The 53,248-nt window shown below is 69.1% G+C and carries 57 protein-coding genes (2 of these 57 only partly in view); 26 read left to right on the top strand and 31 right to left on the bottom strand.

The window, feature by feature from the left end; translation table 11 throughout:
• The 4 genes from AC3A5Z_RS00545 to AC3A5Z_RS00530 form a co-directional block, all read left to right on the top strand.
• On the top strand, window positions 1–220 hold the 3' portion of the coding sequence (locus AC3A5Z_RS00545; protein ID WP_487517476.1) for a K+/H+ antiporter subunit F. The gene continues 50 nt to the left of window position 1, outside the view; only the last 220 of its 270 coding nucleotides appear in the window; its start codon lies off the left edge, out of view; its stop codon occupies window positions 218–220.
• Window positions 221–227: 7 nt separating this feature from the next.
• Window positions 228–611, top strand: a complete 384-nt coding sequence (locus AC3A5Z_RS00540) for a Na+/H+ antiporter subunit G (RefSeq protein ID WP_487517475.1) — start codon at window positions 228–230, stop codon at window positions 609–611.
• An 83-nt stretch (window positions 612–694) separates the two neighbouring features.
• Window positions 695–1,699 (top strand): deoxyribose-phosphate aldolase, encoded by a 1,005-nt coding sequence (deoC, locus tag AC3A5Z_RS00535; RefSeq protein WP_487517474.1) that lies wholly within the window; start codon window positions 695–697, stop codon window positions 1,697–1,699.
• A gap of 4 nt (window positions 1,700–1,703) precedes the next feature.
• Complete coding sequence (locus AC3A5Z_RS00530) at window positions 1,704–4,046, top strand: aldehyde dehydrogenase family protein (protein ID WP_487517473.1); 2,343 nt, start codon at window positions 1,704–1,706, stop codon at window positions 4,044–4,046.
• A 28-nt stretch (window positions 4,047–4,074) separates the two neighbouring features.
• Here AC3A5Z_RS00530 and AC3A5Z_RS00525 read toward each other — a convergent pair whose 3' ends face one another.
• Window positions 4,075–4,629 carry a YqgE/AlgH family protein gene (locus AC3A5Z_RS00525; RefSeq protein ID WP_487517472.1) on the bottom strand — a complete coding sequence of 185 codons (555 nt, stop codon included), beginning with the start codon at window positions 4,627–4,629 and terminating at the stop codon, window positions 4,075–4,077.
• A gap of 138 nt (window positions 4,630–4,767) precedes the next feature.
• On the opposite strand from AC3A5Z_RS00525, the gene AC3A5Z_RS00520 reads away from it, so the two are divergent.
• Window positions 4,768–5,577: a protein-disulfide reductase DsbD domain-containing protein gene (locus AC3A5Z_RS00520; RefSeq protein WP_487517471.1), complete on the top strand. Its 810-nt coding sequence runs from the start codon at window positions 4,768–4,770 to the stop codon at window positions 5,575–5,577.
• A gap of 85 nt (window positions 5,578–5,662) precedes the next feature.
• Here the strand turns inward: AC3A5Z_RS00520 and moaB are convergent, their stop codons facing one another.
• The 3 genes from moaB to AC3A5Z_RS00505 are packed head-to-tail and all read right to left on the bottom strand — an operon-like array spanning window position 5,663 to window position 7,596.
• On the bottom strand, window positions 5,663–6,205 hold the full coding sequence (gene moaB, locus AC3A5Z_RS00515) for a molybdenum cofactor biosynthesis protein B (protein ID WP_487517470.1): 543 nt from the start codon (window positions 6,203–6,205) through the stop codon (window positions 5,663–5,665).
• A gap of 3 nt (window positions 6,206–6,208) precedes the next feature.
• Complete coding sequence (locus AC3A5Z_RS00510; protein ID WP_487518603.1) at window positions 6,209–6,823, bottom strand: LysE family translocator; 615 nt, start codon at window positions 6,821–6,823, stop codon at window positions 6,209–6,211.
• Window positions 6,823–7,596 carry a uracil-DNA glycosylase gene (locus AC3A5Z_RS00505; RefSeq protein WP_487518602.1) on the bottom strand — a complete coding sequence of 258 codons (774 nt, stop codon included), beginning with the start codon at window positions 7,594–7,596 and terminating at the stop codon, window positions 6,823–6,825. The genes AC3A5Z_RS00510 and AC3A5Z_RS00505 overlap by 1 nt, the downstream gene beginning before the upstream one ends.
• 138 nt (window positions 7,597–7,734) lie before the next feature.
• On the opposite strand from AC3A5Z_RS00505, the gene AC3A5Z_RS00500 reads away from it, so the two are divergent.
• The 3 genes from AC3A5Z_RS00500 to plsY are packed head-to-tail and all read left to right on the top strand — an operon-like array spanning window position 7,735 to window position 10,591.
• Window positions 7,735–8,697 carry an aspartate carbamoyltransferase catalytic subunit gene (locus AC3A5Z_RS00500; RefSeq protein WP_107663871.1) on the top strand — a complete coding sequence of 321 codons (963 nt, stop codon included), beginning with the start codon at window positions 7,735–7,737 and terminating at the stop codon, window positions 8,695–8,697.
• Window positions 8,694–9,971 (top strand): dihydroorotase, encoded by a 1,278-nt coding sequence (gene pyrC, locus AC3A5Z_RS00495; RefSeq protein WP_487517469.1) that lies wholly within the window; start codon window positions 8,694–8,696, stop codon window positions 9,969–9,971. The genes AC3A5Z_RS00500 and pyrC overlap by 4 nt, the downstream gene beginning before the upstream one ends.
• A 2-nt stretch (window positions 9,972–9,973) precedes the next feature.
• Window positions 9,974–10,591, top strand: a complete 618-nt coding sequence (plsY, locus tag AC3A5Z_RS00490; RefSeq protein WP_487517468.1) for a glycerol-3-phosphate 1-O-acyltransferase PlsY — start codon at window positions 9,974–9,976, stop codon at window positions 10,589–10,591.
• A gap of 1 nt (window position 10,592) precedes the next feature.
• On the opposite strand, the gene AC3A5Z_RS00485 is transcribed toward plsY, so the two are convergent.
• The 5 genes from AC3A5Z_RS00485 to AC3A5Z_RS00465 form a co-directional block, all read right to left on the bottom strand.
• On the bottom strand, window positions 10,593–10,847 hold the full coding sequence (locus AC3A5Z_RS00485) for a hypothetical protein (protein ID WP_487517467.1): 255 nt from the start codon (window positions 10,845–10,847) through the stop codon (window positions 10,593–10,595).
• A 75-nt stretch (window positions 10,848–10,922) separates the two neighbouring features.
• Window positions 10,923–12,266 carry a glutamate--cysteine ligase gene (locus AC3A5Z_RS00480; protein ID WP_487517466.1) on the bottom strand — a complete coding sequence of 448 codons (1,344 nt, stop codon included), beginning with the start codon at window positions 12,264–12,266 and terminating at the stop codon, window positions 10,923–10,925.
• Between the two features lie 56 nt (window positions 12,267–12,322).
• Window positions 12,323–12,883 (bottom strand): hypothetical protein, encoded by a 561-nt coding sequence (locus AC3A5Z_RS00475; RefSeq protein ID WP_487517465.1) that lies wholly within the window; start codon window positions 12,881–12,883, stop codon window positions 12,323–12,325.
• Entirely contained in the window at window positions 12,880–13,707 is an 828-nt protein-coding gene (locus tag AC3A5Z_RS00470; RefSeq protein ID WP_487517464.1) for a GNAT family N-acetyltransferase, read from the bottom strand. Before AC3A5Z_RS00470 ends, AC3A5Z_RS00475 begins: the two co-directional genes overlap by 4 nt.
• Window positions 13,704–14,477 carry a 16S rRNA (uracil(1498)-N(3))-methyltransferase gene (locus tag AC3A5Z_RS00465; protein ID WP_487517463.1) on the bottom strand — a complete coding sequence of 258 codons (774 nt, stop codon included), beginning with the start codon at window positions 14,475–14,477 and terminating at the stop codon, window positions 13,704–13,706. Before AC3A5Z_RS00465 ends, AC3A5Z_RS00470 begins: the two co-directional genes overlap by 4 nt.
• A gap of 12 nt (window positions 14,478–14,489) precedes the next feature.
• Here AC3A5Z_RS00465 and ubiA point away from each other — a divergent pair, with 12 nt between their 5' ends.
• The 3 genes from ubiA to AC3A5Z_RS00450 all read left to right on the top strand — a co-directional run bounded on the left by ubiA (window position 14,490) and on the right by AC3A5Z_RS00450 (window position 17,931).
• On the top strand, window positions 14,490–15,479 hold the full coding sequence (gene ubiA, locus AC3A5Z_RS00460; RefSeq protein WP_487517462.1) for a 4-hydroxybenzoate octaprenyltransferase: 990 nt from the start codon (window positions 14,490–14,492) through the stop codon (window positions 15,477–15,479).
• Between the two features lie 63 nt (window positions 15,480–15,542).
• Complete coding sequence (locus tag AC3A5Z_RS00455; RefSeq protein WP_487517461.1) at window positions 15,543–17,579, top strand: OmpA family protein; 2,037 nt, start codon at window positions 15,543–15,545, stop codon at window positions 17,577–17,579.
• Window positions 17,580–17,601: 22 nt separating this feature from the next.
• Complete coding sequence (locus tag AC3A5Z_RS00450) at window positions 17,602–17,931, top strand: hypothetical protein (protein ID WP_107663882.1); 330 nt, start codon at window positions 17,602–17,604, stop codon at window positions 17,929–17,931.
• Window positions 17,932–18,119: 188 nt separating this feature from the next.
• On the opposite strand, the gene AC3A5Z_RS00445 is transcribed toward AC3A5Z_RS00450, so the two are convergent.
• Window positions 18,120–18,941 (bottom strand): alpha/beta hydrolase, encoded by an 822-nt coding sequence (locus tag AC3A5Z_RS00445; protein ID WP_487517460.1) that lies wholly within the window; start codon window positions 18,939–18,941, stop codon window positions 18,120–18,122.
• Between the two features lie 90 nt (window positions 18,942–19,031).
• On the opposite strand from AC3A5Z_RS00445, the gene AC3A5Z_RS00440 reads away from it, so the two are divergent.
• Window positions 19,032–20,510: an NAD-dependent succinate-semialdehyde dehydrogenase gene (locus AC3A5Z_RS00440; RefSeq protein ID WP_487517459.1), complete on the top strand. Its 1,479-nt coding sequence runs from the start codon at window positions 19,032–19,034 to the stop codon at window positions 20,508–20,510.
• A gap of 54 nt (window positions 20,511–20,564) precedes the next feature.
• On the opposite strand, the gene AC3A5Z_RS00435 is transcribed toward AC3A5Z_RS00440, so the two are convergent.
• Window positions 20,565–21,173, bottom strand: coding sequence for a TetR/AcrR family transcriptional regulator (locus AC3A5Z_RS00435; protein ID WP_487517458.1), 609 nt, complete (start codon window positions 21,171–21,173; stop codon window positions 20,565–20,567).
• Window positions 21,174–21,297: 124 nt separating this feature from the next.
• Here AC3A5Z_RS00435 and AC3A5Z_RS00430 point away from each other — a divergent pair, with 124 nt between their 5' ends.
• From AC3A5Z_RS00430 to AC3A5Z_RS00420, 3 genes are all read left to right on the top strand, one after another.
• Window positions 21,298–21,486: a hypothetical protein gene (locus tag AC3A5Z_RS00430; protein ID WP_487517457.1), complete on the top strand. Its 189-nt coding sequence runs from the start codon at window positions 21,298–21,300 to the stop codon at window positions 21,484–21,486.
• A gap of 122 nt (window positions 21,487–21,608) precedes the next feature.
• A complete protein-coding gene (locus AC3A5Z_RS00425) occupies window positions 21,609–22,148 on the top strand; it encodes an RNA polymerase sigma factor (protein WP_487517456.1) in 540 nt (179 codons plus the stop codon).
• Window positions 22,145–24,001: a vWA domain-containing protein gene (locus tag AC3A5Z_RS00420; protein ID WP_487517455.1), complete on the top strand. Its 1,857-nt coding sequence runs from the start codon at window positions 22,145–22,147 to the stop codon at window positions 23,999–24,001. The genes AC3A5Z_RS00425 and AC3A5Z_RS00420 overlap by 4 nt, the downstream gene beginning before the upstream one ends.
• A 53-nt stretch (window positions 24,002–24,054) precedes the next feature.
• On the opposite strand, the gene AC3A5Z_RS00415 is transcribed toward AC3A5Z_RS00420, so the two are convergent.
• From AC3A5Z_RS00415 to AC3A5Z_RS00395, 5 genes are all read right to left on the bottom strand, one after another.
• The gene (locus AC3A5Z_RS00415; protein WP_487517454.1) at window positions 24,055–24,531 is read right to left on the bottom strand and encodes an Hsp20 family protein; all 477 of its coding nucleotides are present in this window, start codon (window positions 24,529–24,531) and stop codon (window positions 24,055–24,057) included.
• 126 nt (window positions 24,532–24,657) lie between these two features.
• Window positions 24,658–25,467 (bottom strand): trypsin-like serine peptidase, encoded by an 810-nt coding sequence (locus tag AC3A5Z_RS00410; RefSeq protein ID WP_487517453.1) that lies wholly within the window; start codon window positions 25,465–25,467, stop codon window positions 24,658–24,660.
• A gap of 48 nt (window positions 25,468–25,515) precedes the next feature.
• The gene (gene glcF, locus AC3A5Z_RS00405; RefSeq protein WP_487517452.1) at window positions 25,516–26,817 is read right to left on the bottom strand and encodes a glycolate oxidase subunit GlcF; all 1,302 of its coding nucleotides are present in this window, start codon (window positions 26,815–26,817) and stop codon (window positions 25,516–25,518) included.
• A 14-nt stretch (window positions 26,818–26,831) separates the two neighbouring features.
• Window positions 26,832–27,920 carry an FAD-binding protein gene (locus AC3A5Z_RS00400; RefSeq protein ID WP_487517451.1) on the bottom strand — a complete coding sequence of 363 codons (1,089 nt, stop codon included), beginning with the start codon at window positions 27,918–27,920 and terminating at the stop codon, window positions 26,832–26,834.
• A gap of 66 nt (window positions 27,921–27,986) precedes the next feature.
• Window positions 27,987–29,420, bottom strand: a complete 1,434-nt coding sequence (locus tag AC3A5Z_RS00395) for an FAD-linked oxidase C-terminal domain-containing protein (RefSeq protein ID WP_487517450.1) — start codon at window positions 29,418–29,420, stop codon at window positions 27,987–27,989.
• Between the two features lie 82 nt (window positions 29,421–29,502).
• On the opposite strand from AC3A5Z_RS00395, the gene AC3A5Z_RS00390 reads away from it, so the two are divergent.
• Entirely contained in the window at window positions 29,503–30,207 is a 705-nt protein-coding gene (locus AC3A5Z_RS00390; protein ID WP_487517449.1) for a DUF599 domain-containing protein, read from the top strand.
• 3 nt (window positions 30,208–30,210) lie between these two features.
• Here the strand turns inward: AC3A5Z_RS00390 and AC3A5Z_RS00385 are convergent, their stop codons facing one another.
• From AC3A5Z_RS00385 to AC3A5Z_RS00370, 4 genes are read right to left on the bottom strand one after another with little or no spacing between them, the layout of a single operon-like run.
• Window positions 30,211–32,283 carry a hypothetical protein gene (locus AC3A5Z_RS00385; protein ID WP_487517448.1) on the bottom strand — a complete coding sequence of 691 codons (2,073 nt, stop codon included), beginning with the start codon at window positions 32,281–32,283 and terminating at the stop codon, window positions 30,211–30,213.
• Window positions 32,280–35,036, bottom strand: coding sequence for a DUF4159 domain-containing protein (locus AC3A5Z_RS00380; RefSeq protein WP_487517447.1), 2,757 nt, complete (start codon window positions 35,034–35,036; stop codon window positions 32,280–32,282). The genes AC3A5Z_RS00385 and AC3A5Z_RS00380 overlap by 4 nt, the downstream gene beginning before the upstream one ends.
• Complete coding sequence (locus AC3A5Z_RS00375; protein WP_487517446.1) at window positions 35,036–35,908, bottom strand: DUF58 domain-containing protein; 873 nt, start codon at window positions 35,906–35,908, stop codon at window positions 35,036–35,038. The genes AC3A5Z_RS00380 and AC3A5Z_RS00375 overlap by 1 nt, the downstream gene beginning before the upstream one ends.
• The gene (locus AC3A5Z_RS00370) at window positions 35,905–36,909 is read right to left on the bottom strand and encodes an AAA family ATPase (protein WP_487517445.1); all 1,005 of its coding nucleotides are present in this window, start codon (window positions 36,907–36,909) and stop codon (window positions 35,905–35,907) included. Before AC3A5Z_RS00370 ends, AC3A5Z_RS00375 begins: the two co-directional genes overlap by 4 nt.
• A gap of 82 nt (window positions 36,910–36,991) precedes the next feature.
• Between AC3A5Z_RS00370 and AC3A5Z_RS00365 the strand changes: the two genes are divergently transcribed.
• From AC3A5Z_RS00365 to polA, 5 genes are all read left to right on the top strand, one after another.
• On the top strand, window positions 36,992–37,576 hold the full coding sequence (locus tag AC3A5Z_RS00365) for a DUF1285 domain-containing protein (RefSeq protein ID WP_487517444.1): 585 nt from the start codon (window positions 36,992–36,994) through the stop codon (window positions 37,574–37,576).
• Window positions 37,576–38,337 (top strand): hydroxypyruvate isomerase family protein, encoded by a 762-nt coding sequence (locus tag AC3A5Z_RS00360; protein ID WP_487517443.1) that lies wholly within the window; start codon window positions 37,576–37,578, stop codon window positions 38,335–38,337. Before AC3A5Z_RS00365 ends, AC3A5Z_RS00360 begins: the two co-directional genes overlap by 1 nt.
• 9 nt (window positions 38,338–38,346) lie before the next feature.
• Window positions 38,347–38,571 carry a DUF2798 domain-containing protein gene (locus AC3A5Z_RS00355; RefSeq protein ID WP_487517442.1) on the top strand — a complete coding sequence of 75 codons (225 nt, stop codon included), beginning with the start codon at window positions 38,347–38,349 and terminating at the stop codon, window positions 38,569–38,571.
• A gap of 79 nt (window positions 38,572–38,650) precedes the next feature.
• Window positions 38,651–38,833, top strand: a complete 183-nt coding sequence (locus AC3A5Z_RS00350) for a zinc-finger domain-containing protein (RefSeq protein WP_487517441.1) — start codon at window positions 38,651–38,653, stop codon at window positions 38,831–38,833.
• A gap of 66 nt (window positions 38,834–38,899) precedes the next feature.
• Entirely contained in the window at window positions 38,900–41,713 is a 2,814-nt protein-coding gene (gene polA, locus AC3A5Z_RS00345; RefSeq protein ID WP_487517440.1) for a DNA polymerase I, read from the top strand.
• Here the strand turns inward: polA and AC3A5Z_RS00340 are convergent.
• The 3 genes from AC3A5Z_RS00340 to AC3A5Z_RS00330 form a co-directional block, all read right to left on the bottom strand.
• Entirely contained in the window at window positions 41,710–42,168 is a 459-nt protein-coding gene (locus AC3A5Z_RS00340) for a DUF1203 domain-containing protein (RefSeq protein WP_487517439.1), read from the bottom strand. The genes polA and AC3A5Z_RS00340 overlap by 4 nt on opposite strands.
• A 70-nt stretch (window positions 42,169–42,238) precedes the next feature.
• Window positions 42,239–42,619: an HIT domain-containing protein gene (locus AC3A5Z_RS00335; RefSeq protein ID WP_487517438.1), complete on the bottom strand. Its 381-nt coding sequence runs from the start codon at window positions 42,617–42,619 to the stop codon at window positions 42,239–42,241.
• A 3-nt stretch (window positions 42,620–42,622) separates the two neighbouring features.
• Window positions 42,623–44,200, bottom strand: coding sequence for a DUF5928 domain-containing protein (locus AC3A5Z_RS00330; protein WP_487517437.1), 1,578 nt, complete (start codon window positions 44,198–44,200; stop codon window positions 42,623–42,625).
• Between the two features lie 141 nt (window positions 44,201–44,341).
• On the opposite strand from AC3A5Z_RS00330, the gene AC3A5Z_RS00325 reads away from it, so the two are divergent.
• Window positions 44,342–45,160 (top strand): sulfotransferase family protein, encoded by an 819-nt coding sequence (locus AC3A5Z_RS00325; protein ID WP_487518601.1) that lies wholly within the window; start codon window positions 44,342–44,344, stop codon window positions 45,158–45,160.
• Window positions 45,161–45,521: 361 nt separating this feature from the next.
• On the opposite strand, the gene AC3A5Z_RS00320 is transcribed toward AC3A5Z_RS00325, so the two are convergent.
• The gene (locus AC3A5Z_RS00320) at window positions 45,522–46,514 is read right to left on the bottom strand and encodes an adenosine kinase (protein WP_487517436.1); all 993 of its coding nucleotides are present in this window, start codon (window positions 46,512–46,514) and stop codon (window positions 45,522–45,524) included.
• Window positions 46,511–47,155: an endonuclease III gene (gene nth, locus AC3A5Z_RS00315; protein ID WP_487517435.1), complete on the bottom strand. Its 645-nt coding sequence runs from the start codon at window positions 47,153–47,155 to the stop codon at window positions 46,511–46,513. The genes AC3A5Z_RS00320 and nth overlap by 4 nt, the downstream gene beginning before the upstream one ends.
• A gap of 107 nt (window positions 47,156–47,262) precedes the next feature.
• On the opposite strand from nth, the gene AC3A5Z_RS00310 reads away from it, so the two are divergent.
• The 3 genes from AC3A5Z_RS00310 (at window position 47,263) to AC3A5Z_RS00300 (ending at window position 49,746) form a co-directional block, all read left to right on the top strand.
• Window positions 47,263–48,114 (top strand): methylated-DNA--[protein]-cysteine S-methyltransferase, encoded by an 852-nt coding sequence (locus tag AC3A5Z_RS00310; protein WP_487517434.1) that lies wholly within the window; start codon window positions 47,263–47,265, stop codon window positions 48,112–48,114.
• 107 nt (window positions 48,115–48,221) lie between these two features.
• Window positions 48,222–48,875, top strand: a complete 654-nt coding sequence (locus tag AC3A5Z_RS00305; RefSeq protein ID WP_487517433.1) for a YiaD family glycine zipper/OmpA-like lipoprotein — start codon at window positions 48,222–48,224, stop codon at window positions 48,873–48,875.
• 103 nt (window positions 48,876–48,978) lie between these two features.
• A complete protein-coding gene (locus AC3A5Z_RS00300) occupies window positions 48,979–49,746 on the top strand; it encodes a FadR/GntR family transcriptional regulator (protein ID WP_487517432.1) in 768 nt (255 codons plus the stop codon).
• Between the two features lie 55 nt (window positions 49,747–49,801).
• Here the strand turns inward: AC3A5Z_RS00300 and AC3A5Z_RS00295 are convergent, their stop codons facing one another.
• The 5 genes from AC3A5Z_RS00295 to AC3A5Z_RS00275 all read right to left on the bottom strand — a co-directional run bounded on the left by AC3A5Z_RS00295 (window position 49,802) and on the right by AC3A5Z_RS00275 (window position 52,391).
• Window positions 49,802–50,356 carry a F0F1 ATP synthase subunit B gene (locus AC3A5Z_RS00295; RefSeq protein WP_487517431.1) on the bottom strand — a complete coding sequence of 185 codons (555 nt, stop codon included), beginning with the start codon at window positions 50,354–50,356 and terminating at the stop codon, window positions 49,802–49,804.
• Window positions 50,357–50,360: 4 nt separating this feature from the next.
• Window positions 50,361–50,906, bottom strand: a complete 546-nt coding sequence (locus AC3A5Z_RS00290; RefSeq protein ID WP_487517430.1) for a F0F1 ATP synthase subunit B' — start codon at window positions 50,904–50,906, stop codon at window positions 50,361–50,363.
• 75 nt (window positions 50,907–50,981) lie between these two features.
• The gene (locus AC3A5Z_RS00285; protein WP_107665730.1) at window positions 50,982–51,218 is read right to left on the bottom strand and encodes a F0F1 ATP synthase subunit C; all 237 of its coding nucleotides are present in this window, start codon (window positions 51,216–51,218) and stop codon (window positions 50,982–50,984) included.
• Between the two features lie 47 nt (window positions 51,219–51,265).
• Entirely contained in the window at window positions 51,266–52,054 is a 789-nt protein-coding gene (locus tag AC3A5Z_RS00280; protein WP_487517429.1) for a F0F1 ATP synthase subunit A, read from the bottom strand.
• A 1-nt stretch (window position 52,055) separates the two neighbouring features.
• A complete protein-coding gene (locus tag AC3A5Z_RS00275) occupies window positions 52,056–52,391 on the bottom strand; it encodes an AtpZ/AtpI family protein (RefSeq protein ID WP_487517428.1) in 336 nt (111 codons plus the stop codon).
• Window positions 52,392–52,620: 229 nt separating this feature from the next.
• Between AC3A5Z_RS00275 and AC3A5Z_RS00270 the strand changes: the two genes are divergently transcribed.
• Window positions 52,621–52,971, top strand: a complete 351-nt coding sequence (locus AC3A5Z_RS00270; RefSeq protein ID WP_487517427.1) for an ArsR/SmtB family transcription factor — start codon at window positions 52,621–52,623, stop codon at window positions 52,969–52,971.
• Between the two features lie 196 nt (window positions 52,972–53,167).
• Here the strand turns inward: AC3A5Z_RS00270 and hspQ are convergent, their stop codons facing one another.
• Window positions 53,168–53,248 carry the 3' portion of a heat shock protein HspQ gene (hspQ, locus tag AC3A5Z_RS00265; protein ID WP_487518600.1) on the bottom strand. The gene runs 246 nt beyond the window's last position, so 81 of the gene's 327 nt are visible here — the last part of the coding sequence; its start codon lies beyond the right edge, outside the window; the stop codon is at window positions 53,168–53,170.

Raw genomic sequence — 53,248 nt, 5'->3', positions numbered from 1 at the left:
GCTGTTCAACCTCTGGCGCATCGTGCGCGCCCCGGGCGTGCCCGACCGGGTGCTGGCGCTCGACACCATGGTCATCAACATGATCGCGCTCCTCGTGCTCTACGGCATCCGCCAGGGCACCGGCGTCAACTTCGAGGCGGCGCTGCTCTTTGCCATGACCGGCTTCGTGTCCACCGTCGCCTACTGCAAGTTCATGCTGCGCGGCTACATCATCGAATGAGGCAGGCATGAGCATCCTTTCCGAAATCATCATCTCCGGTCTTCTGGTCGTCGCCGGGATCTTCGGCATCATCGGCAGCTTCGGCCTGCTGAAGCTGCCCGATCCGATGACGCGTCTGCATGCGCCGACCAAGGCCACCACCATCGGCATCGGCGGCGTGCTGATCGCCTCGATGCTCTATTTCGGGCTGGTGGCCGACCCCTTCTCCTGGCACGAGATCCTGATCTCGCTCTTCCTGTTCCTGACGGCGCCGATCACCGCGAATTTCATCGCCAAGGCGCATCTGCACCGCGAGGTGCCCCCCGCCGACCTGCCGCCCACCGGAACCGACCGGGGCTGGGCCACCTACGATCACGGCGTGAAAGAGCCGCTGACCGACCTGCGCTCCTAATCCGCCCGGGCAAGCGCCGCTGCGTTCCGCTTGCCCGCCCCGGCGCGCCATGCCACCCTCGCCGCGTTCCATCGGAGGCCGCCATGCAGATCGAGACAGCTTCAGCCCCCACCGGGGCCGAGGGGCAGCACCTGCCGCAACTGACCCATCGCCGCAATCCCGGCTTACCGCTCGATCTCGACTGGCTGGGCTCGGTGCAGGCCAACACCTCGGCCATCGAGCGTCGCGCCGCCACCATCCCGGGCCGCCGCTCGGTGAAGAAGGAGTTTCAGGCGGCATGGCTCTGCAAGGCCGTCTCGCTGATCGACCTCACCACCCTTTCGGGCGATGACACCGCGGGCCGCGTCCAGCGGCTCTGCGCCAAGGCCCGCCAGCCGGTGCGCCCCGACATTCTCGAGGCGCTGGGAATGCAGGGCCTGACCACAGGGGCCGTCTGCGTCTATCACGACATGGTCGAAACCGCCGTCCGCGCGCTCGAGGGCAGCCACATTCCCGTTGCCGCCGTCTCCACCGGCTTCCCGGCAGGCCTCTCGCCGCTGCATCTGCGGCTGGCCGAGATCGGCGAAAGCGTCAAGGCGGGCGCCGCCGAGATCGACATCGTGATCTCCCGCCGCCACGTCCTCACCGGCAACTGGCAGGCGCTCTACGACGAGATGCGCGCCATGCGCGAGGCCTGCGGCGAGGCGCATGTGAAGGCGATCCTCGCCACGGGCGAGCTCGGAACCCTGCGCAACGTCGCCCGCGCCAGCCTCGTCTGCATGATGGCCGGGGCCGATTTCATCAAGACCTCCACGGGCAAGGAGCCGGTGAACGCCACCCTGCCCGTCACCCTGACCATGGTCCGCGCCATCCGCGACTATGAGGACCGCACCGGCATCAAGGTCGGCTACAAGCCCGCGGGCGGCATCTCCAAGGCCAAGGACGCGCTGGTCTATCTCTCGCTGATGAAGGACGAGCTCGGCGCGCCCTGGCTGCAGCCCGATCTCTTCCGCTTCGGCGCCTCCTCGCTTCTGGGCGATATCGAGCGTCAGCTCGAACACCACGTCACCGGCGCCTATTCCGCCGCCAACCGCCATCCGATGGGGTAACGCCATGACCGTCCGCGACATCTTCAACGACATGAGCTACGGCCCCGCCCCCGAATCGGCCGCCGAGGCCCTGGCCTGGATCGCCAGCCACGAGGGCCGCTTCGGCCACTGGATCGACGGCGGCTTCACCACCCCCGGCACCACCTTCGCCACCGCCAACCCCGCCACCGGCAAGCCCCTGGCCGAGGTCACGCAGGCCAGTGCCGACGATGTGAACACCGCCGTCGCCGCCGCCCGCAAGGCGCAGCCCGGCTGGGCGAAGCTTCCCGCCCACGAGCGCGCGAAGCACCTCTACGCCCTCGCCCGGCTGACCCAGAAACACGCACGCCTTCTCGCCGTGCTCGAGACGCTCGACAACGGCAAGCCGATCCGCGAGAGCCGCGACATCGACCTGCCGCTCGTCACCCGCCATTTCTACTACCACGCCGGTCTCGCCCAGCTTCTCCCCGCCGAGCTGCCCGACATGGCCCCCCTCGGCGTCTGCGGCGCGGTGATCCCGTGGAACTTCCCGCTCCTGATGCTCGCCTGGAAGGTCGCCCCCGCCCTCGCCGCCGGCAACACCGTCGTCCTGAAGCCCGCCGAATACACCCCGCTCACCGCCCTCCTCTTCGCCCAGCTCACCCGCGAGGCCGGGTTGCCCAAGGGCGTGCTCAACATCGTCACCGGCGATGGCGAGGTCGGCGCGGCCCTCGTCACCCATGCCGACGTCAACAAGATCGCCTTCACCGGCTCCACCGCCGTCGGCCGCCGCATCCGCGAGGCCACAGCGGGCTCCGGCAAGGCCCTCACGCTCGAACTCGGCGGCAAATCCCCCTACATCGTCTTCGACGACGCCGACCTCGACTCGGCCGTCGAGGGCCTCGTCGATGCGATCTGGTTCAACCAGGGTCAGGTCTGCTGCGCCGGATCGCGGCTTCTGGTGCAGGAGGGCGTCGCAAGCCGCTTCCACGACAAGCTCAAGCGCCGGATGGACGGTCTGCGCATCGGCGACCCCTTGGACAAATGCATCGACATCGGCGCGATCGTCGATCCCGTCCAGCTTGCCCAGATCACCCGCCTCGTCGAGACCAACACCGAGGGCGAGACCTACCGCCCCGCCACCCCGCTCCCCGAGGGCTGCTTCTACCCGCCCACCCTCATCACCGGCCTCTCCGCCGCCTCCCCCCTGATGCAGGAGGAGATCTTCGGCCCGGTCCTCGTCTCCACCACCTTCCGTACCCCCGGCGAAGCCGTCGATCTGGCCAACAACACCCGCTACGGCCTCGCCGCCAGCGTCTGGACCGAGAACGTCAACCTCGCCCTCGACATCGCACCGAAGCTGAAGGCCGGCGTGGTCTGGATCAACGCCACCAACCTCTTCGACGCTGCCGCAGGCTTCGGCGGGGTCCGCGACTCCGGCTTCGGCCGCGAAGGCGGCTGGGAAGGCCTCATGGCCTACCTCCAGCCTGCCCGGGCCCCCAGGCCGCTGAAACCCGTCGCGGCCTTCCCCGAACCCCGCGCACCCGAGGTCTCCGGCCTCGACCGCACCGCCAAGCTCTACATCGGCGGCAAGCAGGCCCGCCCCGACGGCGGCTATTCGTTGCCGGTGTGGTCGCCCAAGGGCAAGCTCCTAGGCCATGTCGGCACCGGCAACCGCAAGGATATCCGCAACGCCGTCGAGGCCGCGCATGCCGCAAAGGGCTGGGCAAAAACCACCGCCCATGCCCGCGCGCAGATCCTCTACTACATCGCCGAGAACCTCTCGGCCCGCGCCGCCGAATTCGCCGCCCGGCTCAAGGATCTCACCGGCACCCCCGGCGAGGCCGAGGTGGAGGCCGCGATCCAGCGCCTCTTCACCTATGCCGCATGGGCCGACAAATACGACGGCGCGGCGAAATCCGTGCCGATCCGCGGCATGGCTCTGGCGCTGAACGAACCCTGCGGCGTCATCGGCGCGCTCTGCCCCGACGAGGCGCCGCTCCTGGGCCTCGTCTCGGTCATGGCCCCGGCCATCGCCATGGGCAACACCTGCGTGCTGGTGCCCTCGCAGCCCTTCCCGCTGGCCGCGACCGACTTCTATCAGGTGCTCGACACCTCCGACCTACCCGCAGGTGTGGTCAACATCGTCACCGGCAGCCCGGCGGAACTGGCGAAAGCCCTCGCCGGTCACATGGACGTCGATGCGGTCTGGAGCTTCTCCTCCACCGGCCTCTCCGGGCTGATCGAGGCCGAATCGGCGCTGAACCTCAAGCGGACCTGGGTGAACCTGAACCGTGCCCGCGACTGGTTCAGCCCCGAGGGCGAGGGCCGTGCCTTCCTGCGGCAGGCGACCGAGGTCAAGACGGTCTGGGTGCCCTACGGCGAATGACCCGCGCGGGGCGGGCGGGGGATGCCGCTCAGGCCCGTCCCGCCGTCGCGGACAGCGTCAGCGGGTCGATCCCCATGTGCCGCAGCACACCCGTCCACTTGGCATCGTCGTCGGTCGAGAACACCAGATCCTCGGGCGCGTCCGAGGTGAGCCAGTCGTTGCGCGACACCTCGGCCTCCAGCTGCCCCGGCCCCCAGCCGGAATAGCCCAGCGCGAGCAGCGCCGAGGTCGGCCCGTTGCCCTGCGCCAGCGCCTCGAGGATATCCACCGTCGCCGTCATCCCGAACTTGCCCGACACCATCATTGTCGCCCCCGAGGTGACATAATCCGGCGTGTGCAGCACGAATCCGCGCCCGCGCTCCACCGGGCCGCCCAGATGCACCCTTATGTCGCGGCCATTCTCGGCCTGCGTGATGTTCAGCTGGTCCAGCATCGCGGCAAAGCTCAGATCTGCCGAGGGCTTGTTCACCACAAGCCCCATCGCCCCCTCCGGAGAATGGGCGCAGACCAGAATGAGGCTGCGCTCGAACCGCGGGTCCCCCATGTTGGGCATGGCAATGAGAAGCGAGCCGGACAGATCCATCAAATTCCCCTTTCCCCTGACTATGTAACCACCCGCCCGCATCGCTCAAGAGGCAGAGCCGCAACAGGGCTGCGGCTTCGGCGCCCTGTCGCCGGAATGTGATTTTCCATGGCCGCAGGACTGCTTATGGTGCCCTGCATGATGCAAAGCCTCCTCTCCTCCCTGCTTGTCGCGCTTGCGCTGGCCCTTCCCGGGGTCGCTTCGGCGACGACTCAGGAGGAAATCCTGCGCGGCGAGATCCTCCCCGGCTGGCGCAGCGCCGATGGCACCCATATCGCCGCGGTGCAGCTGAAACTGGCCCCCGGCTGGAAGACCTACTGGCGCAGCCCCGGAGATGCCGGCATCCCGCCGATGTTCGACTGGTCCGGGTCGGAGAATGTGCAGTCCGTCCGTTTCCACTGGCCGCGCCCGCTCGTCTTCGACCTGAACGGCATGCAGACCATCGGCTACAAGGGCGAACTGGTGCTGCCACTCGAGGTCACGGCCATCGACGCCTCGCGCCCGATCCGGCTGCGCGCCGCCGTCGATCTCGGCGTCTGCCGCGACATTTGCGTGCCCGCCGCGCTGACGCTCGACGCGGCCCTGCCGCAGACCGGCAGTGCCGATGCGGCCATCAAGGCCGCCCTCGGCCAGCGCCCCGAAACCGGGCGCGAGGCCGGACTTGCCGGCATCGCCTGTCAGGTGGAGCCGATCCGCGACGGGCTGCGCCTGACCACCGCCATCGACATGCCCGCCATCGGTCCCGACGAGGTCGTGGTGCTCGAAGCCGGGCAGAGCGCGATCTGGGTCTCTGATTCGGTCAGCGCCCGGCAGGGCAACCGCCTGACCGCCACCACCGATCTCGTCGCCTCCTCCGGCACGCCCTTCGCGCTCGACCGCTCGCAGCTCACCGTCACCGTGCTCGGCCCCGACCGCGCGGTGGAGATCAGGGGCTGCCCGGCGCCCTGACGACAGAGGTTAAGAAACCCCTGACGCCGCGAGTGAACCCGCGAAAAATCAACGACTTGCCGGGATTTTCACGCGTGAAAACCCGTCACTTCCGCCGCAGATGCTCATCCAGCCGTGGCATGATCTCGACGAAGTTGCAGGGCCGGTGCCGGTAATCCAGCTGCCAGACCAGGATCTCGTCCCAGGCATCCCGGCAGGCCCCCGGACTGCCCGGCAGGGCGAACAGATAGGTCCCCATCGCCACCCCGCCCGTCGCCCGGCTCTGCACCGCCGAGGTGCCGATCTTCTGCATCGAGACGATGGTGAAGACCGTGCCGAAGGCCTCGATCTCCTTCTCATAGACATCCCGATGCGCCTCCACGGTCACATCCCGCCCGGTCAGCCCGGTGCCCCCGGTCGACAGGATCACATCCACCCCCGGATCGGCGCACCAGGCCCGTAGTTTCGCGGCAATCTCGCCCCGATCATCCTGCACGATCTCCCGCGCCGCCAAGAGATGCCCCGCCCCCGTCAGCCGCTCCACCAGCGTGTCGCCAGACCGGTCCTCGGCCAGCGTCCGCGTATCCGAAACGGTCAGCACCGCGATCCTGACCGGCACGAACTCCTTGGTCTCGTCGATCTTCCCCATCCCTCACCCTCTCTGCATCAGCGCCAGCCGCGCCGCCAGCCCGACGAAGATCGCCGCCGAAGCCCGCCCCAGCCAACGCCCGAACCCCGGCGAGCCGACCAGCCGCCGCCCGATCCCGCCAGCGAACACCCCGACGAGCCCGTTCACCACCAGCCCGCCGACCGACAGGATCAGCCCAAAGACCAGGAACTGCGGCAGGACCGGGCGGGCGGGGTCGACGAACTGCGGCACGAAGGCCAGCACGAAGAGGATCACCTTCGGATTGGTCAGGTTCACCACCAGCCCCTCGCGGAACGCCCGCGCCGGTCTCACCTCGGGCAACTCCACCCCCGGCCCCGCCCGCAGCGTCGCCCAAGCCAGCCACAGAAGATACAGGACCCCGACCCAGCGGATCGCCTCGAACAGCCAGGGCGCCGCCGCCACCGCAGCGCCGAGCCCCAGCCCCGCCAGCGTGACATGGACCATCCCGCCCGCCGCGATCCCGGCATCCGCGGCCAGCGCCGCGCGCGGCCCGGCCTTCAGCCCCTGCCCGAGGCAGAACATCATGTCTGCCCCCGGTGTCAGGTTCAGCGCCAGCGCCGCGGGCACGAAGGCCAGAAGCACCACCGGATCGACGATCACGTGAGCCGCGCCTTCAGCGACAGCAGGTCGGCCCAGGCGTCGCGCTTGTTCTCGGGGTTGCGCAAGAGGTAGGCCGGGTGGCACATCGGCAGCACCGGCCGCCCCCAGGCCTCGCCCCAGCGCCCGCGCATCCTCGTGATGCCGCCGCGCCCCAGCACCGCCTGCGCCGCGGCATTGCCCATCACCACCAGCACCTCCGGGTCCACCAGCGTCACATGCCGCTCGAGGAAAGGCCGCATCATGCCGATCTCTTCCGGCAGGGGGTCGCGGTTCTGCGGCGGGCGCCAGGGCATGACATTGGTGATATAGACCGCCTGCGCCGGATCCGGGCTTTCGCGTCCCAGACCGATCGCCGCCAGCATCCGGTCGAGAAGCTGCCCCGCGCGACCGACGAAGGGCCGCCCCTCGGTATCCTCGTCCCGCCCCGGCGCCTCGCCGATCACCATGACCCGCGCCGCCGGATGGCCGTCGGAGAACACCGTGTTCCGCGCCCCCCGCTTCAGCTCGCAATGCTCGTAGGCGGTCATCGCCGCCCGCAGCGCCTCGAGATCCTCCGCCGCCTCGGCCAGCGCCCGCGCCTCGGCCACCGGGTCGGGCGCCGCCATCGGCAGCACCTCTGCCGTCACCCGCGCCGCGGGGGCCGCCGCCGCGCGCACCGGCTCGGCCAGGTCGTAGCGGTTCAGCGGCGCGTCGAGCAGCGCCTCGGTCACGCCGAGATCGACCTGCCACAGCAGCATCGCCGCCGCCGTGTCGTGATCCAGCCTGTCGATATCGAGCCTGTCCATCGGTCCCCGCAGGCGCCCGAGTCGGCGCAGCCCGACCCTAAGGCTCCCCCGCAGGGCGGGCAACCGCCTTGCCCCGCGCGGCGGCGCTTCCTATAAGCCTCCCGAGCCTCGACGGAGATGCCCATGACCTTCCGCGCCCGCCACCTACTCGGCATCGAGCATCTGGCCCCCGACGAGATAAGACGCGTTCTCGACCTCGCCGACAGCTATGTCGACGTGAACCGCCGCACGATGAAACAGTCGGATGCGCTGGCGGGGATGACGCAGATCAACATGTTCTTCGAAGCCTCCACCCGCACCCAGGCCAGTTTCGAACTGGCGGGCAAGCGGCTCGGGGCCGATGTGATGAACATGTCGGTGGCCCAGTCCTCGGTGAAGAAGGGCGAGACCCTGATCGACACCGCGATGACGCTGAACGCCATGCAGCCCGATCTCCTCGTGGTGCGGCACCCCTCCTCGGGTGCGGTCAACCTTCTGGCCGAGAAGGTGAACTGCGCCGTGCTGAACGCGGGCGACGGGCGGCACGAGCATCCGACGCAGGCGCTTCTCGATGCGCTGACCATCCGCCGCGCCAAGGGCCGCATCCAGCGGCTGACCGTGGCGATCTGCGGCGATATCGCCCATTCCCGCGTCGCCCGCTCCAACCTCATCCTGCTCGGCAAGATGGAGAACCGCGTGCGGCTGATCGGCCCGCCGACGCTGATGCCGACCGGCGTCGCCGACTTCGGCTGCGAGGTCTATGACGACATGCGCGAGGGGCTGGAAGGAGCCGATGTGGTGATGATGCTGCGGCTCCAGAAGGAACGGATGGACGGCGCCTTCATCCCCTCCGAGCGCGAATACTACCACCGCTACGGGCTCGACGCGGAGAAGCTGGCCTATGCCAAGCCCGACGCCATCGTCATGCACCCCGGCCCGATGAACCGCGGGGTCGAGATCGACGGCACGCTGGCCGACGACATCAACCGCTCGGTCATCCAGGAACAGGTGGAGATGGGCGTCGCCGTCCGCATGGCCTGCATGGACCTTCTGGCGCGGAACCTGCGCGCCGAACGCGGCCGGGCGGCGGTGGGAGTGATGGCATGACCCTCTACCTGCAGAATGCCCGCATCATCGACCCCGAGGCCGGGACCGAGACCGTCGGCAACGTCATCCTCGACGGCGGGGTGATCGCCGCCATCGGGCAGGCCTCGGCGCCCGCCGGTGCCGAGGTGATCGACTGCGACGGCAAATGCCTCGCCCCCGGGATCGTCGATATCGGCGTGAAGGTCTGCGAGCCGGGCGAGCGCCACAAGGAGTCGTTCCGCTCGGCCGGTCTTGCCGCGGCGGCGGGCGGCGTCACCACCATGGTCACGCGGCCCGACACCACGCCCGCGATCGACACGCCCGAACTGCTGGAATTCGTCACCCGCCGCGCCGCCGAGGTCTCGCCGGTCCGCATCCGCCACATGGCCGCCCTCACGAAGGGCCGCGAGGGGCGCGAGATGGTCGAGGTCGGCTTCATGCTCGACGCGGGCGCCGTCGCCTTCACCGACTGCGACAATGTCGTGACCTCCACGAAGGTCGCCTCGCGCTGCTTCACCTATGCCCGCAGCCTCGGCGCGCTGGTGATCGGCCATCCGCAGGACCCGGGGCTTTCGGCGGGGGCCGCCGTCACCAACGGCAAGTTCGCCTCGCTGCGCGGCCTGCCCGGCGTGCACCCGATGGCCGAGCGCATGGGCTTCGACCGCGACATGGCGCTCGTCGAGATGACCGGCGTGCGCTACCACGCCGACCAGATCACCTCCGCCCGCACCCTGCCTGCACTGGAGCGTGCCAAGCGCAACGGGCTCGACGTGACGGCGGGGGTCAGCATCCACCACCTGACGCTGAACGAGCTGGACGTCGGCGACTACCGCACCTTCTTCAAGGTGACGCCGCCGCTGCGCTCCGAGGATGACCGGCTGGCGATGGTCGAGGCGGTGGCCTCGGGGCTGATCGACATCATCAGCTCGATGCACACGCCGCAGGACGAAGAAAGCAAGCGCCTGCCCTTCGAGGAAGCTGCAAGCGGAGCCGTGGCGCTGGAGACCTTCCTGCCGGCGGCGATGCGGCTCTACCACGCTGGCGCGATGGACCTGCCGACGCTGTTCCGCGCCATGTCGCTGAACCCGGCGAAGCGGCTCGGCCTGCCGCAGGGCCGCATGGCCGAGGGCGCGCCCGCCGATCTGGTGCTCTTCGACCCCGACGCGCCCTTCCTGCTCGACCGTTTCACGCTGCGGTCAAAATCGAAGAATACACCTTTCGACGGGCAGCGGATGGAGGGCCGGGTTCTGGCCACCTTCGTCGGCGGCCAGCAGGTTTTCAGGGCGGGAGAGTAACGATGCCGGTGATCGAAAGCGGCGCGCTGGCGCTGATCCTCGTGGCCGCGCTGAGCTATCTGCTCGGCTCGATCCCCTTCGGCATCGTCATCACCCGCGCGCTGGGTCTGGGCGACCTGCGCAGCATCGGCTCGGGCAACATCGGTGCCACCAACGTGCTGCGCACCGGCAACAAGGGCGCGGCGGCGGCGACGCTGATCCTCGACGCGGCCAAGGGCGGCATCGCCGTCCTGATCGCGCGCTACACCGTGGGCGAGGATGCGGCGCAGCTGGCGGCGCTGGCCTCGTTCCTCGGGCATCTGTTCCCGGTCTGGCTGGGGTTCAACGGCGGCAAGGGGGTGGCGACCTTTCTCGGCACGCTCCTCGCCCTCGCCTGGCCCGTGGGCCTCGCCTGCTGCGCCACCTGGGCGCTGACGGCGGCGGTCAGCCGGATCTCGTCGCTCTCGGCCCTCGTCGCTTCGGCCAGCGCGGCGCTCTGGGTGGTCGTGTTCGGCGAAGGCCGGATGGTGGCGCTCTGCCTCATCCTCGCCGCGCTGATCTTCTACCGCCACGCGGCCAATATCGCGCGTCTGCGCTCCGGCACCGAACCGAAGATCGGCGCCGGCAAGAAGGCGGTCTGACTCAGGCCGCGCCTTTCTCCAGCGCCTCGGCCATGCGCTTGGTGTTCTCGTAGATCCCGATCTGCAGGAAGACCGCGCCGCCGAAGACCACGGTGGCAATGAACCCGCCGATCAGGACGACGAGCGCCGAGAGCCCCGGGAAGGGCCCCCGCGCATCGTTCAGCGCGACCAGCGCGCCGGCCACGGTGCCGATCATCATCAGGAAGACGATCAGCATCACGAGGCTGCTCAGGGAAGAAATCAGGAAATCACGCAACTTGCTACTCCACAGTGAGGGAGCGCCAGCTTGGCAGGAAATCGGGCCGCGGCTCCGCGACCCGATGTCACAAGCTCAATAGCTCATCTCGCCGTAGATCCGGGTCAGATCGCCCTGCCGCGCGCCCGCGTAGCGCGCCAGCAGATCGTCGGCGAGCACCCGGCCGGAGGCCGCACTTTCGGCCAGCACGTCGAGGAAGCCCTCCTCACCGTGACCGCGCGCCTTCAGCCCGGCCTGCGCGATGGCCACCACCTCGCGCGCGAGGTCCAGCATCTTCACCCCGCCCGCCTCGGCCTGCAGCCCGTCGACCGAGGCCGCGACGCGCAGCGCCTCGCGGGTTTCGGCGGTCCAGCCCTTGGCCAGATCCCAGGCCGCGTCCAGCGCCGACTGGTCGTACATCAGCCCGACCCAGAGCGCCGGCAGCGCGTTCAGCCGGTCCTTCGGCCCGGCGTCGGCGCCGCGCATCTCGATGTATTTCTTCACCCGCGCCTCGGGGAAGACCGTGGTCATGTGGTCGGCCCAGTCCGACAGCGTCGGCTTCTCGCCCGGCAGCGCCGGCAGCTCGCCCCTGAGGAAGTCGCGGAACGACTGGCCCAGCGCGTCGATGTAATGCCCGTCGCGGTAGACGAAATACATCGGCACATCGAGAACCCAGTCGACATAGCGCTGGAAGCCCATGCCCTCCTCGAAGGCGAAGGGCAGCATCCCGGTGCGCGAGGCATCCAGATCGCGCCAGATCCGCGAGCGCCACGACTTGTGGCCGTTCGGCTTGCCCTCGAAGAAGGGCGAGGAGGCCAAGAGCGCCGTCGCCACCGGCTGCAGCGCCAGAGCCACACGCAGCTTCTGCACCATGTCGGCTTCCGACGCATAGTCGAGGTTCACCTGCACGGTGCAGGTGCGATACATCATCTGGGTGCCATGCGTGCCGACGCGGCCCATGTAATCGGTCATCAGCCGGTAGCGGCCTTTCGGCATCACCGGCATCTGGTCATGCGTCCAGATCGGCGCGGCGCCGACGCCCATGAAGCGCGCGCCGATCCGCCCGGCGACATCGGCCACCTCGCGCAGATGGGTGTCGAGCTCCGCCGCCGTGTCGTGGATCGTCTCGACCGCCGCGCCCGACAGCTCGAACTGCCCGCCCGGCTCCAGCGAGACATTGGCCCCGTCGCGGGTCAGGCCGATGATCTTTCCCTGCTCCTCGACCGGGGTCCAGCCGTAGCCGTCGCGCAGGCCCTCCAGCATGGCGCGGATGCTGCAGGCGCCCTCGTAGGGCAGAGGCAGCAGGTCGGCGGTGTAACCGAACTTCTCGTGCTCGGTGCCGATGCGCCAATCGGCCTTCGGCTTGGCGCCGGAGGCCATGTATTCGGCGAGTTGATCCGGGGATTCGATCGGGCCGCCGCCTGACTGGGGAATGGACATGAGCGCTCCGGCCTGACTTTCGATTTACGGAGGACAGACCTGTCGCTTCGGCGGGCTCAAGTCAAGACCGCCCGCAGCGGCCGCCGCCAGATCACCGGGCCGATCCGGCTCGGATCAGACGAAAGGCTGAGGCCCTGACCCACCGCAGCCCCGCGCGGCGGGGCCAGAGCCGCCACCAGCGCCTGCGTATCCATCCCCGGCAGCGCCGCGAACGCGTCATAAAGCCGCTCTGCCCCCTGTGCCGCCACCGGGATCAGCAAAAGCTGCCCATCCTCCTGCTTCAGCCGCCACATCCGCTGGCCGTGCAGCACCATCAGCCGCAGTTCCTGCAGCTCGTCGAGCGAGACATAGCCGCCGAAATCCGGTCCCAGATAGCCGACCTGCCGCTCGTCCACCTCGACGATCCCGGGCGCCATGCCTTCCTGCGAGAACTGCATCCGCCGCCAGCCCATCACGGCCCAGACCGCCGCCAGCAGGATCACCAGCCCGCCCAGCGGAATCAGGAACCAGCCGCCCAGCCGGATCAGCCACAGCCCGGCCAGCGCCGCCCCGCCCGCCGCGAAGACCTCGCGCCAACGGTGCAGCGCCGCCCGCGCCTCGGGGCGCAGGAGGCTCATGAGATCACCTCGGGCGCGGCGAATTCCACCACGCCCATCGTGCCGCCGGGCTGGAAGCCGATGGCGCGATAGGCCCGGGCCGCCGCGGCATTGGCGGCAAACAGCACCCCGCGCTTCACCCCGCGCGCCCGCACCTCGGCCAGATGCAGCGCCACCGCGCGCCGCGCCAGCCCCTGCCCGCGCGTGCCGGGCGGGGTATAGACGCCGCCGACCTGCACCACTTCGGGCAGGATGGCGTTGAAGCCGGTCATCGCCACCGGCGCGCCCTGCCGCAGCAGGATGCGGTGCGACGACCGGGCGATGTAGCGCGCCAGATCCTCGCCCGCGCGCACCATCGCCTCCTCGGGCGGCATGCCGAAGATCTCGCCCAGATAGCCGGTGCGCCAGACCAGCGCCGTCTGCCGCCAGCTCTCGTCCAGTGGGACCAGCCTGAAACCCTCGGCCTCCGGCAGAACGAGCTCCGCCAGATCCAGCGTGAAGCCCGGCTCCTCGCCGATATGCCGCGGCTCGGGCAAGCCCAAGGCCTCGCGCAGCCGCAGCGCCTGCCCGTCGGGGCCGACCAGCGAGGCCACGCACCGCCCCATGAGCAGCCCGCGCACCCCGGCCCAGTCGAAACCGGGGGCCTGCGGCAAGAGGATGTCGTTGGCCGTCAGCATCAGCACGCCGCAGACGGCGCCCTCCCGCTCGCGCAGCCAGACCGACAGCCGCGCGCCTGTGCCCTCTGCCGCCAGCTGGGTCAGCGGGAACATCGACCCCGCCTCGTGCCGGGCCAGGAAATCCACCAGCGCCGCCTCGTCCCCGGTCTCCGCCGGGCGCAGGGTCACACCCAGTCTCCCAGCACCGACTGCCACAGCGTCAGCGCGGCGACCACCGCCGTATCCGCCCGCAGGATGCGCGGGCCAAGCGAGACCGGCACCACCTGTTCCATCCGCCGGAGCCGCGCCTGCTCGGCCTCGGCAAAGCCGCCCTCCGGTCCGATCAGCACCGCCCAGGGTCCCGGCGAGGGCGCCTTGGGCGCTTCCTCGAAGCCGCGCGGCTCGGTCTCGCCCGCGCCTGCCAGCAGCCCCGCCCGCGCGCCCAGCATGTTCTCGTCGCACCACATGATCCGCCGGTCGGCCGGCCAGTCGGCCAAAAGCCGGTCCAGCGCCACCAGGTCGCAGACCTCGGGCACGAAGGTGCCGCCGCATTGCTCGGCCGCCTCGACGGCATGGGCCTGCAAGCGGTCCTGCCGGATGCGTTCGGAATTGGTGAAGCGGGTCTGCACCGGCAGGATGCGCCGCACCCCCATCTCGGCCGCCTTCTCGACGATGAAATCGGTGCGCGCCTTCTTGATCGGCGCGAACATGAGCCAGAGATCGGGCGGCACCCGCAGCGGCGCAGTCTGCTCGGCGCAGACCAGAAGACCGCCGCGCTTGCCCGCCTCGGCCACCTCGGCGCGCCATTCGCCGTCGCGCCCGTTGAACACAAGAACGCCAGCCCCCTTGCCAAGCCGCATGACTCCGAACAGGTAATGGGCCTGTTCCTGCGTCAGCGGAACGGGTTGCCCCGCGCCGAGGGGCTGCTCTACAAACAATCTGATCTTTGCATCCGCCATGAGGGGCAACTTATGCACCAGCCGCCGCAAACGCCAGAGGCTGCCCTGCCGCCGCATGCGACAGGAACCGTCTCCGACGCGCCACCCGGCAACTGGGTCGACACGCTTGCCCCCGCCGCGACGCGCCCCTTCCTGCGCCTGTCGCGCGCCGACCGGCCGATCGGCACCTGGCTCCTGCTGCTCCCGTGCTTCTGGGGCGTGGCGCTGGCCGCCAATGCCGACCCGGCGGGCTTCCGGCCCCTGGATCTCTGGATCGTCCTCGGCTGCGCCATCGGCGCCTTCCTGATGCGCGGCGCGGGCTGCACCTGGAACGACATCACCGACCGCGAGTTCGACGCCGCCGTTGCCCGCACCCGCTCGCGCCCGATCCCCTCGGGGCAGGTCACGGCGAAACAGGCCGCGGTCTGGATGGTGGTGCAGGCGCTGATCGCGGCGCTGATCCTGTTCAGCTTCAACGCCATGGCCATCGGCCTCGGCATAGCCTCGCTGGCGCTGGTCTGCCTCTACCCCTTCGCCAAGCGCTTCACCTGGTGGCCGCAGGTCTTCCTCGGCCTCGCCTTCAACTGGGGCGCTCTCTTGGCCTGGGCCGCGCATACCGGCAGCCTCGGCTGGGCGCCGGTCTGGCTCTATGCGGCGGGCATCACCTGGACGCTGTTCTACGACACGATCTACGCCCATCAGGACAAGGACGACGACGCGCTGATCGGGGTGAAATCCACCGCGCGGCTGTTTGGCAGCAACACCCGGCCCTGGCTGCGCGGCTTCATGGTGGCGACGGTGCTCCTGATGACGCTGGCAGTGGTCCTTGCCCTGCCCGCCGACGCGCCGCTCCTGCAACTCCTGCTGGCGCTCGCCGGGGTCTGGGGGCTCGGCTGGCACATGGGTTGGCAGCTGGCCCGGCTCGACACCGAAGATCCGGCGCGCTGCCTGCAGCTCTTCCGCAGCAACCGCGACGCCGGGGCGATCCCTGCGCTGTTTCTTGCCGTCGCCGCCCTGGTCTGATTGCCCCACTGGTCCCGAACGCCTAAGCACAGGCCAAGCCTGTCAATGAAAGCCCTTTCTCTCATGCGACTGCCCCGTCTCGCCCTCGTCCCCGCCGTCTTCGCCGGAGCCGCCTTCGTCGCGGTCTTCGGCGCCGGCTGGGCCGCGACCGTGATCGAGAAACGCACCAGCGCCGTGGTCCACTCCGGCCTGCTCACCGCCGGGCTCACCTTCGCCGAGGTCGAGGCCGACGGCCTGCAGGTCTGGCTCAAGGGCACCGCCCCGAACGAGGCCGCCCGCTTCCGCGCGGTGAATGTCACCGGCAGCCTCGTCGATTCGGCCCGCATCCGCGACGCGCTGGAAGTGACACCGGTGCGCGCCATCGAGGCGCCGCGCTTCTCGGTCGAGATGCTGCGCAACGACGACGGCATCTCGCTGATCGGCCTGCTGCCGCAAAGCCCGCATGACGAGACCGAGCTGGCCGAGGCCGCGGCGGGGCTCGGGCGCGGCATGAACGTGGCCGACATGCTGGAGACCGCCGATTTCCCGCCGCCCGAAGGCTGGGACGCGGCGCTGGAATTCGGGCTTGCCGCGCTGAAGATCCTGCCCCGCTCCAAGATCTCGGTCTCGGCGGAGCGGGTGGCGATCACCGCCATCTCGGACAGCGAGGCGGAAAAGCAGAAGCTCGAAGGCCAGCTGAAACGCCTGACCCCGCAGGGCCTGCAGGTGCGCATGAACATCTCGGCGCCGCGCCCGGTGCTGACCCCCTTCACCCTGCGCTTCGTCATCGACGAGGACGGCCCGCGCTTCGACGCCTGTTCCGCCGATACCACCCGCGCCCGCGACCGGATCATCGCCGCGGGCCGCGCGGCAGGCGCCTCGGGCGAGGATGTCACCTGCACCGTCGGCCTCGGTGTGCCCTCCCCCCGCTGGGCCGAGGCGACCGAAGCCGCGATCAAGGGACTGGCCCAGCTGAAGGCCGGCTCGGTCACCTTCTCCGACGCCGACATCACCCTCCTCGGCTCGCCCGAGACGCCGCAGGCCGATTTCGACCGCGTCGTGGGCGAGCTGGAGGCGGCACTGCCCAAGGTCTTCTCGCTCTCGGCGACGCTGCCGCCGAAACCCACCGCCGCGGCGCAGGGCCCGGCAGAGTTCACCGCATCCCTCTCGCCGCAGGGGCAGGTGCAGCTGCGCGGCCGGCTGACCGACGAGATGCTGCGTTCGGCAGTCGACAGCTTTGCCCGCGCCCAGTTCGGCGCCTCCAAGGTCTATACCGCCACGAGGCTCGACCCCGAACTGCCGGACGGCTGGCCGAAGCGGGTGCTGGCGGGCATCGAATCGCTGGCGCAGCTGTCCTCGGGCAGCCTCGTGGTGCGGGCCGACACGGTGGAGGTCACCGGCGTCACCGGGTCACGTCAGGCCAGCGGGCGGATCTCGCAGGTGCTGGCCGACAAGCTCGGTCAGGGCCAGACCTACAAGGTCTCGGTCCGCTACGACGAGAAGCTCGACCCGACCGCCGCCCTGCCCACGCCGCAGGAATGCGCCAACCGGATCAACACGGTGCTGGCGAAAGAGAAGATCATCTTCACCCCCGGCTCCGCCGAGATCGACGCCTCGGTGCGCGACACGCTCGACGGGCTGGCCGAGGTGTTCCGCGAATGCCCCGACCTGAAGATGGAGATCGCCGGCCACACCGACAGCCAGGGCAGCGAGGGCGGCAACAAGGCGCTGAGCCAGGCCCGCGCCGAAGCCGTGGTGGTGGCGCTGCAGGGCCGCCGGGTCAAGATCGGCGGACTGACCGCCGTGGGCTATGGCGAAGCCAACCCGATCGCCGACAACGGCAGCGAGGAGGGCCGCGAGGCCAACCGCCGGATCGAATTCGTGCTGAAGGACGTGCCCGCCGCCGACCCCATCGCCCCGCCCCCGCCCGGCCAGAGCCTCGTGCCCGAGGCCGGAGCTGCCGAAGAGGGCGAGGCAACGCCCGCCGAGGCGGCAGCCGAGGCCGAGGGCCCCGACGCCGCCGCCGATGCCGCATCGGCGGAAGCCGAAGCGGACGAGGGCCCTTCCTTTGCGCCGCAGGAAATGACACTCCGGCCCAAGCGCCGCCCGGAAGCGGGCTGAGACCAGACAGCGACGGAACGCCATGAACCGCGAAGAATTCATCATCACCACGGCGATCATCCTGTTCGTCGCCTTTGGCCTCGGCTGGTTCGCCTGCTGGCTGGTCCACCGCTTCACCCGCATCGCCGGCGGCGAGATGGGCGAGGTCGACCGGCTGGCGCAATCGCTGCACGAGGCCGAGGAGGCCCGCGATCAGGCGGTGATCTATCTGGAGCAGCGCGAGGGCGAGCTGGCGACCCAGATCGCCCAGACCGAAGCCGAGCTGCGGGCCGCCATGGAAGGCCTGCGCGACGCCCGCCACGAGGCCGAAGAGATGCGCGCCTATATCGAGCGGATGCACTCGACCGGCTGAGGGCCGAAATTTCTGCGAAATTTCGGCGGGGGCTGTCTGCCCCCCAGCGCGGCCACGGGCCGCGCGTTCATCGCCGAAATCCGCCACTGGCGGATTTCACAAGGGCTCTTCACCCCCCGAGGATATTTTCGGACAGAAAATAGGGCCGCGGGTTTGCGGATGGCGGGCTGGTGGCGGTCGACTCGCGGTCAGGGTCCGAGCAGTGCGGTGGTCAGTGGGGAGTGGGGGTCCTCGAGCTCGTCGATCACGTCGAAGTGGTGCCGGCCGGGGGCAACCTGCCACGGGCAGGCCCATTCTTCCGACAGGAGCCGGGCCTGCCAGAGGAAGGCGGGGCGTTCCTGCTGGCCGACATGGACCGTCACCGCGCAGCCCGCGCGGCGGGTGCGGAGCGCCGGGCTTTCCGCCTCGGCCGCGGCGGGGTCGAGCTGCAGCAGATCGTTCATGCCCGTCAGCCGCAGCGGGCGCAGGTCGGCCAGCGGCGAGATCGGCACCGCCCGCCGCAGCCGTGCGGTGACGTCGGGCGGCAGGGCGACATCGGTGCAGGCCAGCCGCGCCGCCAGATGCCCGCCCGCCGAATGGCCGGTGACCGCGATCGGCCCCGGCACCAGCGCCGCCGCCGCCGCCAGCGCCAGCCCGGCCTCCAGAGTCATCGCGGCGACGCTCGCCTCGGGCGCCAGCGTATAGCCGGGCAGCGCCACGGCCCAGCCGCGCGCCAGGGGTCCGGCGGCCAGATGCGACCAGAGGCTGCGCTCGCCGGCGATCCAGTAGCCGCCGTGGAAGAACAGGGCGAGGCCCTGCGGCGCGCCCTCGGGCAGGAACAGGTCGAAGCGCTGCCGCGGCCCCGGCCCATAGGCCAGATCGAGCCTTGCCCGCGGCCCCAGCCCTGCGCGGAACGCCGCCGCTTTCGCCTCCCACCGGGCGAAATAGCCCTCCGCCCCGGGGATGAAGGCACCGTTCTGATAGGCGCGGTCCATCACGACCCGCTGTTCTTCCTCGCTTGAACTGGACATCCGCCCCCCTACCATGCTTTCCATGGTCATCCAGATGGCACGGCAACCCTGCCGGTGCAAACCGAACCCCCGAACCCGCACGAGGTCCAAATGCTCGATTCCGTCACCGATCTGCGTTCCCTGCTGAAGGATCCGTCGCTGCTCGAAACCCGCGCCTATGTCGCCGGCGAGTGGATCGCCGCCGATGACGGCAGCACCTTCGAGGTGCGAAACCCCGCCCGGGGCGACGTGATCTGCACCGTTCCCGATCTGGGCCGGGCCGAGACGGCGCGCGCCATCGCCGCCGCCGAGGTGGCGATGAAGGACTGGTCGGTGCACACCGCCAAGGAGCGCGCCAACATCCTGCGCGGCTGGTTCAACCTGATGATGGCCAATCAGGAGGATCTGGCCGCCATCCTCACCGCCGAGATGGGCAAGCCGCTGGCCGAGGCCAAGGGCGAGATCGCCTATGGCGCCTCCTTCATCGAATGGTTCGCCGAAGAGGCCAAGCGGATCTATGGCGAGACGATTCCGGGCCACATGCCCGACAAGCGCATCACCGTGCTGAAGCAGCCGATCGGCGTCGTCGGCTCGATCACGCCCTGGAACTTCCCCAATGCGATGATCACCCGCAAATGCGGCCCGGCGCTGGCGGCGGGTTGCGGCTTCGTCGCCCGGCCCGCGGCGGAAACCCCGCTCTCGGCGCTGGCCATGGCGGTGCTGGCCGAGCGCGCGGGTCTGCCCAAGGGCATCTTCTCGGTCGTGACCTCGATGAAATCCTCCGACATCGGCAAGGAATTCTGCGAGAACCCGATCGTGCGCAAGCTGACCTTCACCGGCTCGACCGAGGTGGGGCGCATCCTGCTGCGCCAGGCCGCCGATCAGGTGATGAAATGCTCGATGGAGCTGGGTGGCAATGCACCCTTCATCGTCTTCGACGACGCCGATCTCGATGCCGCCGTCGCCGGGGCCATGGCCTCGAAGTTCCGCAACAACGGCCAGACCTGCGTCTGCGCCAACCGGATCTACGTGCAGGCCGGGGTCTATGACGCCTTCGCCGAAAAGCTGGGCGCCGCGGTGGCCAAGCTGAAGGTCGGCGACGGGCTGACCCAGGGCACCGACACCGGGCCGCTGATCACCGAGAAGGCCGTGGCCAAGGTCGAGGATCACATCGCCGACGTGCTGGCCAAGGGTGGCCATGTGGTGACGGGCGGCAAGCGCCACAGCCTCGGCGGCTCGTTCTTCGAGCCCACCATCGTCACCGGCGTCACGCAGGACATGAAGGTTTCCACCGAGGAGACCTTCGGCCCGCTCGCTCCGCTGTTCAAGTTCGACACCGAGGAAGAGGCGATCGGCTATGCCAATGACACGATCTTCGGTCTGGCGAGCTATTTCTACGCCCGCGACATCGGCCGCATCACCCGGGTGCAGGAGCAGCTGGAATACGGCATCGTCGGCGTGAACACCGGCATCATCTCGACCGAGGTCGCGCCTTTCGGCGGGGTGAAGCAGTCGGGCCTCGGCCGCGAAGGCTCGCATCACGGGATCGAGGATTATCTCGAGCTGAAATACATCTGCCTGTCGATCTGACCGGGCAGCGGCCCGCAAGGGGGCGGCGGCGCAGGCTGCCGCCCTTTCCTTTGCTCAGGCCCCGGCCAGCAGTGCCTCGACCTGCGGCCAGAGCCGCTCCACCGCCGCCGCCGGCGGCAGCGCCAGAAACACCGCGTCACGCAGCCCCCAGGTGTAGATCGCGAAGACCGCCTCGATGGTCTGCGCCGGGGTGATCCGCTTCAGTTCGACGCCTTCCAGCATCCCCGCCAGCAAGGCCAGCGCCACGTCGCGCTCCGCCCGGTTCTCGGCCTCGGCCTCGGCGCTCCACACCCAGGAGTTCGCCTGCATCACCGCCAGGAGCCGCGGCTCCGACAGGTCGCGGTCGGCCCAGAGCTGCAGCACCCGGCGCAGCCGCTCTGCGATGCTGCCCTCGCCCTCGACGATCTGCCGCGTCGCCGCGATCTGCGGCCCGTTGCTCTCGCGCACCAGCGCATAGAGCAGCCCGGCCTTGCCCTCGAAATAGGCGTTGATCAGCGTATGCGACACGCCCGCCCGCCGCCCGATCTCGGTCACCGAGACGTTGTCGTAGCCGCGTTCGGAAAACAGCACCCGCGCGGCGTCCAGAAGCGCGTCGCGGGTCTGTTGCTTCTGGGCATCGCGGGTGCTGCGACCGGCGTCGGAGAGGGCGTAACTGCGTGGCATGAGGCAGATCTGACGTTCCCGATGAAAATGTCAATGACAAGATCTTGAATCTCGCCTTCGTATTCTCATTTACATTCTTGTTGAAAGTTTAATCGTAATGGGATCGGGTGAAAGGACAGAGGTCATGCCCAGCAAGGACAAGGATGCCGACGACAGACAGGCCCGCCTGCGCATCGTCGAGGAGATCTACTTTCTGGCGGACATGCTGGTGTCCTGGGATCCAAACGGACCCGAGGGCGAGGCAGTGCGGGAAGAGGCGCGGCAGAAGCTTTCGGCGCTCCTGGAGCGGCTGGCCGATCCGCCGGAGGAGTGAGTGTTGCTGCATCCCCCGTGCATGCGATGTGCATCGGTTGCACGGGCCGCTTTTCCATCTGTCGCCGCACCTTCCGCGCCAAGGATTGCCCCGCGGCGCGCGTCCCACTATCCGTGATGCTGATGCCGACGCCCGACGAGACCCTCGCCACAGCCGCCGCCAGCGGCGACCGCAGCGCCTTCGCGACGCTGCTCGAGCGGCATTATGACCGGGTGTTCCGGCTGGCTTGGCGGCTTACCGGCAGCCGGGCCGAGGCCGAGGATCTGACGCAGGACATCTGCGCCGCCCTGCCGTCCAAGCTGCGCGGCTGGCGCGGCGAGGCGCGCTTCACCACGTGGCTCTACCGGGTCACGGTGAATGCGACGCATGACCAGCGGCGGCGGCAGGCGGTGCGCAGCAAGGCTGCAAACGGTTGGGGCGATTGGGAAATCGCCCGTCAGGAAGAGATGGCCGAGGCCCGCGCGGCGCAGGATTGGCTGCTGGCCGCGATGGCCAGCCTCTCGCCCGAGCTGCGCGATACCGTGGCGCTGACCCTGGGCGAGGAGATGACGCAGGGCGAGGCCGCGGCGGTGCTGGGCATCTCCGAAGGCACGGTGGCCTGGCGCATGTCGGAAGTGAAGAAACGCCTGCGGGCGCTGGCTGTGAAGGAGGCAGGGGAATGACCGACGAGCTCGACGCCCTGAAATCCGCCCTGACTCCGCCCCCCGCCCCCCCCGAAGCCCGCGCCCGCGCGCTGGCTCTGGCGATGGAGAACTTCGACCGGCTCCAGGAATCGACCGACCCGCAGCGTCCCATTCAGGACCGTCCCCAGCGCGCAGGGGTCCTGAACGGCGTGCGCAAGATCCTGATTTCGTTCAACTCCCGCGCCTTTCTCGGCGCCACGACCTCCGCGGTCGCCGTCTGTCTCGGCCTCGTCCTGATCGTCCCGCCGAGCGACATGCCTCCCTCCCCCGGCGCCCAGCCGGAGATCCTGCGCCGCATGGCTCCTCCCGCCGATGAGGCCGCCGAGATCGCCGCCGACGCCCCGGCGCCCGCACCCGTGGAAGGCATTGCTCCTCAATCCAAACTCGCCGCGCCCGAGATGACCAGCGCCGCGCCGATGGCTGATGCCCTTCCCTCCGCCGACGGCGAGAGCTTCGCCACGGCCGAGGCCAACCCGCTGAAAGTCACCGCCGAAGAGCCGGTTTCGACCTTCTCCGCCGATGTGGATACCGCGAGCTATGCCCTCGTCCGCTCCAGCCTGACGTCCGGCAGCCTGCCGCCGAAGGCGGCGGTGCGGGTGGAGGAGATGGTGAACTACTTCCCCTACGCCTACCCCGCTCCGGAGGGCGATGCCCCCTTCGCCAGCACGGTCAGCGTCATGCCAACCCCGTGGAATCCGGGCACGAAGCTCGTCTCCATCGGGGTGCAGGGCCGCCTGCCCGCGCTCGCCGATCGCCCGCCGCTGAACCTCGTCTTCCTGATCGACACCTCCGGCTCGATGCAGGACGCAAACAAGCTGCCGCTGCTGAAGCAGTCGCTCCGCCTGATGCTGCCGAGCCTGCGACCCGAGGATCAGCTGGCCATCGTCGCCTATGCCGGATCGGCGGGCGAGGTGCTGCCGCCCACCCCGGCGGCCGAGCGCGACAGCATCATGGCGGCGCTCGACCGGCTGGAGGCGGGCGGGGCGACCAATGGGGCCGAAGGGCTGGAGCTGGCCTATCGCAGCGCCCGGGCGATGACGGCGGAGGGCGAGATCGTCCGGGTGATCCTCGCCACCGACGGCGATTTCAACATGGGTCTCTCCGACCCGGCGGGGCTGGAACAGTATATTTCACGGCAACGGGAGAGCGGCACCTACCTGTCGGTGCTGGGTTTCGGGCGCGGCACGCTGGACGATGCGACGATGCAGGCGCTGGCGCAATCCGGCAACGGGCAGGCCGCCTATATCGACACGCTCTCCGAGGCGCGGAAGGTGCTGGTGGACCAGCTGTCTGGCACGCTGTTTCCCATCGCCGACGACGTGAAGCTGCAGGTCGAGTGGAACCCGGCGACCGTCGCGGAATACCGGCTGATCGGCTACGAAACCCGGGCGCTGCGGCGGGAGGAGTTCAACAACGACAAGGTGGATGCGGGCGAGATCGGCGCGGGCCATCAGGTGACGGCGCTCTACGAGATCACCCCGGTGGGCAGCGATGCCCGGCTGACCGACCCCCTGCGCTACGGCGCTGAGCCTGCGGCGGACGGCAGCGGCGAGCTCGGCTTCCTGCGGCTGCGCTACAAGGCGCCGGGCGAGGCCGCCTCGCAGCTGATGGAAACACCGATCCTGCCCGGGACGGCCGCGGCCTCCGACGATGCCCGCTTCGCCGCCGCCATCGCGGGCTTCGGGCAATTGCTGACCGGAGCGCCCTATCTGGGCGATTGGAGCTGGCCGCAGGCGGTCGAGCTGGCGACCGGGGCGCGGGGCGAGGACCGCTTCGGCTACCGTGCCGAGGCAATCGGGCTGATGCGGCTGGCCGAGGCGCTGAGCCGCTGACATGCGAAGGGGCGCGCCGGTCCGGCGCGCCCCCTGTCGTTCCGGTACGAAGATCAGGCTTCGACCGGCTCCTGCACGGCGTCGATGGCCTTCGTCTCGGCGGCAGCACCGCGCGCGATCTCGATCCGGCGGGGCTTCAGCGCCTCGGGGGTCTCGCGCACGAGGTCGATGTGCAGCATCCCGTGCTCATGCACCGCGCCGGTCACACGCACATGATCGGCAAGCGCGAAGCGCCGCTCGAAGGCGCGGGTGGCGATGCCGCGATGCAGGTAGGAGCGGTCGGCCTCGTCCGCGGCCTTGCGGGCGCCGACATGCAGAGCACCGTCCTTCACCTCGACGGCAAGCTCATCGGGCGTGAAGCCGGCGACGGCGATCGAGATACGGTAGGAGCTGTCGGCGGTCTTTTCGATATTGTAGGGCGGATAGGTGGGCTGGGCGACGTCATTCGTCAGCACGCGGTCCATCAGATCGGCAATGCGGTCGAACCCGACCGTGGCACGGTAAAGCGGTGCGAAATCATAGGTACGCATGGTCATCCTCCAAGAAGCGATGTTGGTCTGCCCGCCCTCATCGGGCCGGGCATTCTGGCAACCGGACCCATTGTGGCGCCCGATGAGGATGATTTGGGAAGCCGCCCGCGGCCTGTCAAGACCCGCTCAGGGCGTCTCGGGCCGCACGAATTTCGCGCCTCCGGCCATGCCGCCCGACAGGAGCCGCACGTTGGGAACGCTGCGCCGGAGACCGCCGTCTTCGACATCGAGCTCGGCCAGCACATCGGCCAGCGGGTCTTCCAGCGCGGTGCCCAGAGCCACCTTGCGCCCCTCGACATCGGCCTTGGCCGAGACCACCGACACCACCTGCGCCACCCCGCCATGCATGGCGAAGATCGGCGCGCCGCTGGAGCCGTAGTCGACGTTGCACGACAGCACCAGAACCGTCGGCTGGCGGCCCAGCACATGGCAGACCTCCTGCAGCGAGGGCACTTCCGAGCGGTCCTGCGCATAGGAGACCACGCCCACCTCGTCGCCGGTCTGGGGCCGCGTGCCGGTGGCGAAGGGGGTGATCGAGGGCTGGCGGATCGGCTGGTCCAGCTCCAGCACGGCGATATCGAACTCGACCCGGTCGATCTTCTCCAGCCCGCCGAAGACATATTCCGGATGGGCCACCGCGCGGCGCACATGACGATAGGCCTCGGCCCGCCCGTTGCGCCAGCCGGCGAGAAACTGGATCTCCGCTGTCTCGACCCGCGCGCCGCTGTCCTTGTCGAAGAGGCAATGCGCCGCCGTCAGCACCAGCTGCGGCCCGATCAGCGTGCCGGTGCAGAAGCCCTTCTTCCCCAGCAGGATCTTGCCCACCGCGTTCCAGCCTCGGCTGTCGTCACTGGTCTGCAAGCCCCGCAGCGGGCTTTCCTGAGCGATCCCCGGGGCGGCCAGCAACAGCAGAAGGGCGATCAGGGTCAGGCGCATGGGGTCTCCGTTCGACGGACCCCCGGCTAGCGCGGCCATGCGGCGGATTTATGGCCCGTCGTTGCCCACATCCAGCCGGTGCGGCTTCGGCCCGCCCGTCGCCCAGTCCAGAAGCTCCACCGTATGCACGACCGGCACGCCGGTGCCAGAGCCGATCTGCATGATGCAGCCGATATTTCCGGCCGAGATGACATCGGGCCGCTTCGCCTCCAGCGTCTCGACCTTGCGCTGTTTCAGCTCGGCAGAGATCTCGGGATGCAACAGGTTGTAGGTGCCCGCCGAACCGCAGCAGAGATGCGGGTCGGTCGGCTCGACCACGGTGAAGCCCGCGCGCTTCAGCAGATCCTTCGGCGTGGTGCGGATCTTCTGGCCATGCTGCAGCGAGCAGGCCGAGTGATAGGCGACGCGGATGCCTTTCGCCTCCCCCTCCGGCAGGTCGAGCCGCTCCAAGAGTTCGGTCACATCGAGCGCCATGGCCGAGACCTCGGCAGCCTCCGCCGCCAGCGGATCGTTGCGGAAGATATGGCCGTAATCCTTCACCGTGGTGCCGCAGCCGCTGGTGTTGATGACGATGGCGTCGAGCCCGCCCGCCCGCTTCTCGGCGATCCAGCCGCGGATGTTGCGCGCGGCGAGCCCGTGGCTCTGCTCGGCCCGGCCCATGTGATGCGTCAGTGCCCCGCAGCAGCCCATGTCCTCCGGGATCACCACCTCGCAGCCGAAGCGCCGGAGCAGCCGGATCGTCGCATCGTTGATGTCGGTATCCAGCGCCCGCTGCGCGCAGCCGGTCAGCAGCGCCACCCGCAGCTTCTTCGGCCCCGTCGCGGCAAACACCTGCGGCGCATCGTTCGGGCTCGGCTTCGGGATGTGGTGCGGCGCCAGCTGCAGCATCGCCTTCAGCCGAGCGTCGGGCATCAGCCGGGCGAAGGGCCGCCCCAGTTGCGCCGCCTTCAGCGCCCAGCGGAAGCGGCTGGGATAGGGCAGAAGCTGGGCAATGACCCAGCGCAGCACCCGCTCCGGCAGGGGGCGCTTGTAGGTCTTCTCGATATGGTCGCGGGCATGGTCGAGCAGATGCGCGTAATGCACGCCCGAGGGGCAGGTGGTCATGCAGGCGAGGCAGCCGAGACAGCGGTCGATGTGCTTGACCGTCTTGGCATCGGCGGGCCGCCCGGCCTCCAACATGTCCTTGATCAGGTAGATCCGCCCGCGCGGACTGTCGAGCTCGTCGCCCAGAACCTGATAGGTCGGGCAGGTCGCCGTGCAGAAGCCGCAATGCACGCAGGCGCGCAGGATCTCGTTCGACCGGGCGATGCCCGGGTCCTGCAGCTGTTCGGGGGTGAAGGTGGTCTGCATCGCGGCCTCGCCGTTCAGGCCATCAGGCCGGGATTGAGAATGCCGCGCGGGTCGAACTTCGCCCGAAGCCCGGCGGAAAGCGCAGCCAGCGGGGCGGGCTGCGGCTGGAAGGTCGGAAGGCGGCGGCGCGTCTCGCCACTGGCGCGGACCAGCGTCGCATGGCCCTTCAGCGCGGGCAGCCGGGCGCGCAGATCGGCCCCCTCCTCCACCAGCGCCCAGATAAGCCCGCCACCCCAGTCGAGCAGCACCTCCGCCGCCATCAGCGCCACCAGTCCCGGCGCATCCGAGGGCTTCACCGACAGCCGCCAGACATCGCCCGCCCTGCCGTGGAACGGCTTCACGTCGCGGATCGCCGCCCAGGGCGAGGCGACAGGCGCCACCGCGCCGAAGGGCGCAAGCAGCCTGGCCAGCCTCTCGGCGCGATAATCCACCGAGGCCGAGAAGCCCTCGAGCCGGAGATAGGTGCCGCGCCCCGGCCAATGCGCCGCGCCGGTCACGTCGAAGGGCGAGCCGAGGGCCGCTGCCATCGCCTCCACCGCGCGGCTGTGCGACAGCCCCTCCAGCGCCAGCGTCGCCTCGGCCTCGGGCACCGGCAGAAGCTTGAAGGCCACCTCACTCAGCACCCCCAGCGTGCCGTGGCTGCCGGCCATCAGCTTGACCAGATCATAGCCGGTGACGTTCTTCATCACCCGCCCGCCGTTCTTCACCACAACTCCCTCGCCGGTGACGAAGCGCACCCCGATCAGGCTGTCGCGGCAGGCCCCCGCCTGCACCCGGCGCGGGCCCGAGGCATTGGCCGCCACCACCCCGCCCAGCGTCGAGCGCCCCTCGCGGCCCAGCAGCCCGCGCATGTCCGGAACCTCGAAGGGCAGCCGCTGCCCCTGCCCCGCGATGGTCGTCTCGACGAGGCTCAGCGAGGTCCCCGCCCCGGCCACCAAAGTCAACGCGCCCGGCTCGTAGAGCGAGATGCCCGCCAGCGCCGTGGTGTCGAGGATCTCGCCCCCCGCCCCGCCGAAGCCCCGCGTGCCGCCGCCGACGATCCGCAGCGGCCCCGTCGCCCCCCGCACCGCCTCGGCCAGTTCACTCTCGCTAGCAGGTCGCATTCCGCCCCTTCATTTTCTGTCCAAAAATATCCTCGGGGGTCCGGGGGCAGACAGCCCCCGGCGCTCTCAACCCGCGCGCCGCCCTTCGGTCACGCGCAACGGAAACACCTTGGCCGGGTTCAAGAGCCACGCCGGGTCGAACACATCCTTCACCCGCAGTTGCGCCTCGAGATCGGCGTCGGTGAACTGCACCGTCATCAGGTCGCGCTTCTCGATCCCGACGCCATGCTCGCCGGTCAGACAGCCGCCGACCTCGACGCAGAGCTTCAGGATCTCGGCCCCCAGCGCCTCGCAGCGCTGCAGGTCGCCGGGCTTGTTAGCGTCGAACAGGATCAGCGGATGCATGTTGCCATCGCCGGCGTGGAACACGTTGGCCACCTCGAGCCCCGCCTCGGCGGAGAGCTCGCCGATGCGGCGCAGCACATGCGGCAGTTCGGTCACGGGGATGGTGCCGTCGAGACACATGTAATCGTTGATCTGCCCCATCGCCCCGAAGGCCGATTTGCGCCCGAGCCAGATCTTCTTCGCCTCCTCCTCGCTGCGGCTCTCGCGGATCTCCACCGGATTGTGGCGCCGGGCGATCCCGGCGATCAGCGCCAGCTGGGCGTCGATCTCGGCGGGCGCGCCCTCGACCTCGATGATCAGCAGCGCTTCGCAATCGGGGTAGCCGGCATGGGCGAAGGCCTCGCAGGCGCGGATGCAGGGGCGGTCCATGAATTCGATCGCCACCGGCAGCACGCCCGCCTTGATGATGTCGGAAACGCAGGCCCCGGCCACCTCGTTGCTGTCGAAGGCGATCAGCACCGGCCGCGCGCCCTCGGGCATGGGCAGGATGCGCAGCGTGGCTTCGGTCACCACGCCCAGTTGCCCTTCCGAGCCGCAGATCACCCCCAGAAGGTCCAGCCCCTCCGGGTCCAGATGCGCGCCGCCGATCTCCAGCACCGTGCCGTCCATCTGCACCAGCGTGACGCCCAGCAGGTTGTTGGTGGTGACGCCGTATTTCAGGCAATGCGCCCCGCCCGAGTTCATCGCGATATTGCCGGCGATGGCGCAGGCGAGCTGGCTCGACGGGTCGGGCGCGTAGAAGAAGCCATCCGCCTCCACCGCGCCGGTGACGCTGAGGTTGGTGCGCCCCGACTGCACCCGGATGAAGCGGTTGTCGTAATCGGTCTCCAGCACCCGGTTCATCCGCGCAACGCCGAGGATCACGCAATCCGCCGTCGGCAGCGCGCCCCCCGCGAGGGAGGTGCCCGAGCCGCGCGGCACCACCGGCACGCCCTCGGCATGGCAGATGCGCAGCACGGCCGAGACCTCGGCGGTCGTGCGCGGCAGCACGGCGGCCAGCGGCGGGCAGCGATAGGCGGTCAGCGCATCGCATTCATAGGCGCGGGTCTCGGCCTCCTCGTGGATCACCGCATCCTTGGGCAGCACGCCCAGCAGGCGTTCGACGATGCGGGCCTTGCGGGCAAGGACCGAAGGGTTCGGCATCGGCATGTCCATGAGCGGGCCCTCCAAGGTGGTAAACTAATATAACCAATCGCGCAGGCTGGCAAGGAATCTTCGCAGGGTCTATGGTCGGGCCATGACATTGATCCCCCTCCTGACGCTGCCCAGCACGCTCGACTACACGGCCATCGGCCTCCTGTTCCTCGCCTGGGCCGGGACCGGCTGGATCGTCGAGCATCCGCCCGCGTCGCGCCCTTCGGTGACGACGCTGATGGTGGCGTTCCGCCGGAGCTGGATGCAGGAATTCGTGCTGCGCAATCCGCGGCTCTTCGATGCGGCGGTGATCAACAGCCTGCGGCAGGGCACGGCCTTCTTCGCCTCGGCCTGCATGATCGCCATCGGCGGCGGCGCGGCGCTGATCGGCAATCCCGAGCGGCTCAGCGGGCTGGCGAGCGATCTCACCTTGCCTGCCGAAACCAGCATGCTGGAGCTGAAGGTGCTGCTGGTGCTGTTCTTCGTCGGCGCGGCCTTCCTGAAGTTCGTCTGGGCGCATCGGCTCTTCGGCTATTGCGAAATCCTGATGGCCGCCGTGCCGAACGACCCCGACGATCCCGAGGCCTATCCGCGGGCGGCGCAGGCGGCGGGGATCAACATCACCGCGGCGCGCAGCTTCAACCGCGGGCTGCGGGCGGTTTTCTTCGCCATGGCGGCGCTCGGCTGGCTGCTGGGCGGTCTGGCGCTGATGCTGACGACGCTGGCCACCATCAGCGTGATCCTGCGGGCCGAGTTCGCCTCGGCCTCGCGCGAGGTCATCATGGGGCGCGACCCCGGTCGGCGCTGAGCCTCAGGCCCGGGCGCGCCGGGTGAAGCGGCCCTCGCGCAGCCAGGCCCCCAGCATCAGCAGCGCGGCCAGCGCAAGGTAGAGCCAGCCGGGCAGCAGCGCGGCGACGCGGATATCCTGCGTGAGATAGGCGCCGCGCGGGGTGATGCCGAGCCAGCCGCGTCCCGAGGCGACGCGCCCCTCGCGCACAGCCCGCACATCGGGCGCACCCTCTTCCAGCCGCAGCACACCGCCGCCGGTCGGCTCCAGCACCGGGGTCAGCCGCTCGCCGCTGGCGATGGTCTCCTCGAACTCCTTCGGCGCCGAGGGACCGACGGCAATCACCGCCTTCTGGTCGCCCTGCTCCAACCGATAGAGACCCATCTCGGGGGCTTCCCATTCGGCGGCATAGCGGCCCGGTGCCGCTTCGGGCATCGGCAGCGCGGTGGTCGTGCCATCCGGCGCGGTGATCGTCACGTCGCCGGGCGGATCGCCGATGGTGCGCCGCGTCACCGTCAGGGTCTGGCCCTCGGCGGTCGCGGTCAGCGCCTCCTCCTCGAGATCCGGCTCCTTCATCATCCAATGCGCCAGCCGCCGCAGCAGCTCCAGCTGCGGCCCTCCGCCCTCGTAGCCGCGGCCCCAGAGCCAGATGTGGTCCGAGGCGAGCACCGCGACACGGCCCTGATCCACCCGGTCCAGCACCAGAAGCGGCCGGTCGCCGGCACCGGTCATCACCGTCTGCCCGCCCCGCGCGCTGATTTCGATCTGGCGGAACCAGCGGCCCCAGCCGCCTTCCGGCGCCATTTCCTCCAGCCCCTCGGTCACCGGATGGCGGCGGCCAAGATCGGTGAGCGTGGGGGTGAAGCCGCCCTCGATCACCCGGCTCGTCGCCTCCACCGGCAGGATCTCGGCCAAGGGCGACCGCCAGAGACTGTCGGCCGTGCCGAACTCCGGCCCCGCCGCCACCAGCACCGTGCCGCCGTTCTTCACATAGTCGCGCACATTCTCAAGATAGGAGGTCGGCAGGATGCCCCTCAGCCGGTAGCGATCGAAGATGATCAGGTCGAACTCGTCGATCTTCTCGACGAAGAGCTCGCGCGTCGGGAAGGCGATCAGCGACAGCTCCGACACCGGGATGCCGTCCTGCTTTTCCGGCGGGCGCAGGATGGTGAAATGCACGAGGTCGACCGAGGCGTCGGATTTCAGCAGGTTGCGCCAGACCCGTTCGCCCGCATGCGGCTCGCCCGAGACCAGCAGCACGCGCAGCCGGTCGCGCACGCCGTTGATCTGCACCACGGCGGCATTGTTGCGGTCGGTGATCTCGCCCTCGACGCCCGCCACCTGGAACTGCAGCACGTTCATCCCGCCATGCGGCAGCGTCACCGGCAGGTCGAGATCCTCGCCCACCGGAACCTGATAGCTCTGCGGCTCGCCGCCATCGACCGAGATGGACAGATCCGCCGTCAGCCCCGCCGAGGCCGGAACCGCGCCCTGATCCTCGACCCGCAGCGTCAGGGTGAAGGGCTCGCCCAGAATGGCGAAGGCCGGGGCGTTCTTGACCACCAGCCGGCGGTCCCAGTCGCTTTCCTTGCCGGTGAGCAGCACATGCAGCGGCGCGGGCATCTGCGGCGCCAGCGGCACGTCATGCGCCTGCCCGTCGGTGATCAGGATCGCCCCCGCCACCCGGGCGCGCGGCTCTTCGGCCAGCGCCTCGGAAAGCGCGGTCATCAGCTGCGTGCCGCCATCCTCCGGCGCATCGGCAAGGCGAACGACGCGCAGCTCGGTGTTCTCCAGCGCCGCCACCTCGGCCTCCACCGCCGCCAGCGCCTCGGCCGTCTGCGCCGGGCGGTCGCCGATACGCTGGCTCGCGCTTTCATCTACCACGGCAATCACGATGTCGGACAGCGGCGCGCGGTCTTCCTCCTGCAGGGCCGGGTTCGCCAGCGCCAGCAGCAGCACCGCCAGCGACAGGCCGCGCAGCCACCAGCCGGAGAGACCGCGCCAGATGGCGAGACCCAGCATGACCAGGGCCACCGCGCCCAGCGCATAAAGCACCGGCCAGGGCAGGAAGGGATCGAAAACCACGGTGCCGTTCATTGCCCCAGCCTTTCCAGCAGGGCCGGAACATGGACCTGATCGGATTTGTAATTGCCGGTCAGCACATGCATGATGAGATTGACCCCGAAGCGATAGGCGATCTCGCGCTGCCGCTCACCGGCATAGCCGCGCCCGACCGGAAACTCCGGCCCGCCCTGCGCCGTCACCGCCCAGGCCGAAGCCCAGTCGTTGCCGCCGATCACCACCGGCGTCACCCCGTCGTTCAGATTGCGGAACGGCATGCCCTCGGCCTGTTCGGCATCCGGCGGCGCGGCCTCGACCCAGAGCGTGGGCGAGGTGTAGCGGCCGGGGAAATCCTGCAAGAGGTAGAAGGTGCGGGTCAGCACATGGTCCTGCGGGATCACCTCCAGCGGCGGGATGTCGAGCGGCGCGGCGAGCATCTGCAGCCGCCGCCCCTCGGGCGTGGTGCCGCCGAGCCCGGCCAGATCGCCGTCGCGCGTGTCGAACAGGATCAGCCCGCCGGTGCGCAGATAGTCGTTCAGCTTGCTGTAGGCGGCGGAGGAGGGCATCGGCTGATCGGCGGTCACCGGCCAGTAGAGGAAGGGGAAGAAGGCGAGCTCGTCCGTCTCCAGATCGACGCCCATCGGCTCGCCCGGCTCCACCGAGGTGCGCTGCGACAGCGTCTGCCCCAGCCCGCGCAGACCGGCCTCCGAGATGTCGTTGGCCCGGCTGTCGTCGGTCATCACATAGGCCAGCCGCACCGCGCCGGTCGCTTCCATGGCGAAGGTGTCGTTCTCCTGCGCCTCGGCACGCGGCACCAGAGCCAGCGCCAACAGCACCACCGCGCCGCGCACCACGCCGACCCGGCTGCCGAGACGGCCCGAGACGGCGAGTGCGGCGATGATGTCGAGCATCAGCAGCCCCAGCGCCGCGGCGAGGAAGCTGCCCTTCAGCGCCTGTTCGCGCGCGGTCTCCAGCCCCTCGACCACGATCCGCTCCGGCCAGGTTGCGGCTGTCAACACCGTCTCCGGCCGGATCACGTTCAGCGCCACGCGGCGGTCGGTCCCGGCATAGAGACCGGGCGGCAGCGCCGGGCCGGGGAGGCCCGCCGCCAGCACCGCACCCTCGACCCCCGCGACCTCGCCCGCGTCCTGCGGCACGCCGAAACCGTCGAGCACCACCTCGGGCACCCAGATCTGGCCTTCCAGATCGGCGGCTTCCGGCGCGGCGGGGCGGGTGGAGACGGCGAGCCGCTCCAGCATCTGCACGAAGAGGCCGGAAAGCGGCAGCGTCGACCATTCGGCATTCGCCGTCACATGCACCAGCACCACCTGCCCCTCGCCCACCGGCTTGCGCGTCACCAAGGGCGTTCCGTCGGCCAACGCCGCGATGGTGCGCGCCGCAAGATCGGGGTCGGGCTGGGCCAGCACCTGCGCCGAGATCGAAACCTCCGCCGGAACCGGCAGGCCGTGGAAGGGCGAGCCTTCGGGGAAGGGCGCCAGCGTCTTCGGCTCGCCCCAGCTCATTGCGCCGCCGACCGTCCGCCCGCCTTCGCGCAGGCGCACCGGCATCAGCGGGTCCTCGTTCATCCGGCTGACATCGCTGGAGGCCAGACGCGGCCCGGCGAAGCGCAGCAGGAGCCCGCCCTCGTCGAGCCAGTCGAGGATGCCGTCCTGCTCCACCTGCGTCAGCCGCGCCACATCGGCCAGCACGATCACGTCGGGGCTGGCCAGCAGCACGTCTTCCAGACTGCCGTCGATCAGATCGGCCACCGGCTCCAGCGCCTGCCGCAGATAGTGGGTGGGCGACAGAAGCTGCAGCCCCTCGCGGTCGTCACGGCCCGCGATCAGCGCCACCTTGCGGCGCTTCAGGCTGTCGTCGGTCAGGCTGACGGCACCGGCGGAACGCACGCCGGCGATCTCGAAGCGCGAGATCCGGTTGCGCAGCTCGGGCGGCAGCGACAGCGCGGTCTGCGCCTCGGCCTCGCCCGCGGCGAAGTCGAGCGTCACCCGCGCCAGCTCGCGTTCGATCCCCGCCGGATCGAGACCGCGGGCCGAGACCTCGGTGCTGACCGGATCGGCGGCGGGCAGGCGCAGCGCCGAGACCTGCACCGCGCCATCGGCAAAGCCTGCGGGTTTCAGCGCCAGCACCGGGCGCGGGCTCTCGAACACGGTCAGGTTGCCCCGCCCCTCAAGCGCCGCCAAGAGCGTCTCCCGCCCCGGATGCTCGAGCCCGTCGGAAAGCCAGAAGCTGTCGAACGCGCCCTCGGGCAGCGCCGCGGCCCAGTCTGCGAGGTCGCTCGGGCCCCAGGCCTGCGGCTCCAACCCGGCGATCCGGCCCGCCCAGGCATCGGCACTCTGGAAGGCGGGGGTCTCGGGCGCGTCGGTCAGGCGGATCACCGCCACGGCGCGGCCCTCGCGCCCGGCATCCTCGACCAGCGCCGAGGCCCGGTCGATCCGGCGCGGCCAGTCGCGGGCATCGGCCCATCCGGCGTCGAGCAGCACCAGAAGCGGCCCGGTGCCCGGCTCGCGCTGTTGCGGGTTCAGCACCGGCCCGGCGAAGGCGATGATCGCCGCCGCCACCGCCGCCATGCGCAAGAGCAGCAGCCACCACGGCGTTTTGTCGGTCTCGGTCTCCTCGTCGGCCAGCCCCAGCAGCAGCGCCACGCCGGGGAAGCGGCGGCGGATCGGCGCGGGCGGCACCGCGCGCAGCAAGAGCCAGAGCACCGGCAGCGCGATCAGGCCCAAGAGCAGCAGGGGCGCGGTGAAGCCGAGGGGGCCGATCATCCACATCAGGCGCCGCGCTCCAGCGCCCGGTAGAGCCAGAGCAGCGCCGGTTGCGCCGATTGGCCGGTGTGGTGGCAGTGGTAGTGCCAGCCCGAGGCGCGGGCCAGCGTGTCGAGCCGCGCCTTGCGCTCGGCCAGACGGTCGAGATAGCGGCTGCGCAGGTCGCTCGCCCGCATCGTCTCGTGGCGCAGGCTGCCGCCCATCGATTCGAAGATCGTGCGCCCGTCGAAGGGAAACTCCTCCTCCGCCGGATCGAGCACCTGCAACAGAGCGCCGCGCATCGACTTGTCGGCGGCCCGGGCCATCGCCCGCTCCACCCCGGCCATGTCACCGAGGAAATCCGAGATCAGCACCATCCGCCCATGCGACACCAGCCCCGAGGCCTCGGGGGCGGCATAGTCGCCCGGGTGATCCTCGGTCAGCGCGTCCGCGATGCGCAGAAGCTGGCTGCGGCCCGAGCGGGGCGGCGCGGTCTCGCCCGTCAGGCCGACACGCTCGCCGCCGCGCAGCAGCAGGACCGAGACGGCCAGCGCCAGCAGCTGCGCCCGGTCGGATTTCGGCGCGCGGCCCCGGTCGCCGGTGAAGCTCATCGAGCGGCCCGCATCGACCCAGAGCAGAACGGTCTGCGCCGCCTGCCACTCGCGCTCGCGCACGAAATGCGCGTCGGAGCGGGCAGAGCGCCGCCAGTCGATCATCCGCGCGGAATCGCCGCTGTGGGCGGGGCGGTATTGCCAGAACTCGTCGCCCATCCCGGCACGGCGGCGGCCGTGATCGCCGAGGATCACCGTCGCCGCCAGATGTTCGGCAGAGGCCAGAAGCGGCGGCAGCGCCTGCCCCAGCGCCTCGGCGCGTGGACGGAGAGCGAGGTTTTCGCTCACGCAGCCGCCTCGAAGCCCATCTGACGGGTGACGACGCGATCGATGACGGACCCGAGGGATTCGCCCCGCGCCCGGGCGGCGAAGTTCAAGGCCATGCGATGCGTCAGCACCGGCCGCGCCAGCGCCGCGACATCAGCCACCGAGGGCGCCAGCCGACCGTCGAGCAGCGCCCGCGCCCGCACTGTCAGCATCAGCGCCTGCGCCGCGCGCGGCCCGGGGCCCCAGCTCAGCACGTCTTCCAGCCCCGCGCCCTCCGGCTCGCCGGGGCGGCAGGCACGCACCAGATCGAGGATCGCCTCGAGCACGCCATCGCCCACCGGCATCCGCCGCAGCACCGACTGCGCCGCGATCAGCTCTTCCGCCGAGAAGACCTGATGCACCTGCGCATCCTCGGCCCCGGTGGTGGCGATCAGGATCTCGCGCTCGGTGGCGCGGTCGGGATACTCGACATCGACCTGCACGAGGAACCGGTCGAGCTGGGCCTCGGGCAGCGGATAGGTGCCCTCCTGCTCGATCGGGTTCTGCGTGGCGAGCACATGGAAGGGGCGACCCAGCGGGCGGTGCTTGCCGGCGATGGTCACCTCGCGCTCCTGCATCGCCTGCAGCAGCGCCGACTGGGTGCGGGGCGAGGCGCGGTTGATCTCGTCGGCCAGCAAGAGCTGGCAGAACACCGGCCCCTCGATGAAGCGGAAGGCGCGGGCGCCGTCGGTGGTCACGTCGAGCACCTCGGAGCCGAGAATATCGGCGGGCATCAGGTCGGGCGTGAACTGGATGCGGCTGCCCTTCAGCCCCATGACGGTGGAGAGCGTATCGACCAGTCTTGTCTTGCCCAGCCCCGGCAGACCCACCAGCAGCGCATGTCCGCCGCAGAGCATGGAGCCCAGCACCAGCTCCACCACGCGGTCCTGCCCGATGAAGCGCCGGTTGATGCTTGCCTTGGCCTCGGCCAGCTTGCCGCCAAGGGCTTCGATTTCGGCAACAAGCGCTTCGGTATCGGCCATGACAATGCTCCCTCGGGCTTTATATGGTCATTAGACCGAACTATGCCGCTCGGCACAAATGGCAAAAAGCAGGAAGCCACAAATGATCGTGAAGCCTTCGGCAGATGGCATCCTTGCCGCCGCGACCGCCGCGACGAACGCCATCGGCAGGCGCGGCCCCGCGCCGGTGCATCTGTGGAATCCGCCGTTCTGCGGCGACCTCGACATCCGCATCGCGCGGGACGGGACGTGGTACTATCTCGGCACGCCGATCGGTCGGCCGGCCATGGTGCATCTCTTCTCCTCGATCCTGAAGCGCGAGGGAGACCGCTATTTTCTGGTCACCCCCGGCGAGAAGGTGGGCATCACCGTCGACGACGCCCCCTTCGTCGCGGTGGATTTCGAAGTGACCGGAGAAGGGAAGAACCAGCAGGTGACGTTCGAGACGCAGGTGGGCGAGACGGTGACCTGCGGGCCCGACCATCCCTTGCGCGTGATGCGGGCCGACGATGGCGAGCCCTCGCCCTATATCCTCGTGCGCGACGGGCTGGAGGCGCTGATCGACCGCAAATCCTTCTACCGGATGGTGGAGATCTGCGCGCATGAGCCCCACGAGGGCGCCGCGTGGTTCGGGCTCTGGTCGGGGGGGCGATTCTTTCCGGTGATCCCCTCGGCCGAGCTTGGCTGATGCGGGTCGCGGCCAATCTGACGCTGCTCTTCACCGAACACCCGATGCTCGACCGCCCGGCCCGCGCGGCGGAGGCTGGCTTCGACGGGGTCGAGGTGCTGTTTCCCTACGACCTGCCGCTGGCCGAGTGGCGCATGGCCCTCTCCCTGCCACTGGCGTTGATCAACACTCCCCCCGGTGACTGGGCTGCCGGAGAGCGTGGCTTCGCCGCCGTGCCGGGTGCCGAGGCGCGGTTCCGCGCGGGCTTCCTCACGGCGCTCGACCACGCCACAGCACTGTCGGCGCAGCATATCCATGTGATGACCGGCAATGCCCAAGGCGCACGGGCCGAGGCGACGCTGCTCGAGAACCTCGCCTGGGCGGCGGCGCAGGCGCCGGGGCAGAGCCTGCTGCTCGAACCGCTGAACCCGGTGGACATGCCGGGCTATTTCCTGAACGGTTACGATCAGGCGGCGCGGATCCTGGATATCCTTGCGCTGCCAAACCTCGGGCTGCAGGTCGATCTCTGGCATGCCGCACGGCTGCAGGGGGATGCGGCGGCGGTCTGGGCCCGGCATGGCGCCCGCGCCCGCCATTTGCAGATCGCAGGCTGGCCGCAGCGGCAGGAGCCGGGAGCGGCGCAGATCGCGCTCCTGCGCGGAATCGAGGGCTATGACGACTGGATCGCGGCGGAATACCGGCCTGCGGCGGCGACTGCTGCGGGGCTCGGCTGGCTTGGCGCACTGCGGGCGCCGCTTGCGGGCGCGGAAACGAGGGAGTAGCCAGAGCCGATGATCCCCGCGCGCTTCGCCCCCATCCTCTTCGGCCTGATCCTCACCGGGTTCATGTCCTGCATCGTGTCGGGCATCTCTACCCTGCGCGCCATCGGCCTGCCGCCGGGCTTCGTCGGGCAGTGGATGGCCTCCTGGCTCGCCGCCTGGGCGGTGGCCTTCCCGACCGTGCTGGCCGTCGCCCCGCTCACCCGCCGCCTTGTCGCCAGATTGACGCGGGTCTGAGCCCCCGGCCCCTTGCCGCGACCCGGCCAATCGCTATCATGCGGCGTCCGCCAGAACGCCTTTCAGGAGAAGCCAAGACATGCCGATAGACGCCCCGGAAACCCAAGTCGTCTCCACCTGGAAGGTGGCCTGTGACGGTGGCGAAGGCGCGCTCGGCCATCCGCGCGTCTGGCTGTCGATCCCCGAGGGGACCGGCTTTGTCGACTGCGGCTATTGCGACAAGCGCTACATGCACGAGAGCTTCGCCGACCGCGTGAAATAGGCCTGCTTTCCTTCGGCGCGACAGATGCGCCCGCAAGGGAGCCAGCATCAGCCCAAGGAGCGACCCATGAGTTTCGGCAAAGGCCATCACCTGCACCTGATCGACGGGTCGGCCTATATCTTCCGCGCCTATCACGCGCTGCCGCCCCTGACGCGCAAATCCGACGGCCTGCCGGTGGGCGCGGTCGCCGGGTTCTGCAACATCCTGTGGAGCGAGCTGAACAGCCCGCGCGAGCGCGAGGCGCCGACGCATATCGCGGTCATCTTCGACCACTCGTCGAAGACATTCCGCAACGACATCTACCCGCTCTACAAGGCCAACCGCCCCGAGCTGCCGGAAGACCTGAAGCCGCAGTTTCCGCTGACCCGCGAGGCGACGCGCGCCTTCAACATCGCCTGCATCGAGACCGAAGGTTACGAGGCCGACGACATCATCGCGGCGCTGGCCTGCCGGGCGCGCGAGGCGGGCGGGACGGTGACGATCATCTCTTCCGACAAGGACTTGATGCAGCTGGTGGGCGACGGGGTCGACATGCTCGACCCGATGAAGAACCGCCGCATCGGGCCGGACGAGGTGTTCGAGAAATTCGGCGTCGCCCCGAACCGGGTGATCGACGTGCAGGCGCTGTCGGGCGATTCCGTCGACAACGTGCCGGGCGCGCCGGGCATCGGCATCAAGACCGCCGCCCTGCTGATCCAGGAATACGGCGATCTGGAGACGCTGCTGGAGCGCGCGGGCGAGATCAAGCAGCAGAAGCGCCGCGAAACGCTGATCAACCATGCCGAGCAGATCCGCATCTCGAAGCGGCTGGTGGCGCTGGATTGCGACACGCCGCTGTCGGTGACGCTGGACGATCTGGAAGTGCGGATGCCGGTCGCCGACACGCTGCTGGGCTTCCTGAACGACATGGAGTTCCGCACCCTGACGAAACGGGTGGCGGAGAGCCTGAAGGTCGCCCCGCCCTCGGCCCCCACCGCCTTCATGGTGCAGAACGAGCCGGTGCCGGAAACCGTGGCGGCGATGGAAGCGGCGATGCCCTTCGACACCGCGAGCTACGAATGCGTCCGCACGCCCGAGGCGCTGGAGGCCTGGGTGGCGCGGATCCGCGAGCGCGGCCATGTCGCCATCGACACCGAGACCACGAGCCTCGACGAGATGCGCGCCGAGCTGGTCGGCATCTCGCTCTGCGTCGAGGCGGGCGTGGCCTGCTATATCCCGCTCGGCCACAAGCAGGGCGGCGGCGATCTCTTCGGCTCCGCGACGCTGGTCGTGGATCAGCTGCCGCTCGACACGGCGCTGGCGATGCTGAAGCCGGTGCTGGAGGACGGCTCGATCCTCAAGATCGGCCAGAACATGAAATACGACGCGAAGATCTTCGCGCTGCACGGCGTCAACGTGGCGCTGATCGACGACACCATGCTGATGTCCTACGCCATGCATGCGGGCCGGCACGGGCATGGCATGGACACGCTGGCCGACACCTATCTCGGCCACACGCCGATCCCGATCAAGCCGCTGCTCGGCTCGGGCAAATCGGCGGTCACCTTCGACCGGGTCGAGATTGACAAGGCCGTCTGCTACGCCGCCGAGGATGCCGACGTGACGCTGCGGCTGTGGAAGCTGTTCAAGCCGCAGCTGCACCGCGCCAAGGTGACGACGGTCTACGAGACGCTGGAACGCCCGCTGGTGCCGGTCTTGGCGCAGATGGAGATGGCGGGGGTGCAGGTCGACCGCGACACGCTCTCGCGCATGTCCAACGCCTTCGCGCAGAAGATGGCCGGGCTGGAGGCGGAGATCCATCAGCTTGCCGGAGGGCCGTTCAACGTCGGCTCGCCGAAGCAGCTGGGCGAGATCCTGTTCGACCGGATGAGCCTGCAGGGCGGGGTCAAGGGCAAGAACGGCGCCTATGCCACCGGCGCCGACGTGCTGGAGGATCTGGCCGCCGAGGGCCACGACCTGCCCGCCCGGGTGCTGGACTGGCGGCAGCTGTCGAAGCTGAAATCGACCTATACCGACGCCTTGCAGGAGCACATCCACCCCGACACGGGCCGGGTGCATACCTCCTACTCCATCGCGGGCGCCAACACCGGACGCCTCGCCTCGACCGACCCGAACCTGCAGAACATCCCCGTGCGCTCAGAGGAGGGCCGCCGCATCCGCGAGGCCTTCGTGGCGCCGAAGGGCAAGCTGCTGGTCAGCCTCGACTACTCGCAGATCGAGCTGCGCATCCTCGCCCATATCGCGGATATTCCCGCGCTGAAGCAGGCCTTCAAGGAGGGCCATGACATCCACGCGATGACCGCGTCGGAGATGTTCAACGTGCCGCTCGAAGGCATGGACCCGATGATCCGCCGTCAGGCCAAGGCGATCAACTTCGGCGTGATCTACGGCATCTCGGGCTTCGGCCTCGCCCGCAACCTGCGCATCCCGCGCGCCGATGCGCAGGGCTTCATCGACCGCTATTTCGAGCGTTTCCCCGGCATCCGCGGCTACATGGACGAGACCATCGCCTTCGCCAGGGAGAACGGCTTCGTCCAGACCCTGTTCGGCCGCAAGATCAACACGCCCGAGATCAACGCCAAGGGCCCCGGCGCGGGCTTCGCCCGCCGCGCCGCGATCAACGCGCCCATTCAGGGCACGGCGGCCGACGTGATCCGCCGCGCGATGATCCGCATGCCCAAGGCCATCGCGGGGATGCCCGCCACCATGCTGCTGCAGGTGCATGACGAACTGCTGTTCGAGGTGGAGGAGACCGCGGTGGACGAGGTGATCGCCCGGGTGAAGGAGGTGATGGAAAGCGCCGCCGACCCCGCCGTGCACCTTTCGGTGCCGCTGACGGTCGAAGCAGGGCGCGGGCGCAACTGGGCCGAGGCGCACTAGGCGCCCCGGTCGATCCTGAGCTGATAGCAGTTGTTGCGCGCCGAGCGGAGGTGGAAATAGGCGATGCGCGGCTCACTCAGCCGCCGCTCCGCCTCCTGCACCAGACGGTCGGTCGGCACCACTGCGCCGCTGCCATAGACGATCCGGTGATCCGCGCCGTAGCCGCGCAGGATGTAATCCGGCGAGCTCAGCATCTCCGGAAATGTGCCGCCCCCTGCCCCACACTCATCCGCACAGAGAAAGATCGGCCCGACCTCGGCATAGGGCTGCGGCGCGGGAAAGGGGCGATGCGCCAGCACCAGCATCGGCGCGCCGTGGGCGATCAGGCGCAGGCAGTGGCGGCAGGGACAGTTGCCCTCGGCCAGATGCCGCTCGGGCGTCTGGCCATTGGCATCGGGACCGCCCGCGCGATAGCGGCGGGCGGTGTCGCTGGGGATCGGGGTGAAACGGATCATCGGGGGCTCCTTTGTCAGAGCTCCCAGCCTGCCCGCTGCGCCGCGCTGCCGCGACCCGATCCCTGCGCTTTCAGCGCGCCGCCAGCAGCGGCCCCAAGGGGCGCCCGCCGAGGATATGCAGGTGGTAATGCGGCACTTCCTGCGCCGAATGCACCCCGGCGTTGGAGATGGTGCGGTAGCCCTTGCCGCCGGCTTCAGGCTGCACCCCCATCAGCGCGCAGACCTGCCCGGCAAGGCGGTGGAAATCGACGATCTCCTCCGGCATGGCTTCCAGTGCGAAATGGTCGAAGTTCACATAGCGCCCCTTGGGGATCACGAGCACATGCTCGGGCGCCTGCGGATGGATGTCGCGGAAGGCCAGCGCATGCTCGCTCTCCAGCACCGTCTGGTTCGGGATCTCGCCCCGCAGGATCCGCGCGAAGATGTTCTGGTCGTCGTAGCTGTAGGCCATGGCTCAATCCACAAACAGATAGTCGGTTGCCGCGATCTCTCGCGCCTGAGCATCCGGAATACCAAGGAAGGCCGCAAGAGGCACGGTGTTTTCATCGACACCAGCGGATTGCCGGATACGGAACAGGCTTTCGAACTCCGCATCGCGGATCTGATCACTTTCGAAGCGCATGTCGTAGCGGATCGTCGGCAACAGCCGCTCCAGCGTCTGCGGCGGGGTCAGTTCTCCGGCCAGCCCGATCCGGCGGGCATGGCCGATCAGGTAGTCGTCGCTGAACTCGCATTCGATCTCCAGAAGCCGCGCGCCGGAGCGGTCGCCGAAGAAATCCCGCATCAGCTCGATATTGGCCGGGTCGATGCAGAGCACCAGCCGGTCCGTCTGCCAATAGTCGAACAGCATCCGAACCAGCGCCCGCCGATGCCGGGTGCGCTTCTCCAGCGTCGACTGGATGCCGCCAAGATCGGGCAGCGGCGTGTCGGCCTCGTTGAACAGGTAGTCCACCGCCGGAAGCCCGGTCACCTGCCGCACCCGCTCCACCAGCCGCTTGGCGACATGCCATTTCTTGCAGGTCACCATCAGCAGCGTCCGGCTGCGCCCGAGGCTCGCTTCCGTCTCCCAGAACCGCGGCGCGAACCGCCGCCCGATCCGCCCCCGCCCCGAGAGAAAGCGAAACAGGCTGCGCCCCTCGTTCGACAGCGGAAACGCCCCCCCCGTCGCGGCATAGAGCTGCCCCAGCCGCTCCTTCAACTGCCGCGCCTCCGGCGAAATCTTGCGGGCGAAGAGATAATCCTGACTGAGCAGCAGGTCGTAATGGTCGTTGTAGAAACTGACCGGGATCCCGTAATCCGAGAAGATCAGGAAGGTGAGCGTCCGCGAGCGGATCTCCTGCTCCGGCACCAGATGCCGCACGAGGGTCTGGAAGAAGGTCTCGTCCGGGATCCACGTCCGGCGGAAAAAGCGCAGCACGTCGCGCCGCCGGTCGCAGAAGCCCAGCACCGCCTCCACCGTGCGCCGCCTCAGGCACCACCACTGGCTGCCGATCTGGATCTGCAGATCCGCCGGCACCCGCCGGGCCAGCCCCAGCCGCCGCTGCCAGTCGAGCGATGCATAGAACAGCCATTTCCGGCTGCGCTCGTTGACATAATGCCGGTAGATCAGCCGCTCCTCGCGGATGCCGGTCTTGATCCAGTCGGAGGTGAAGAAGTCGAAGCTCTCGACGTAATCCGCCTCCTCGCGGTCAAGGAAATTGCGGATATATTCGGCGGATTTGATCGGCATGCAGTCGCCCGACAGCATGTAGAAATGCGTCGCCCGCGGAAAGCGCGCCAGCGCCGCCCGCAAGGCCAGGAGCGTCGCCTCCACCAGACTCCACTCGCCCCATCCGCAGCGCAGCCGCCGCGCCGCGAAGACCACCGACGGGTTGCTCGCCAGCGCTGCGCGGATCCGCTCGAACTCGGCCCGGGGCGCGCGGGCGTCGTAATGGATGGCGATCACATCCCCCGCCGCCGTCAGACGTTCGGCCTGTGCCACGATCCCTTCGGGATCGCGGTGACAGAGCAGCACATAGGCGATCTTGGCCATCCGGGACACCTGCAAGACTGTGACGAACTGCGCCTCTTGATAGCGGCTTCCGCCATTGAAAAGACTGCGTCTCTTTGGTCTCCTGCCGCCGACGCGGGGTCCCCGGGGCCGGGCGTGGCGGTTGGTGAGGGGCAGGTTCGGATGGGGTTTCCCGGGACATGGATGACGCAGAGCGAGCGTCTCGTCTATCGCGTGGTGCCGAAATGCGCCTGCTCCACCATCGGCCAGATCATGTTCTACAGCGACCACGGCCGCTTCTTCGACGGCGACATCCACGACGCCACCGAGGGCCTGCACAAATGGGCGATGGAACCGAGCCAGCCCTTGATCGAGGCCAATGTGACGGCGCATCGTGCCCATGCCTTCACCTGCGTCCGCAACCCCTACAGCCGCATCCTGTCGTCCTTCTTCGACAAGATCTGCGGCATCCAGCGCAACGGCCGGCGCTACCGCGGCAATCTCGTGCCGCTCCTCACCCAGAAATACGGCATCGAGGTCGGCGGCGAGGACGGCACCCGGCCCTTCGACCAGATCCGCAGCTTCCGCCGCTTCCTGCTCTTCGTCCGCGACACGATCCGCTGGCGCAAGCCGATGGAGCCTGACATCCACTGGTCGGCGATGTCGGGCCATATCTCGACCTTCATCGTCAACGGCGGGCGCTACGACAGCATCTTCTTCACCGAGACCTTCGACACGGGCATGCAGGCCGTGCTGAAGAAGGTGAAGCTGCCGCACCGCCCCGACCTGAAGAAGATCCCCCGCTTCAACGAAAGCGAAAGCCACGGCCCCGCCCGCGCCCATCCGGTGGAGGCCTATTTCGACGACCTGTCGATGCATCTGATGTGGGAAATCTACCGGAAGGACTTCCAGCTCTTCCGCTACGACTTCGACAACCCGGCGAACCGGATGCCGCTGGGTGCCGTGGATCTGGCCGAAGTCCACGCCAAGCTCGGCGACTGAGGCGCCAAGGGAAAGGCGCCGGGGGGCTTCACACCCCACCGGACCCCCGTGGGATAGTTTCACAGGGAAGACGCAGGTTCAGGATCCGTTAGTCTTGTGATGCCATGCTCGGCGCACGGTACAGGCTGGGAAGCCGATGACCGTCAGGGAAGAAGGCGCCCCGCGGCCAAGGGCCCTTGCCATCAGCCGCCGGGGCGCCCGACCTCCCCTTCCCCGTCTTCCCTGTGCAAATATCCCGCGGGGGTGCGGGGGCGCGAAGCCCCCGCTGAGGCTGAAGCGGCTCCCCCCGGGGGACGGTCTTCCGTGGCAACGGCGCGCAAGGATGGCCCCGGAGGGGCCTGACGCGCGCGCCTCCCCCGTGTCAGAGCACGCCCTGCGCGCGGAACAGCGCGGTCAGATCCGCCTCGGGCCGGGCGCCGATGTGGCTGATCACCTCGGACGCCGCGATGCAGCCCATCCGTCCCGCGGTCTCGAGCCCATGGCGGTTGGTCAGCCCCCAGAGGAAGGCCCCGGCGAACAGGTCCCCGGCGCCGGTGGCGTCGACGATCTCGGTCGGGATCGCCGGCACATGCCAGTGCTGGCCCTCCGACAGGATATGCGCGCCCTTCTCGCCCTCGGTGCAGGCAACGATCGCCACCTCGGCGGCCGCCGCCTTCAGCGCTGCGGGGAAATCTTCGGTCTGGTACATCGACAGCAGTTCGGCGCGATTGGCGAACAGCAGGTCCACATCCCGGGCGATCATCCGGCGGAAGGCGTCGCGGTGACGCTCGACGCAAAACGGGTCCGAGAGGGTGATCGACACGCGGCCTCCCGCGCCCTTGCAGGCAGCGATGGCCTTTGCGAAGGCCTGATGGCTGGCGGGGCCGTCGAAGCGGTAGCCCTCCAGATAGATCCATTCGGCCTCGGCCATCTGCTGCTCGAAAATGTCCTCCGGCGTCAGGAATTCCGACCAGCCGAGATAGGTGTTCATCGAGCGCTCGCCATCCGGCGTCACCAGCACGATGCAGCGCCCGGTCTCCTGCGCGCCGCCGGGCGCCGCCATCGGCGTCTCGTAGACCGCGCCCTGCGCGCGCAGGTCATGGGCGAAGATCCGGCCCAGCTGGTCGTCGCAGACCTTGCCGACATAGGCCGTCCGCCCGCCGAGATGCGCCACCCCGGCGATGGTATTGGCCGCCGACCCGCCCGAGATCTCCTTGGCCGGGCCGATCCGGTCATAGAGATCCACCGCGCGTTTCATGTCGATCAGCTGCATGATGCCCTTGCCGATGCCGTTCGCGGCCAGAAAGCCCTCGTCGGCCGAGGCGAGCACATCGACCATGGCATTGCCGATGCCGACGACCTGGAATTTTTTCATAGGGTCTTCTCCTCGAAGAGACACAGATCGCGGATCGGGCAGATGCCGCATTTGGGTTTGCGCGCCACGCAGATGTAGCGCCCGTGCAGGATGAGCCAGTGATGCGCATGCAGCGCGAAGGGGGCGGGCACGTGGTCTTCCAGCGCCCGCTCCACCGCCTCGACATCGCGGCCCGGCGCGATGCCGGTCCGGTTGCCGACGCGGTAGATATGGGTATCCACCGCCTGCGCCGGCTGGTGGAACCACATGTTCAACACCACATTCGCCGTCTTGCGCCCCACCCCGGGCAGCGAGACCAGCGCCGCGCGCGACGAGGGCACCTCGCCGCCGAAATGGTCGACCAGACGGCGGCTCAGCGCCATGACGTTCTTGGCCTTGGTGCGGTAGAGGCCGATGGTGCGGATATGCTCCGTCAGCCCCTCCTCGCCCAGACCCAGCATCTGCTGCGGCGTGGTCACCCGGGCGAACAGCGCCCGCGTCGCCTTGTTCACCCCGGCATCGGTGGCCTGCGCCGAAAGCGCCACCGCCACCACGAGGGTGAAGGCGTTCACATGCTCGAGCTCGCCCTTCGGCTCGGCCTCCAGCGCCTGGAAGCGAGCGAAGATCTCGTGGATCGTGAGGTAGTCGAGTTGTCGCGCCATCGTCTGCCCCCTATGCCCGAGCCCCGCCTGCGGAGCAAGTGAAGCCGCAGGAATCGGGTCGCGGCGACCGGTCGCGGCGGCTACTCTGCCCGGGAAAGGAGCCCGCCATGCCCGACACCCTGCAGCAAGAGCGTCCCGCCTATCACTACGCGGTCATCGACCGCGCCATCCGGCTGATCGACGCGGGCGGGCCGGGGCTGACGCTCGACGATCTGGCCGGGCAGATGGGGATGAGCCCGGCGCATTTCCAGCGCGTCTTCTCGCAATGGGTCGGCGTCTCGCCCAAGCGCTACCAGCAATACCTGACGCTCGACCACGCCCGCCGCCTCTTGGCCGAGCGCTTTACCGTGCTCGACACTTCGCTGGCCACCGGCCTCTCGGGCAGCGGCCGGCTGCACGACCTCTTCCTGCGCTGGGAGGCGATGAGCCCCGGCGATTATGCCCGCGCCGGCGCCGGGCTGACGATCCGCTGGGGCCTCTTCGCCTCGCCCTTCGGCGAGACGCTGGTGATGGCCACCGAGCGCGGCATCTGCGGCATGGGCTTCACCGAGGAGATGGGACGCGCCGCGGCGATGGCCGACCTCTGCGGACGCTGGCCGAAGGCCGTCTTTGTCGAGGATGCAGGGGCCGTGGCGCCTCTGGTCGAGGATGCCTTCGGCGGCGGTTCGGCGGCGCTGCACATGATCGGCGCGCCGTTCCAGATCAAGGTCTGGGAGGCGCTGCTGCGCGTGCCCTCGGGCCATGTCACCAGCTATTCGCAGATCGCCGGGGCCATCGGCCATCCGGCGGCGGTGCGCGCGGTGGGCACGGCAGTGGGGCGCAACCCCGTCAGCTGGCTGATCCCCTGCCACCGGGCGCTGCGGAAGTCGGGCGGGCTCGGCGGTTATCACTGGGGTCTTCCGGTGAAGCGGGCGATGCTGGCCTGGGAGGCGGCGCGGGCCGATGTCACCGAAGGGTGACCGGCAAGAAATCGCGCAGGCCAAGGCGGAACTTTCGGCGGGCGGGCGCCCTTGATATATGCACGGTTGCGCACCATTCGGGCGCCAACGAAGCATGAGGCGGCACCATGATCCTGAAATCTCCCGTTGTTCTGATGACCCTCGGCGCGCTGGCTCTGGCCGGCTGCACCGATCCCTATGCCAATTCCACCGACCCGAACGTGCGCACCCGCACTGGCGTGGCGACCGGCGCCATCGTCGGCGGCCTGCTGGGCGCGTCGAGCGGTGACAACAAGCTGGAGAAGGCTGCCGTCGGCGCGGCCATCGGCGGCATCCTTGGCGGTGCGGTCGGCTCGACCCTCGACAAGCAGGCGGCGGATCTGCGCAACAGCATCGGCAACAGCCAGGTGAGCATCACCAACACCGGCTCCGAGCTGATCGTGACCATGCCGCAGGACATCCTCTTCGCCACCGACAGCGCCTCGCTGCGGCCCGACCTGACCCGCGACCTCGGCGCCGTGGCGCAGAACCTGATGCGCTACCCCGACAGCACCATCCAGGTGATCGGCCACACCGACAATTCCGGTGCCGCCGCCTACAACCAGAACCTGTCCGAGCGTCGCGCCGGCGCCGTGGCCCAGACGCTGATCGCCAATGGCGTGCCGGCCTTCCGCGTTGCCGCCATCGGCCGCGGCGAGGATCAGCCCGTCGCCTCGAACCTCACGCCCGAGGGCATGGCGCGCAACCGCCGCGTCGACATCATCATCCGTCCGAACCGCTGATCGGGCGTCACTGACGCAGGGGGGCGGGCCTTCGGACCCGCCCTTTTCTGTTGCCCCTCCCCCCGGCGTGGTCATAGATTCTGACCAGTTTGCGAGGTGCGCGATGCCGTTCCAGAAGATCGAATCCGAGAAGCTGTCGCAGAGCGTGGTGCGCCAGATCGAGCTCCTGATCCTGCGCGGCATCCTGCGCCCCGGCGAGCGCCTGCCCTCGGAGCGCGAGCTGTCCGAACGCCTCGGCATCTCCCGCCCCAGCCTGCGCGACGCGGTGGCGGCGCTGGAGCAGCGCGGCCTGCTGGTCAGCCGCCCCGGCGCGGGGATCTTCGTGGCCGAGGTGCTCGGCTCGGCCTTCTCCGAGGGGCTGGTGCAGCTGTTTGCCAGCCATGACGAGGCGGTCTTTGACTACATCGACTTCCGCCGTGACATGGAGGGGCTGACGGCAGAGCGCGCCGCCCGCCGCGGCTCGGCCACCGACCTTGCCGTGGTCGATGCGATCTTCCGCAAGATGGAGGCCGCCCACGCCAAGCGCGACCCCTCGGACGAGGCGGAGCTGGATGCGCAGTTCCACATGGCGATCATCGAGGCCAGCCACAACGTCGTCATGCTGCACATGATGCGCTCAATGTTCGACCTCCTGCGCAATGGGGTGTTCTACAATCGGCAGATGATGTTCCGCCAGCGCACCACACGCGATATGCTGCTGGACCAGCATCGCGCCATCAACGAGGCGCTGCAGGCCCGCGATCCGCAGGCAGCGCGTGCCGCGGTGCAGGCGCATCTGACCTATGTCGAGCAGGCGATCTCGGAAGGTCTGCGCGCCGAGAAGCACGAGGTCATCGCCCGGCAGCGGCTGGAGCACGAACAGAGCCGCTGAACGACGAAAGCCCGGACCTTGCGGACCGGGCTCTCATCCAGTGGTGATACCGTTCTCAGTGGAAGCGGGCTTCGACTTGGGCGATCGAGGCGTCGATGGAGGCCGAGGCATCCTTCGCCGTCATCTGCCGCGCCAGCAGATCACCCGCCGCGGCAACCGCCACGGTCACGGCCTGCTCGCGGATCGCCTGCACCGCGCTGGCTTCCGCCGAGGCGATCTGGTCTTCCGCCGCGGCGATGCGCCGGGCGATCGAGGCCTTGAGATCGGCCTTTGCCTGTTCGGCAGCGGCCTGAGCCTCTTCCTTGGCGGCGGCCACGATGCGCGCCGACTGCTCAAGCACTTCCTTCTGCTTGCGGTCGTAGGAGGCGAGGATGGTCTTCGCCTCTTCGCGCAGCGCCCGCGCCTCGTCGAGGTCGGCCTTGATCTGCCGCGCCCGCGCGTCGAGCATGCCCGTCAGCTTGCCCGGCACCTTGGCGTAGATCAGGATGCCGATGAAGACGATGAAGGCGATCAGGACGATGAAGTTGGTGTTGTGCAGCGACACGAACGGCCCGGCGGCGGCAAGCGCCGGCGAGGCGGTCAGGCTCAGCAGGATCAGCAGCTTTTTCATCGGCTCAGCCTTTCATCCGGGCGGCAACCGCCGCGTCGACGCTCGAGGGGTCCGACTTGCCACCGAAGGCCGCAACGATTTCCTGCGCCGTATCGCGGGCAACCTGCGTCACGCTTTCCAGCGCACCGGCCCGGATCTCGGCGATCCGCTTCTCGGATTCCGCCGAGCGGGCCGAGATTTCGGCATCGGCTTCGGCCAGGGCAAGATCGAGATCCTTCTGGATCGCCGCACGGGCCTCGCTGACGATGCTCGCCGCTTCGCTGCGCGCGCGGGCCAGCGCCTCGTTATAGGCTTTCTCGGCCAGGACGGCCTTTTGCTTCAGCTCTTCCGCCGCAGCCAGATCGTTGGTGATCGTGCCACGCCGTTCCGCCAGAACCGCACCGATTCTCGGCAGCACGGTCCGCGTCAGCAGGAAATAGATCGCGGCCAGCGTGACCAGAAGCCAGAAGATCTGGTTCGGCCAGGCTTCCATATTCAGTTGCGGCATGCCGACGGCTTCCGCACCGCCATGGCCAGCGGCATCAAGCATGTTAGGCGCTTCAGTCGCCATTGTCGTTCTCCCGCACCGCTACAGACCTGACCGCACGCGCCGGGGCGCGTGCGGTCGAAGGCAAGGTTTTCGGTCTCAGACCGCGAACATCAGCAGCAGGGCGATCAGGAATGAGAAGATCCCGAGCGCTTCGGCAAAAGCGATGCCGACGAAGAGGGTCGCCGTCTGGCCGGGAGCGGCCGAGGGGTTGCGCAGGGCGCCGGCGAGGAAATTCCCCGCGATGTTGCCCACACCGATGCCAGCACCGCCCAGACCGAAAGCGGCCAGACCTGCACCGATGTACTTGCCCATTTCTGCGAGTTCGCCTTCCATAGCTTCAGCTCCTTATGGAATGTGGATGGTTGGTTGAGGATCGGACCTTAGTGGTGGTTGTCGCCCACCGCGTCACGAAGGTAGACGCAGGTCAGAATGGTAAAGACGTAGGCCTGCACGACGGCCACCAGCAGCTCCAGCCCGTAGATCGCCGTCACGGCGCCCACGACGACCGGCGACATGATGGCCAGCGAGGCGAAGCCTGCGATCACCTTGATGACGGCGTGGCCGGCCATCAGGTTGCCCGCAAGACGGATGGAGTGGCTGACCGGGCGGACGAAGTAGGAGATCACCTCGATCAGCGCGAGCACCGGCCGGATCGCCAGCGGCGCCGAGGTGACCCAGAACATGCCGAGGAACCCGATGCCGTTCTTGACGAAGCCGAGGATGGTCACGCCGAAGAAGACCAGAAGCGCGAGGGTTACGGTCACGGCGAGGTGGCTCGTCGTGGTGAAGGCCATCGGCAGCAGGCCGAGCAGGTTGGCGAAGAGGATGAAGAGAAACAGGGTCATCACGTAGGGGAAATACTTCACCCCCTCGTGGCCGGTCACTTCCTCGACCATGTTGTAGACGAAGCCGTAGAGCAGCTCGGCGACCGACTGGCTGCGCGAGGGAACGATCGCCCGGCGGCGGGTGCCGAGGACGAGGAGCGCGCCGATGGCGAGCACCGCGACGGCCATCCAGACGGTGACGTTGGTGATGTCATACCAATGGATGTTCCGGGTGCATTCGTTCAGCACGACCGAAGCGTCTTCCGGCGTGCAGAAGAACTTCTTCACGACGAACTGATCCATCGGATGGATCGCAAAACCGGAGGCTTCGACTTCGTGTTCCACTTCAGTCCCCTTGCTCTGCAGGCTTGCCTGCCGCTTTCTCATGGTCCGTCGCCATCTGCTGCGACGTCCGCAGCATGGTCTTCACCCCGGCGATGAACCCCAGCAAGGCGAAGATGACGAGGAAGATGGGAAGCGTGCCGAACAGCCAGTCCAGCCCGTATCCGATCGACAGACCCAGCAGCATGCCGGAGACCAGTTCGATCACCATCCGCCAGGCCATCTCGCCCTGCGAAAATCCTTTGCCCGCCGTGGAGCGATCTTTCGGCGCCGCCCCCTTCACCTTCGCGATGCGGGCCTCGAGGGCGCGCAGGCGGTCAGGATCGGGGTCTTCCGCCATCGGATGCGTCCCTTCGACAGTCGGGGGATACCTACGGAACGGGGCAAACCGAGTCAAGCAGGGGATTTCACGCGTGAAAATGCGGGTATGTCCTTGTTCTGAAATCGTTTTCAAAAACCCGTCAACCAGTTGGTAACCGCCTCGGGCGCCGGTTTCACCGGCTTTGGCGCCGGGCAGGACATTCAACCCTGCGGTTGACGATGGGCCGGGGGCCAGCCAAGACTGCGGCATGGTCCACCCGCTCGACATCACCTTCGCCGCCCTCGCCGATCCGACGCGCCGCGCCATCCTGGCGATGCTGCTGGAGGACGACATGGCGGTGACCGATGTGGCGGAGCCCTTCGCCATGTCGCTGGCGGCGATCTCCAAGCATCTGCAGGTGCTGGCCGAGGCGGGGCTCATCACGCAGGAGAAGCGCGGCCGGGTGAAGTGGTGCAAGCTGGAGCCGGACGCGCTGAAGGCGGCCTCGGTCTGGATGCAGGGCTTCGGGCAGTTCGAGCCGGTGAACCTCGAGGCCTTCGAGCGGTTTCTGGAGCGTGAGCTCTGCGAGGTGCCGGAGGCGGGGCCGCCGGAGGCGTGACGGCGAGGCTGCGCCCGTGTCTGGCCCCGGAGGGCTGTCTGCCCTCCGGACCTCCCGAGGATATTTCCGCAAGGAAGAAAGCACGCGGACCGAGGCGGTGAACCTTGGCGCCTTTTGGCGGCTTCTGGAGCGCGAGCCGTGAGAGGTGCAGGAGGGGAGAAGGGGGCGCGGGCCGAGCGGCGGCGGCCTCTGGGGCTCAGTTCAGCTGGAACTGCAGCGGGTAGCGGCCATCCTCGAAATCGCCGAAGAGATCGGCCAGATCGGGGTGGTCGACGGG

This window comes from Cereibacter sp. Soil_C_27 (assembly GCF_057657095.1).
Note: the sequence above shows the minus strand (reverse complement) of the source record. Positions and strands in the feature narration are given on the sequence as shown.

Excerpts from the sequence above, each read along its gene's own strand:
- AC3A5Z_RS00300 (WP_487517432.1), top strand. The coding sequence starts at position 48,979 with ATGCCGTTCCAGAAGATCGAATCCGAGAAGCTGTCGCAGAGCGTGGTG.
- AC3A5Z_RS00520 (WP_487517471.1), top strand. The coding sequence starts at position 4,768 with ATGATGCAAAGCCTCCTCTCCTCCCTGCTTGTCGCGCTTGCGCTGGCC.
- AC3A5Z_RS00465 (WP_487517463.1), bottom strand. The coding sequence starts at position 14,477 with ATGGCGGATGCAAAGATCAGATTGTTTGTAGAGCAGCCCCTCGGCGCG.
- AC3A5Z_RS00390 (WP_487517449.1), top strand. The coding sequence starts at position 29,503 with ATGACATTGATCCCCCTCCTGACGCTGCCCAGCACGCTCGACTACACG.
- AC3A5Z_RS00305 (WP_487517433.1), top strand. The coding sequence starts at position 48,222 with ATGATCCTGAAATCTCCCGTTGTTCTGATGACCCTCGGCGCGCTGGCT.
- AC3A5Z_RS00325 (WP_487518601.1), top strand. The coding sequence starts at position 44,342 with ATGGGGTTTCCCGGGACATGGATGACGCAGAGCGAGCGTCTCGTCTAT.
- AC3A5Z_RS00295 (WP_487517431.1), bottom strand. The coding sequence starts at position 50,356 with ATGAAAAAGCTGCTGATCCTGCTGAGCCTGACCGCCTCGCCGGCGCTT.
- AC3A5Z_RS00380 (WP_487517447.1), bottom strand. The coding sequence starts at position 35,036 with ATGTGGATGATCGGCCCCCTCGGCTTCACCGCGCCCCTGCTGCTCTTG.
- AC3A5Z_RS00410 (WP_487517453.1), bottom strand. The coding sequence starts at position 25,467 with ATGCGCCTGACCCTGATCGCCCTTCTGCTGTTGCTGGCCGCCCCGGGG.
- AC3A5Z_RS00370 (WP_487517445.1), bottom strand. The coding sequence starts at position 36,909 with ATGGCCGATACCGAAGCGCTTGTTGCCGAAATCGAAGCCCTTGGCGGC.
- AC3A5Z_RS00330 (WP_487517437.1), bottom strand. The coding sequence starts at position 44,200 with ATGGCCAAGATCGCCTATGTGCTGCTCTGTCACCGCGATCCCGAAGGG.
- AC3A5Z_RS00270 (WP_487517427.1), top strand. The coding sequence starts at position 52,621 with ATGGTCCACCCGCTCGACATCACCTTCGCCGCCCTCGCCGATCCGACG.
- AC3A5Z_RS00340 (WP_487517439.1), bottom strand. The coding sequence starts at position 42,168 with ATGATCCGTTTCACCCCGATCCCCAGCGACACCGCCCGCCGCTATCGC.
- moaB (WP_487517470.1), bottom strand. The coding sequence starts at position 6,205 with ATGGGGAAGATCGACGAGACCAAGGAGTTCGTGCCGGTCAGGATCGCG.
- AC3A5Z_RS00320 (WP_487517436.1), bottom strand. The coding sequence starts at position 46,514 with ATGAAAAAATTCCAGGTCGTCGGCATCGGCAATGCCATGGTCGATGTG.
- AC3A5Z_RS00335 (WP_487517438.1), bottom strand. The coding sequence starts at position 42,619 with ATGGCCTACAGCTACGACGACCAGAACATCTTCGCGCGGATCCTGCGG.
- AC3A5Z_RS00500 (WP_107663871.1), top strand. The coding sequence starts at position 7,735 with ATGACCTTCCGCGCCCGCCACCTACTCGGCATCGAGCATCTGGCCCCC.
- AC3A5Z_RS00430 (WP_487517457.1), top strand. The coding sequence starts at position 21,298 with ATGCCCAGCAAGGACAAGGATGCCGACGACAGACAGGCCCGCCTGCGC.
- AC3A5Z_RS00445 (WP_487517460.1), bottom strand. The coding sequence starts at position 18,941 with ATGTCCAGTTCAAGCGAGGAAGAACAGCGGGTCGTGATGGACCGCGCC.
- deoC (WP_487517474.1), top strand. The coding sequence starts at position 695 with ATGCAGATCGAGACAGCTTCAGCCCCCACCGGGGCCGAGGGGCAGCAC.
- AC3A5Z_RS00400 (WP_487517451.1), bottom strand. The coding sequence starts at position 27,920 with ATGCGACCTGCTAGCGAGAGTGAACTGGCCGAGGCGGTGCGGGGGGCG.
- AC3A5Z_RS00360 (WP_487517443.1), top strand. The coding sequence starts at position 37,576 with ATGCGGGTCGCGGCCAATCTGACGCTGCTCTTCACCGAACACCCGATG.
- pyrC (WP_487517469.1), top strand. The coding sequence starts at position 8,694 with ATGACCCTCTACCTGCAGAATGCCCGCATCATCGACCCCGAGGCCGGG.
- AC3A5Z_RS00365 (WP_487517444.1), top strand. The coding sequence starts at position 36,992 with ATGATCGTGAAGCCTTCGGCAGATGGCATCCTTGCCGCCGCGACCGCC.
- nth (WP_487517435.1), bottom strand. The coding sequence starts at position 47,155 with ATGGCGCGACAACTCGACTACCTCACGATCCACGAGATCTTCGCTCGC.
- AC3A5Z_RS00395 (WP_487517450.1), bottom strand. The coding sequence starts at position 29,420 with ATGGACATGCCGATGCCGAACCCTTCGGTCCTTGCCCGCAAGGCCCGC.
- plsY (WP_487517468.1), top strand. The coding sequence starts at position 9,974 with ATGCCGGTGATCGAAAGCGGCGCGCTGGCGCTGATCCTCGTGGCCGCG.
- AC3A5Z_RS00450 (WP_107663882.1), top strand. The coding sequence starts at position 17,602 with ATGAACCGCGAAGAATTCATCATCACCACGGCGATCATCCTGTTCGTC.
- AC3A5Z_RS00475 (WP_487517465.1), bottom strand. The coding sequence starts at position 12,883 with ATGAGCCTCCTGCGCCCCGAGGCGCGGGCGGCGCTGCACCGTTGGCGC.
- AC3A5Z_RS00440 (WP_487517459.1), top strand. The coding sequence starts at position 19,032 with ATGCTCGATTCCGTCACCGATCTGCGTTCCCTGCTGAAGGATCCGTCG.
- AC3A5Z_RS00415 (WP_487517454.1), bottom strand. The coding sequence starts at position 24,531 with ATGCGTACCTATGATTTCGCACCGCTTTACCGTGCCACGGTCGGGTTC.
- AC3A5Z_RS00285 (WP_107665730.1), bottom strand. The coding sequence starts at position 51,218 with ATGGAAGGCGAACTCGCAGAAATGGGCAAGTACATCGGTGCAGGTCTG.
- glcF (WP_487517452.1), bottom strand. The coding sequence starts at position 26,817 with ATGCAGACCACCTTCACCCCCGAACAGCTGCAGGACCCGGGCATCGCC.
- AC3A5Z_RS00455 (WP_487517461.1), top strand. The coding sequence starts at position 15,543 with ATGCGACTGCCCCGTCTCGCCCTCGTCCCCGCCGTCTTCGCCGGAGCC.
- AC3A5Z_RS00420 (WP_487517455.1), top strand. The coding sequence starts at position 22,145 with ATGACCGACGAGCTCGACGCCCTGAAATCCGCCCTGACTCCGCCCCCC.
- ubiA (WP_487517462.1), top strand. The coding sequence starts at position 14,490 with ATGCACCAGCCGCCGCAAACGCCAGAGGCTGCCCTGCCGCCGCATGCG.
- AC3A5Z_RS00385 (WP_487517448.1), bottom strand. The coding sequence starts at position 32,283 with ATGAACGGCACCGTGGTTTTCGATCCCTTCCTGCCCTGGCCGGTGCTT.
- AC3A5Z_RS00350 (WP_487517441.1), top strand. The coding sequence starts at position 38,651 with ATGCCGATAGACGCCCCGGAAACCCAAGTCGTCTCCACCTGGAAGGTG.
- AC3A5Z_RS00530 (WP_487517473.1), top strand. The coding sequence starts at position 1,704 with ATGACCGTCCGCGACATCTTCAACGACATGAGCTACGGCCCCGCCCCC.
- polA (WP_487517440.1), top strand. The coding sequence starts at position 38,900 with ATGAGTTTCGGCAAAGGCCATCACCTGCACCTGATCGACGGGTCGGCC.
- AC3A5Z_RS00355 (WP_487517442.1), top strand. The coding sequence starts at position 38,347 with ATGATCCCCGCGCGCTTCGCCCCCATCCTCTTCGGCCTGATCCTCACC.
- AC3A5Z_RS00540 (WP_487517475.1), top strand. The coding sequence starts at position 228 with ATGAGCATCCTTTCCGAAATCATCATCTCCGGTCTTCTGGTCGTCGCC.
- AC3A5Z_RS00525 (WP_487517472.1), bottom strand. The coding sequence starts at position 4,629 with ATGGATCTGTCCGGCTCGCTTCTCATTGCCATGCCCAACATGGGGGAC.
- AC3A5Z_RS00425 (WP_487517456.1), top strand. The coding sequence starts at position 21,609 with ATGCCGACGCCCGACGAGACCCTCGCCACAGCCGCCGCCAGCGGCGAC.
- AC3A5Z_RS00310 (WP_487517434.1), top strand. The coding sequence starts at position 47,263 with ATGCCCGACACCCTGCAGCAAGAGCGTCCCGCCTATCACTACGCGGTC.
- AC3A5Z_RS00435 (WP_487517458.1), bottom strand. The coding sequence starts at position 21,173 with ATGCCACGCAGTTACGCCCTCTCCGACGCCGGTCGCAGCACCCGCGAT.
- AC3A5Z_RS00275 (WP_487517428.1), bottom strand. The coding sequence starts at position 52,391 with ATGGCGGAAGACCCCGATCCTGACCGCCTGCGCGCCCTCGAGGCCCGC.
- AC3A5Z_RS00290 (WP_487517430.1), bottom strand. The coding sequence starts at position 50,906 with ATGGCGACTGAAGCGCCTAACATGCTTGATGCCGCTGGCCATGGCGGT.
- AC3A5Z_RS00480 (WP_487517466.1), bottom strand. The coding sequence starts at position 12,266 with ATGTCCATTCCCCAGTCAGGCGGCGGCCCGATCGAATCCCCGGATCAA.